Origin of the sequence: Gracilibacillus boraciitolerans JCM 21714 (assembly GCF_000521485.1) — a bacterium.
Taxonomy (GTDB): domain Bacteria; phylum Bacillota; class Bacilli; order Bacillales; family Amphibacillaceae; genus Gracilibacillus; species Gracilibacillus boraciitolerans.
In genome coordinates, this window is record NZ_BAVS01000019.1 from 1 (window position 1) to 57671 (window position 57671).

The 57671-nt window shown below is 36.6% G+C and carries 54 protein-coding genes, 1 other RNA gene, 15 pseudogenes and 2 other annotated features (1 of these 72 running past the window's edge); of the genes and pseudogenes, 15 read left to right on the forward strand and 55 right to left on the reverse strand.

Annotated features, from left to right (window positions below; all coding sequences use genetic code 11):
• Positions 1-702: pseudogene (locus JCM21714_RS20175) on the forward strand (tRNA 2-selenouridine(34) synthase MnmH); the annotation flags it as partial.
• Between the two features lie 296 nt (positions 703-998).
• Here the strand turns inward: JCM21714_RS20175 and JCM21714_RS21610 are convergent.
• The 16 genes and pseudogenes from JCM21714_RS21610 to JCM21714_RS11890 form a co-directional block, all read right to left on the reverse strand.
• Positions 999-1394, reverse strand: a complete 396-nt coding sequence (locus JCM21714_RS21610; RefSeq protein WP_035724608.1) for a hypothetical protein — start codon at positions 1392-1394, stop codon at positions 999-1001.
• Between the two features lie 26 nt (positions 1395-1420).
• On the reverse strand, positions 1421-1726 hold the full coding sequence (locus JCM21714_RS21615) for a collagen-like protein (RefSeq protein ID WP_052000566.1): 306 nt from the start codon (positions 1724-1726) through the stop codon (positions 1421-1423).
• A gap of 219 nt (positions 1727-1945) precedes the next feature.
• Entirely contained in the window at positions 1946-2560 is a 615-nt protein-coding gene (locus JCM21714_RS11835) for a DUF4352 domain-containing protein (protein ID WP_035724610.1), read from the reverse strand.
• 15 nt (positions 2561-2575) lie between these two features.
• Positions 2576-2902, reverse strand: a complete 327-nt coding sequence (locus tag JCM21714_RS11840; protein WP_035724612.1) for a hypothetical protein — start codon at positions 2900-2902, stop codon at positions 2576-2578.
• Between the two features lie 19 nt (positions 2903-2921).
• Complete coding sequence (locus JCM21714_RS11845) at positions 2922-3359, reverse strand: DUF6438 domain-containing protein (RefSeq protein WP_035724615.1); 438 nt, start codon at positions 3357-3359, stop codon at positions 2922-2924.
• Positions 3360-3627: 268 nt separating this feature from the next.
• The gene (locus JCM21714_RS11850; RefSeq protein WP_035724617.1) at positions 3628-4581 is read right to left on the reverse strand and encodes a helix-turn-helix transcriptional regulator; all 954 of its coding nucleotides are present in this window, start codon (positions 4579-4581) and stop codon (positions 3628-3630) included.
• A 286-nt stretch (positions 4582-4867) separates the two neighbouring features.
• Positions 4868-5545, reverse strand: coding sequence for a class I SAM-dependent DNA methyltransferase (locus JCM21714_RS11855; protein ID WP_235182806.1), 678 nt, complete (start codon positions 5543-5545; stop codon positions 4868-4870).
• Between the two features lie 47 nt (positions 5546-5592).
• Complete coding sequence (gene rsfS, locus JCM21714_RS11860) at positions 5593-5943, reverse strand: ribosome silencing factor (RefSeq protein WP_035724619.1); 351 nt, start codon at positions 5941-5943, stop codon at positions 5593-5595.
• Complete coding sequence (gene yqeK / locus JCM21714_RS11865; RefSeq protein WP_035724621.1) at positions 5933-6505, reverse strand: bis(5'-nucleosyl)-tetraphosphatase (symmetrical) YqeK; 573 nt, start codon at positions 6503-6505, stop codon at positions 5933-5935. The genes rsfS and yqeK overlap by 11 nt, the downstream gene beginning before the upstream one ends.
• Positions 6506-6546: 41 nt before the next feature.
• Complete coding sequence (locus JCM21714_RS24195; RefSeq protein WP_369403570.1) at positions 6547-6741, reverse strand: nicotinate-nicotinamide nucleotide adenylyltransferase; 195 nt, start codon at positions 6739-6741, stop codon at positions 6547-6549.
• Positions 6742-6755: 14 nt separating this feature from the next.
• On the reverse strand, positions 6756-7112 hold the full coding sequence (locus JCM21714_RS24200; RefSeq protein ID WP_369403571.1) for a nicotinate-nicotinamide nucleotide adenylyltransferase: 357 nt from the start codon (positions 7110-7112) through the stop codon (positions 6756-6758).
• 14 nt (positions 7113-7126) lie between these two features.
• Positions 7127-7420, reverse strand: coding sequence for a ribosome assembly RNA-binding protein YhbY (gene yhbY / locus JCM21714_RS11875; RefSeq protein ID WP_035724622.1), 294 nt, complete (start codon positions 7418-7420; stop codon positions 7127-7129).
• Between the two features lies 1 nt (position 7421).
• Complete coding sequence (gene aroE / locus JCM21714_RS11880; protein ID WP_235182807.1) at positions 7422-8159, reverse strand: shikimate dehydrogenase; 738 nt, start codon at positions 8157-8159, stop codon at positions 7422-7424.
• The gene (locus tag JCM21714_RS24770) at positions 8098-8268 is read right to left on the reverse strand and encodes a hypothetical protein (protein WP_235182808.1); all 171 of its coding nucleotides are present in this window, start codon (positions 8266-8268) and stop codon (positions 8098-8100) included. Before JCM21714_RS24770 ends, aroE begins: the two co-directional genes overlap by 62 nt.
• A 15-nt stretch (positions 8269-8283) precedes the next feature.
• Positions 8284-9389 (reverse strand): annotated as a pseudogene (yqeH, locus tag JCM21714_RS11885) (ribosome biogenesis GTPase YqeH).
• Positions 9389-9909, reverse strand: a pseudogene (locus JCM21714_RS11890) (YqeG family HAD IIIA-type phosphatase). The pseudogenes yqeH and JCM21714_RS11890 overlap by 1 nt, the downstream one beginning before the upstream one ends.
• 376 nt (positions 9910-10285) lie before the next feature.
• On the opposite strand from JCM21714_RS11890, the gene JCM21714_RS11895 reads away from it, so the two are divergent.
• Positions 10286-10429, forward strand: coding sequence for a sporulation histidine kinase inhibitor Sda (locus JCM21714_RS11895; protein ID WP_035724624.1), 144 nt, complete (start codon positions 10286-10288; stop codon positions 10427-10429).
• 205 nt (positions 10430-10634) lie between these two features.
• Here the strand turns inward: JCM21714_RS11895 and JCM21714_RS11900 are convergent.
• Positions 10635-12096: pseudogene (locus JCM21714_RS11900) on the reverse strand (aldehyde dehydrogenase family protein).
• Positions 12097-12429: 333 nt separating this feature from the next.
• Here JCM21714_RS11900 and JCM21714_RS11905 point away from each other — a divergent pair.
• From JCM21714_RS11905 to sigK, 7 genes and pseudogenes are all read left to right on the forward strand, one after another.
• Positions 12430-14765 (forward strand): annotated as a pseudogene (locus JCM21714_RS11905) (Na+/H+ antiporter subunit A).
• Positions 14766-15108, forward strand: a pseudogene (locus tag JCM21714_RS11910) (Na(+)/H(+) antiporter subunit C). It begins immediately after the preceding pseudogene.
• A pseudogene (locus JCM21714_RS11915) lies at positions 15101-16587 on the forward strand (Na+/H+ antiporter subunit D). Before JCM21714_RS11910 ends, JCM21714_RS11915 begins: the two co-directional pseudogenes overlap by 8 nt.
• A gap of 6 nt (positions 16588-16593) precedes the next feature.
• Complete coding sequence (locus JCM21714_RS11920) at positions 16594-17070, forward strand: Na+/H+ antiporter subunit E (protein ID WP_035724626.1); 477 nt, start codon at positions 16594-16596, stop codon at positions 17068-17070.
• On the forward strand, positions 17067-17354 hold the full coding sequence (locus JCM21714_RS11925; RefSeq protein ID WP_035724628.1) for a Na(+)/H(+) antiporter subunit F1: 288 nt from the start codon (positions 17067-17069) through the stop codon (positions 17352-17354). The genes JCM21714_RS11920 and JCM21714_RS11925 overlap by 4 nt, the downstream gene beginning before the upstream one ends.
• Positions 17338-17709: a monovalent cation/H(+) antiporter subunit G gene (gene mnhG / locus JCM21714_RS11930; protein WP_052000568.1), complete on the forward strand. Its 372-nt coding sequence runs from the start codon at positions 17338-17340 to the stop codon at positions 17707-17709. Before JCM21714_RS11925 ends, mnhG begins: the two co-directional genes overlap by 17 nt.
• Positions 17710-17990: 281 nt before the next feature.
• A complete protein-coding gene (gene sigK, locus JCM21714_RS11935) occupies positions 17991-18683 on the forward strand; it encodes an RNA polymerase sporulation sigma factor SigK (protein WP_035724690.1) in 693 nt (230 codons plus the stop codon).
• A 31-nt stretch (positions 18684-18714) separates the two neighbouring features.
• Here sigK and mtnN read toward each other — a convergent pair whose 3' ends face one another.
• Positions 18715-19407 carry a 5'-methylthioadenosine/S-adenosylhomocysteine nucleosidase gene (gene mtnN, locus JCM21714_RS11940; protein ID WP_084040747.1) on the reverse strand — a complete coding sequence of 231 codons (693 nt, stop codon included), beginning with the start codon at positions 19405-19407 and terminating at the stop codon, positions 18715-18717.
• Positions 19408-19472: 65 nt separating this feature from the next.
• Positions 19473-20144, reverse strand: a complete 672-nt coding sequence (locus JCM21714_RS11945) for a YrrS family protein (protein WP_035724633.1) — start codon at positions 20142-20144, stop codon at positions 19473-19475.
• A 171-nt stretch (positions 20145-20315) separates the two neighbouring features.
• Here JCM21714_RS11945 and JCM21714_RS11950 point away from each other — a divergent pair, with 171 nt between their 5' ends.
• The gene (locus JCM21714_RS11950; protein ID WP_035724635.1) at positions 20316-20540 is read left to right on the forward strand and encodes a KTSC domain-containing protein; all 225 of its coding nucleotides are present in this window, start codon (positions 20316-20318) and stop codon (positions 20538-20540) included.
• Between the two features lie 38 nt (positions 20541-20578).
• Here the strand turns inward: JCM21714_RS11950 and greA are convergent.
• The 19 genes and pseudogenes from greA to cymR all read right to left on the reverse strand — a co-directional run bounded on the left by greA (position 20579) and on the right by cymR (position 35665).
• A pseudogene (gene greA / locus JCM21714_RS11955) lies at positions 20579-21054 on the reverse strand (transcription elongation factor GreA).
• 189 nt (positions 21055-21243) lie between these two features.
• Positions 21244-21882, reverse strand: coding sequence for a uridine kinase (udk, locus tag JCM21714_RS11960; protein WP_035724637.1), 639 nt, complete (start codon positions 21880-21882; stop codon positions 21244-21246).
• 12 nt (positions 21883-21894) lie between these two features.
• Positions 21895-22542: an O-methyltransferase gene (locus JCM21714_RS11965; protein WP_035724640.1), complete on the reverse strand. Its 648-nt coding sequence runs from the start codon at positions 22540-22542 to the stop codon at positions 21895-21897.
• Positions 22543-22608: 66 nt separating this feature from the next.
• Positions 22609-23067 carry an endolytic transglycosylase MltG gene (gene mltG / locus JCM21714_RS21625; protein ID WP_235182809.1) on the reverse strand — a complete coding sequence of 153 codons (459 nt, stop codon included), beginning with the start codon at positions 23065-23067 and terminating at the stop codon, positions 22609-22611.
• Positions 23043-23387, reverse strand: a complete 345-nt coding sequence (locus tag JCM21714_RS21630; protein WP_235182810.1) for an endolytic transglycosylase MltG — start codon at positions 23385-23387, stop codon at positions 23043-23045. Before JCM21714_RS21630 ends, mltG begins: the two co-directional genes overlap by 25 nt.
• Entirely contained in the window at positions 23356-23769 is a 414-nt protein-coding gene (locus JCM21714_RS21635; RefSeq protein ID WP_235182811.1) for a hypothetical protein, read from the reverse strand. The genes JCM21714_RS21630 and JCM21714_RS21635 overlap by 32 nt, the downstream gene beginning before the upstream one ends.
• 153 nt (positions 23770-23922) lie before the next feature.
• Positions 23923-24210 carry a DUF1292 domain-containing protein gene (locus JCM21714_RS11975; protein ID WP_035724642.1) on the reverse strand — a complete coding sequence of 96 codons (288 nt, stop codon included), beginning with the start codon at positions 24208-24210 and terminating at the stop codon, positions 23923-23925.
• A gap of 12 nt (positions 24211-24222) precedes the next feature.
• Positions 24223-24642 carry a Holliday junction resolvase RuvX gene (gene ruvX / locus JCM21714_RS11980; protein ID WP_035724644.1) on the reverse strand — a complete coding sequence of 140 codons (420 nt, stop codon included), beginning with the start codon at positions 24640-24642 and terminating at the stop codon, positions 24223-24225.
• A complete protein-coding gene (locus JCM21714_RS11985; RefSeq protein WP_035724695.1) occupies positions 24639-24896 on the reverse strand; it encodes an IreB family regulatory phosphoprotein in 258 nt (85 codons plus the stop codon). Before JCM21714_RS11985 ends, ruvX begins: the two co-directional genes overlap by 4 nt.
• A gap of 97 nt (positions 24897-24993) precedes the next feature.
• Positions 24994-27632, reverse strand: a pseudogene (gene alaS / locus JCM21714_RS11990) (alanine--tRNA ligase).
• 108 nt (positions 27633-27740) lie between these two features.
• Positions 27741-27952 (reverse strand) — a binding site (T-box leader).
• A 132-nt stretch (positions 27953-28084) separates the two neighbouring features.
• Complete coding sequence (locus tag JCM21714_RS11995; RefSeq protein ID WP_052000570.1) at positions 28085-29185, reverse strand: AI-2E family transporter; 1101 nt, start codon at positions 29183-29185, stop codon at positions 28085-28087.
• A 2-nt stretch (positions 29186-29187) separates the two neighbouring features.
• Complete coding sequence (locus JCM21714_RS12000) at positions 29188-29376, reverse strand: YrzR-like zinc ribbon domain (RefSeq protein ID WP_235182812.1); 189 nt, start codon at positions 29374-29376, stop codon at positions 29188-29190.
• A 216-nt stretch (positions 29377-29592) separates the two neighbouring features.
• Positions 29593-31047 (reverse strand): SF1B family DNA helicase RecD2, encoded by a 1455-nt coding sequence (gene recD2, locus JCM21714_RS21640; RefSeq protein ID WP_439644463.1) that lies wholly within the window; start codon positions 31045-31047, stop codon positions 29593-29595.
• A complete protein-coding gene (locus tag JCM21714_RS21645) occupies positions 30990-31961 on the reverse strand; it encodes a helix-hairpin-helix domain-containing protein (RefSeq protein WP_235182814.1) in 972 nt (323 codons plus the stop codon). Before JCM21714_RS21645 ends, recD2 begins: the two co-directional genes overlap by 58 nt.
• Positions 31962-31979: 18 nt before the next feature.
• Positions 31980-32648, reverse strand: a complete 669-nt coding sequence (locus JCM21714_RS12010; RefSeq protein WP_035724654.1) for a tetratricopeptide repeat protein — start codon at positions 32646-32648, stop codon at positions 31980-31982.
• Positions 32649-32954: 306 nt separating this feature from the next.
• The gene (gene mnmA / locus JCM21714_RS12015; RefSeq protein WP_035724657.1) at positions 32955-34064 is read right to left on the reverse strand and encodes a tRNA 2-thiouridine(34) synthase MnmA; all 1110 of its coding nucleotides are present in this window, start codon (positions 34062-34064) and stop codon (positions 32955-32957) included.
• A gap of 12 nt (positions 34065-34076) precedes the next feature.
• A complete protein-coding gene (locus JCM21714_RS24205) occupies positions 34077-34232 on the reverse strand; it encodes a hypothetical protein (protein WP_369403572.1) in 156 nt (51 codons plus the stop codon).
• Positions 34211-35224, reverse strand: a complete 1014-nt coding sequence (locus tag JCM21714_RS12020; protein ID WP_369403573.1) for a cysteine desulfurase family protein — start codon at positions 35222-35224, stop codon at positions 34211-34213. Before JCM21714_RS12020 ends, JCM21714_RS24205 begins: the two co-directional genes overlap by 22 nt.
• Before the next feature lie 18 nt (positions 35225-35242).
• The gene (cymR, locus tag JCM21714_RS12025; RefSeq protein WP_035724660.1) at positions 35243-35665 is read right to left on the reverse strand and encodes a cysteine metabolism transcriptional regulator CymR; all 423 of its coding nucleotides are present in this window, start codon (positions 35663-35665) and stop codon (positions 35243-35245) included.
• A gap of 198 nt (positions 35666-35863) precedes the next feature.
• On the opposite strand from cymR, the gene JCM21714_RS12030 reads away from it, so the two are divergent.
• Entirely contained in the window at positions 35864-37126 is a 1263-nt protein-coding gene (locus JCM21714_RS12030) for a replication-associated recombination protein A (RefSeq protein WP_035724662.1), read from the forward strand.
• Between the two features lie 106 nt (positions 37127-37232).
• A pseudogene (locus JCM21714_RS12035) lies at positions 37233-37941 on the forward strand (RsfA family transcriptional regulator).
• Positions 37942-38027: 86 nt separating this feature from the next.
• Here the strand turns inward: JCM21714_RS12035 and ssrS are convergent.
• The 4 genes and pseudogenes from ssrS to JCM21714_RS19850 form a co-directional block, all read right to left on the reverse strand.
• Positions 38028-38226, reverse strand: a non-coding RNA gene (ssrS, locus tag JCM21714_RS19325) — 6S RNA.
• Positions 38227-38314: 88 nt separating this feature from the next.
• Positions 38315-40066, reverse strand: coding sequence for an aspartate--tRNA ligase (gene aspS / locus JCM21714_RS12040; protein ID WP_035724664.1), 1752 nt, complete (start codon positions 40064-40066; stop codon positions 38315-38317).
• A gap of 19 nt (positions 40067-40085) precedes the next feature.
• Positions 40086-41356 (reverse strand): annotated as a pseudogene (hisS, locus tag JCM21714_RS12045) (histidine--tRNA ligase).
• 54 nt (positions 41357-41410) lie between these two features.
• Positions 41411-41627, reverse strand: a binding site (T-box leader).
• Positions 41628-41680: 53 nt separating this feature from the next.
• Positions 41681-41866 carry a hypothetical protein gene (locus tag JCM21714_RS19850; protein ID WP_148295025.1) on the reverse strand — a complete coding sequence of 62 codons (186 nt, stop codon included), beginning with the start codon at positions 41864-41866 and terminating at the stop codon, positions 41681-41683.
• A 209-nt stretch (positions 41867-42075) separates the two neighbouring features.
• On the opposite strand from JCM21714_RS19850, the gene JCM21714_RS12050 reads away from it, so the two are divergent.
• Positions 42076-42855 carry an N-acetylmuramoyl-L-alanine amidase gene (locus tag JCM21714_RS12050; RefSeq protein ID WP_235182815.1) on the forward strand — a complete coding sequence of 260 codons (780 nt, stop codon included), beginning with the start codon at positions 42076-42078 and terminating at the stop codon, positions 42853-42855.
• Positions 42856-43143: 288 nt separating this feature from the next.
• Here the strand turns inward: JCM21714_RS12050 and dtd are convergent, their stop codons facing one another.
• The 9 genes and pseudogenes from dtd to JCM21714_RS12085 all read right to left on the reverse strand — a co-directional run bounded on the left by dtd (position 43144) and on the right by JCM21714_RS12085 (position 52027).
• The gene (dtd, locus tag JCM21714_RS12055; RefSeq protein ID WP_035724666.1) at positions 43144-43605 is read right to left on the reverse strand and encodes a D-aminoacyl-tRNA deacylase; all 462 of its coding nucleotides are present in this window, start codon (positions 43603-43605) and stop codon (positions 43144-43146) included.
• A gap of 17 nt (positions 43606-43622) precedes the next feature.
• Positions 43623-45832: pseudogene (locus JCM21714_RS12060) on the reverse strand (RelA/SpoT family protein).
• Between the two features lie 221 nt (positions 45833-46053).
• Positions 46054-46566 carry an adenine phosphoribosyltransferase gene (locus JCM21714_RS12065; protein ID WP_035724669.1) on the reverse strand — a complete coding sequence of 171 codons (513 nt, stop codon included), beginning with the start codon at positions 46564-46566 and terminating at the stop codon, positions 46054-46056.
• Complete coding sequence (locus JCM21714_RS24215; protein WP_369403576.1) at positions 46556-46987, reverse strand: single-stranded-DNA-specific exonuclease C-terminal domain-containing protein; 432 nt, start codon at positions 46985-46987, stop codon at positions 46556-46558. The genes JCM21714_RS12065 and JCM21714_RS24215 overlap by 11 nt, the downstream gene beginning before the upstream one ends.
• The gene (recJ, locus tag JCM21714_RS24220; RefSeq protein WP_369403577.1) at positions 46954-48462 is read right to left on the reverse strand and encodes a single-stranded-DNA-specific exonuclease RecJ; all 1509 of its coding nucleotides are present in this window, start codon (positions 48460-48462) and stop codon (positions 46954-46956) included. Before recJ ends, JCM21714_RS24215 begins: the two co-directional genes overlap by 34 nt.
• On the reverse strand, positions 48459-48881 hold the full coding sequence (locus tag JCM21714_RS24225) for a DHH family phosphoesterase (protein WP_369403578.1): 423 nt from the start codon (positions 48879-48881) through the stop codon (positions 48459-48461). Before JCM21714_RS24225 ends, recJ begins: the two co-directional genes overlap by 4 nt.
• A 56-nt stretch (positions 48882-48937) precedes the next feature.
• Positions 48938-49267 carry a LapA family protein gene (locus JCM21714_RS12075; RefSeq protein WP_035724672.1) on the reverse strand — a complete coding sequence of 110 codons (330 nt, stop codon included), beginning with the start codon at positions 49265-49267 and terminating at the stop codon, positions 48938-48940.
• A gap of 129 nt (positions 49268-49396) precedes the next feature.
• Positions 49397-51658, reverse strand: a pseudogene (gene secDF, locus JCM21714_RS12080) (protein translocase subunit SecDF).
• Positions 51659-51739: 81 nt separating this feature from the next.
• Positions 51740-52027: a post-transcriptional regulator gene (locus JCM21714_RS12085; RefSeq protein WP_035724674.1), complete on the reverse strand. Its 288-nt coding sequence runs from the start codon at positions 52025-52027 to the stop codon at positions 51740-51742.
• A gap of 169 nt (positions 52028-52196) precedes the next feature.
• Between JCM21714_RS12085 and spoVB the strand changes: the two are divergent.
• Positions 52197-53686: pseudogene (spoVB, locus tag JCM21714_RS12090) on the forward strand (stage V sporulation protein B).
• 17 nt (positions 53687-53703) lie between these two features.
• Here spoVB and JCM21714_RS12095 read toward each other — a convergent pair.
• Positions 53704-54375, reverse strand: a complete 672-nt coding sequence (locus JCM21714_RS12095; protein WP_439644462.1) for a DUF421 domain-containing protein — start codon at positions 54373-54375, stop codon at positions 53704-53706.
• A 60-nt stretch (positions 54376-54435) separates the two neighbouring features.
• Positions 54436-55746: pseudogene (locus tag JCM21714_RS12100) on the reverse strand (ArsB/NhaD family transporter).
• A gap of 157 nt (positions 55747-55903) precedes the next feature.
• Between JCM21714_RS12100 and JCM21714_RS12105 the strand changes: the two are divergent.
• Positions 55904-56284 carry a TIGR04086 family membrane protein gene (locus JCM21714_RS12105; RefSeq protein WP_035724676.1) on the forward strand — a complete coding sequence of 127 codons (381 nt, stop codon included), beginning with the start codon at positions 55904-55906 and terminating at the stop codon, positions 56282-56284.
• A gap of 94 nt (positions 56285-56378) precedes the next feature.
• Here JCM21714_RS12105 and yajC read toward each other — a convergent pair whose 3' ends face one another.
• Both yajC and tgt read right to left on the reverse strand, forming a co-directional pair.
• On the reverse strand, positions 56379-56642 hold the full coding sequence (gene yajC / locus JCM21714_RS12110; RefSeq protein ID WP_035724678.1) for a preprotein translocase subunit YajC: 264 nt from the start codon (positions 56640-56642) through the stop codon (positions 56379-56381).
• 17 nt (positions 56643-56659) lie between these two features.
• Positions 56660-57671 carry the 3' portion of a tRNA guanosine(34) transglycosylase Tgt gene (tgt, locus tag JCM21714_RS12115; protein ID WP_158413508.1) on the reverse strand. The gene runs 131 nt beyond the window's last position, so only the last 1012 of its 1143 coding nucleotides appear in the window; its start codon lies off the right edge, out of view; its stop codon occupies positions 56660-56662.

Below are 57671 nucleotides of genomic sequence, written 5' to 3' on the forward strand. Positions count from 1 at the left end.
ATTGAAGCCAATCGCTTAAGCGGAGGAATACGAGCTTATCGTGAATGGACGGTCGATCTTCTGAATCATTTTGATTTGAAACCGAAATTACTTGTTTTAAATGGATATACCGGCAACGGAAAAACAATTTTATTGGAACGTCTTGCAGCAAAAGGATATCCGGTTATAGATTTAGAGAAAATAGCGGGTCATCGCGGCTCGATTTTTGGCCATATTGGGATGACCCTGCTAATCAACGATCGTTTGATTATAATTTACTCGAAAAACTACTTGATTTGGAGCACCAGCTACATACTAATTGAAGGTGAAAGTAAGCGGATCGGGAAGGTCATGATGCCGGACTGGCTGGATCAGATTAAAGAACAAAGCCAGCAAATATTTATTCATTTACCTATAGAGGAACGGATTAGAAATATTCTCGATGATTATCAGCCATGGTTAACACCTGATCAATTTATGGAAGCCTTTCAGTTAATTAGAAGAAGGTTGCCAACACCTGTTGCAAAAGAAATTGCTCAACATTTAGAGGAACAAGATTTTTCCCAGGCGGTTGAATTGTTACTAACTTACTATTATGATTCTCTTTATGACTATTCAACGAACTATCCAAAGAGTCAAACAACAGAAATCTATGCTAATGATATAAAAGAAGCGGAAGAACAAGTAGAAGAATTACTTTTGAAATTGCAACAAGTTCATTAGAAAGAACCGATACACTTAAATTGGAACTGGAGTTGCTTCGGGTTTAGTTGAAACATTTCCTTTTTAATCCTCTATATTCTTTTTTTAAAAACCACTGATTTCGTTTATGGAATCAGTGGTTTTTATATTTTTTATTATTATCTTCTCAAATGCTCTATACTTTATTCCGCTTTACAGTTGTATAATCGATTGGATCGATTTTAATACTTACACTTTTATTATGAATTTTCGTTAAATGTAAATTTTCATCTATTTATAGAACTTCAACATATAATAAGTTCTTCTATTTTTCATATCTATTGAATTCGTGTGATAACAAGATGTGCTGAAACTGGCCTTGTTCCTCCAGCGAGAGGAGTGATAGTTAGTGCTGTTGCATTCCCGGCAGGATTGCGCACAGTTAGTAAAGAGTTGATGACAGAAGTCTCTACTAGAGCCATACCTACAATTTGAGATGTACCTGTTGCACGCCCAACCACTGTGTAAGCTAAATCAGCCCCCCCGTTTAAAGTTAGTATTAGTTGTCCCGCTTCCGAAACACTTACTTGGAAAAGCACTTGATACACACCTATTTCAGTTAAGTTAAATGTAGTATCATTAACACGAAGAATATCAGTGAGACTTGTTGGGCCATCTTGAGGAAAACTTACGTCTGTACCCGGTGCTACTGTGGCAGCATTGTCTGGCGGCATTAAAGCAAAAAAGTCAGCAAATGCTATTAATCCTCCTGCTGGACCTGCTGGGCCTGTCGCTCCTGTTTCTCCCTGTGGTCCTGCTGGGCCTGTACCCCCCCTGTTTCTCCCTGTGGTCCGGCTGGGCCTGCTATTCCCTGTTCTCCCTGTGGTCCGGCTGGGCCGGCTACTCCCTGTTCTCCTTGTGGTCCGGCTGGGCCTGCTATTCCCTGTGGTCCCTGTGGTCCGGCTGGGCCTGTAGCTCCTCTTGGACCGGGAGGACATATGCAATTTTGTTTTTTTGGTTTTGGTACCGGATATATTGGACAACAACCACTATATTTTTTCACCATAAATAATCACCTCAATCAGTATTTACCTTATGGTATGTTGATGTTCTCCCTTATGCTTGGATGATAACCACAATATACATTTAGCTAAAGTTTCATATTTAAATTTTTAACATATATTTACATTCCATTTGTTAACTTAAATGAGTCAAGGAAGAACTTAGATCATGTTCCGTATCTAGAATTTCAAAAAGGCCGTCTCTTAAGACGACCTTTTTTCTTTTATTTAAGATTTATTTCGATTCTCTCCGTTCCCCCCCAAAATCCTGTTTGTGCTTGTAATATCGAGTCGGCAACATTAAAGTCAGCTCCCACTTCGAACACAACAGTACCCGTTTTTTCAAGTCCTGGATTGATTTGTGTTAAGAAAAAATCAGATTCTGGATTAGTATTCATCATAACATTACCATCTGTAGAAGGATCATATTCTGTTCCTTCTGCTCCAATCAGTTTAAAAAAGGAAGAATCTATTGTTATACTTTCCTTTTTATCATTCTTAATTGTCACATCGATCATGACAAATTGTCCACTCGTTGTCGCAGGTTCGATAAATTCATTGCCGGTACTGATTTCTGTGGTAGTTTCTACGTTATTAACTGTAAAGGCTACATCAGCAATCGTTGCAGTATCTCCAACTCCAGCAGTAGTCACTTCATCTTCAGTTTCATCGGTTTTTTCCGCTACATCATCTGATTCCTGGTTATCTCCTTCAGCTGCTTCTGTTGCTTTATTTTCTGTTACTTCTCCCGATTCACTCTTCTCGTCGTCGCCGAATATTACACTTACTACGATTAAACCAACAACAATAATACCTGCCCATTTAAAAAAACTTTTCATGTCGATTTCCTCCCTTTATTTTGCTCTTTGTTTTTCTTTTGGCTGAATTCTAAACGCTAAAATACCTGCTATTAATAAGAAAATAAATGCTATTGTAAAAAATAAACCATTTGCGTAGATGCCATATAATGCGATAATGATCAATCCTGCACCACTTGGCTTATTCCATTTCCATGACAAGAATCCAAGAAAAATAGCTAATGCTGATAACCAAAATACCGCAGCTCCATCATTCGACATTGTTGCATCACCAAACATTTCACCTCCAGCCGTGACCATAAACCCACTAACTAAACCAGATAAACCTCCTAAAACAGATAAAACTGCCACCCAAATTTTCATATTAATTTCCTCCTTGGTTTTATTCAGTAGCTTCGTTGTATGTCGAAGCACCGATAAATTTTTGTAACCCAATAACTTTTTCAATTCTTTTTTCAAATTGTTCTAATTCTTGAAATGATTGATTATCCTCGGAACCCTCTTCGGCAAAATCCCCCCCTAAATAGTGCTCCACTTCTTTTTCAACTCCATCTTGATAGCTCACCTTAATCGTGCAATATGGTAAATCTGTAGCAAATATCGTAGCAGCAGGATATGTGAAATGACGGAAATCAAATGATTGTAACAACTCTCCCAACTGTTGTAATTTTCTATTATCTAATTGAAACTCTACTTCTCCAGCACGATGCACAAACATGCCTCCAAACCACTTTGCGGTGCCATCTTTTTTCACTATTACTTCAAATTCAGGACAATCTCCATAACAAATGGACCTTGATAAAATAATTTTCTCGAACATCTATTAACCCCCCTTTTTTAACGGCCTTGTTTATGGCTATAGATAGTATTATAGAACCCCATGTGGAACTATTAATGTCAGTTAAGAAATTTTTTTGTGTTATTATAAAATCAAATAGAAAACGCAATATTCGTTTATAAAGCATAAGGACTTTCAGTTGGATTTAATATGAACCAAAGTACAATGTAGAGAATAGTTAAGTTTTTACATCTCTTTATGGAAATTTTTCATTCTAGATAAGTAAATAAAAAGCTAACTCATTTTCGAGTTAGCTTTTTGCTTCCGTATAAAGTTGCAACATTCGGTCAACTTCTAAATGTATTTCGTCTTTTAATCGAACTGGAGCGATAACTATTACTTTCGAACCCATACCTAATATCCACTTTTTTATTGATTGTTCTCCGTTTAAAGTCGCTTTAAAACGAATTGCATTATGTGGCAATTCTTCTATAACCTGATCATCACTATAAATCGATTCTTTTACCTGGTTCGAAAAAGGAGTTTCAATGATTAACTCGACTTCTTGTGGTTCACGAATAAATCCTAAATGTGGAAACTGTGCTCTAATATCAAAATCTTCTGGAAGATAATAGTTCTGATCCGTGTCCTTGATTTCATGGATACGAATTATTTTGAATGTACGCATTGCTTCTTTCTCTTCACAATAGCTGACACAGTAAATATTTTCATCGTATACAACAAAAGCATAAGGATGAATAGTCCTGATTGTGACTTCGTTTGTTGAAGCTGCTTCGTATGTAATCACGACTTTTTTTCGGTGGTTAAAAGCATGATACAATCTTTTGTAATGCGCTGATTCATTACCAACTTCAGAATTGATTAAATAATCATTGGCAAAATAAAAATGTTTGCTGCTTAACGATTGATCACGTTGGGCTGCTTTAATTTTTTCCAATGCATTACTTAAGGTACTTTCATGATCAGGCAGTTTCGATAAATAGGATTTAATAGCAATTTGGAGTTCTTGCACCTCTGACGGGTTGAAATTACGAATAGGTAAAATCGAACGGCGATCTAATGAATACCCTCCATTTGTGCCTCTTTCACTTTCAATATAGATCCCTGCCTTTTCTAGATCATCGCGATAAACCCTTATCATGCGAGGCTTTACTTCTAGTTCCTCTGCTAAGTCTTCTATTTTCATTCTAGGTCGTGCCATAAGAAGCTGTATCATTTGCAGACAATTGCTTAATTTACTCATGCAGTCTCTTCCCTTCCGTTTATATGGTAATAATTTAACCATGTTAATATGTTTAATAATCAAGCTTTCTTTATATAGCACTAGAGACTCATATGTTTCCTGCTTGTATCAATCCTATAGTCCTTTAACTAACACATAAATAATCCGCCTTCTATACTTAGTGTCTGCTATTCCGAGATAATATGCAGAGTTTCTAGTATTTATATGCATTCCAGCTTTTATTTCTGCTGAGTATGAAGACTTTCTATAAAAAAACAAGATAAACCTTTAAAAAGGTTTATCTCGATTATTTCTGGCAGGTAAAAAAGAAGCGTTCTGTACTTTTATTATCATTTAATTGCTTAATAGAGAAATCTCCATAGAGTTGAATATTTTTAAAGCCTACTTTTGAAAGTAATTCTTTATAAATTTCAACCGAAAAAGTCCGTTGGCTATGTTGCTCGTCAAAGCGGTCATATTTTCCAGATGATTCATCCAGCAGAAAAAAAGTTAAATCATGCACGACACTTCCTTCTTCTTCTCCTTGTTCGCATAACCAGACATAGGAGATATCTTCATAAATTTCGGCAAACGTTTCACCGATTAAGTCTTCCGTGAAATGCCTGAGACTATGGACGTCAAAAATGAATTGTCCTCCGTCTTTTAAACTATCCCAAACGTTTTTAAAAACTTTTTCAAGATCGCCCTCCGTCGTAATATAATTTATTACATCACAGAGGCTGACCACGACATCAAAATCAGCCATTCCTTCTAGTTCACGAATATCTTGCTGGATATACTGAACGCCTGATGTATGAGCCTGGGCAAATGCCAGCATATCTTCAGAAAAGTCTACACCTGTAACCGAAAATCCGGCACTTGCAAACCTGTCTGACAATCTTCCAGTGCCACAACCAAGGTCAAGCATATTCCCACTGCTGACGAAATGCTCGACAAATGCTTGCCACTCATTATATGGGGGCATCTTCCATCAATATATCATAAACATATGCTAGTTTTGAATAAGCCATTTTATAGTTTCACTTCTAGCTGAGGAGCGTCTCCCCCCCATAATTTCTCCAAATTATAATAATTGCGTTCCTCACGATGGAAAATATGGCAGACAATATCCCCCCCTAGGTCTACCAGTATCCACCTTGCCTGATCAAAACCTTCCATACGCTTCACATCGATATCCTGCTCGTTTGCTATATCTTTTACTCCACGTGCGATCGCCTGGACCTGACGTTCATTTGTTCCTTCACAGATTAGAAAGTAATCTGCAATTAAAGATACATTTTTCATATCCATAATCACAATATCCTCTGCACGTTTATCATCACACGCTTTTGCTACTAGATCTACTAATTCTTTATTTTGCATTCATGTTCCTCCCTAATTTCTCATTATATAATTGAAATGTATCTGGATAAATTGGTTGATTTTTGCTCATCAAATAGGTAATCGTATTACGTGCTGCTAGCCAACAAGCCTGATCGATATCGTCCTTAACGATTGCTCGTACTTCTTCAACTCCAGGAAAGTCACGTCCCGGCTCAATATAATCTGCAATAAATATGATCTGATCCAGTAAAGACATCTTTTGTTTTCCAGTAGTATGCCAGGTAATCGCACTTAGTATTTCAGAATCATCTATTCCGACTTCACGTGCGACCATCTTCGCACCAACCGGCGCATGCCATAGTTCCGGATGGTAGTCGAGCAAGTCTTGAGGCAGTTTTTCTTCTATGATCCATCGCTTCATTTCAGCTGGGTCACGATATTTCGCATAATCATGCAGAATGGCAGCCATCTCCACCTTTCTCTCATTCACTCCATAATGTTTTGCTAAGTCTAAAGCTGTTTCCATTACCCGAATGGTATGTTCAAATCTTGCTTTCGTTAATTGTTTTTCAACTATTTCTAAAGCTTTTGTTCTTTCCACTTTTTCACACTCCTGACTAAAAAGAAAACCATTATTACATATTATGAATATAACTTGTATTTATTAATAATATCGATCACGGCTGGAGGCGTCAAATAACGGATAGTTTTTCCTTCTTTTAGTCTCTCTCGGATCATGGTAGAAGAAATATCCATTAAAGGCATTTGGACCTCTTCGACCGGATAAGGTGATTTTAACGTATAGCCTGGTCGGTTAATTCCTACAAAAGTAATCAACTTCAGCAGTTCTTCTATATTGTACCATTTCGGTAAATATTCAACATATCCCCCCCACCAATAATAAAATAAAATTGATGATTTGGAAAGTCTTCTTTTATCATCTTCATCGTTTGCAGCGTATATGACTTTTCTTTACGTTCCACTTCCACTGTACTAATATGAAATGCAGGATTTCCTTCGATCGCCGCTTTGGTCATTTCCACGCGATCCTTTGCCGTGGTTTTGGCCTCCGCTTTATGTGTTGGCTGATAAGATAAAAGGAACCAAATCTCGTCTAATTCTAATTGGTTATATGCTTGTTCTGCCATCAGTAAGTGGGCGTAATGTGGTGGATCAAAGGTTCCACCTAATATTCCGATTCGTTTCATAACATCTACCTTCTTTATGGCAAGCTTATTTGTTTATTTTCTTCTGACTCTTTATACAAAACGATTGTGTTTCCAATAATTTGAACGATATAAGCAGCGGTACCTTGTGCAAGGGATTCTGCTACTTCATCTTTATCTTCCATACAATTTTGCAAAATGGAGATCTTAATTAACTCACGCTTTTCCAGTGCTTCTGCAACTTGTTTCACCATGTTGTCATTGACACCATCTTTACCGACTTGAAATATCGGCTTTAAAAGATTCGCTTTTGCCCGTAAAAAACGCTTTTGTTTGCCTGTTAACTTCAACTTATACACCTCTTAATTTGTTTTCTAATTTATCAACTAGATGAGTAACATCTAAGTTCTTGCCAGTCCACTTCTCAAAAGCTAATTGACCTTGATAAAGCAACATGGCATGACCATGATGGATGCTTGCCCCCCCACACTTACTGGCATCTGCTAACAATTTGGTCATAATCGGCTGATAGACAATGTCACTTACCACTGTCTGAGTACGCAGATTTGTTAATGAAATAATTTGTTTATCCACATTTGGTTTCATTCCCACTGAGGTTGTTTGTACTACCAAGTCATATTCCGCAAGCTTCAACTCGGCTTCAGGATAACTTAATACAGAGGTTTGTACATTTCCAAACCTTAATGGCAGAAGGTCTTCTGCTTTTTCCTTGGAACGATTCGCAATATCAATTCTTTTCACTTGCTGCTGTCCCAACGCCCGGTAAATACCGCGTGCTGCCCCCCCACCAGCACCTAGTAAGAGCACAGAAGTCTCACGATTCAAAAGAGCAGGATACCGATCTACTATTGAACGCACATATCCTTCCCCATCTGTACTGTAGCCTTTCCACTTACCATTTTGATTTACAACTGTATTAACAGCTCCAAGAATTTCTGCATCAGGATCCAGTTCGTCTAAATAATCAACAATCACTTGTTTGTATGGCACTGTCACATTAAAGCCATCAATTGCTTGTTCTTTTAACTGCTTTATTACACTTGGAAGAACTTGCTGATTCCCCCTCATATAAAATATATTCCCCGTCTAATCCAGCTAATTTCAAAAATTCAGAGTGAATCCATGGAGATAGGGAATGTTCAATTGGATGACCAATCAATCCAAATTTATATACCATGCTCGTTCTCCTTCCCTAAATTAATGCAGGCCGTAATGAAATATTGACCCCCCCTTTTGGCACATGAATCGAAATGGTAACACCACCATCTGGAACCGTGATCCAGCCTAAACCTGGTACAACGATATCTGTCTTCTCTCGTGGTATTTTGATCGTCTGTTTTACCAGTGAAGGTAGTTGTTCTAGCGTTTCTTGTGTCGGTGGCTGCAGTAATTCTCCAACATGTTTTTGATAGAATTCATCTGCCTGATCTAATTTTGTTCGATGAATCATCAGTCATTGGAAAGATAACAGACGAACGATTGTTTCATCCCTTTTTCAAAATCAAAACGAGCGAAACCACCGAAAAATAATGTCTGTTTATCTTGTAATTGATACACCTTTGGTTTAATTTCCTTCTTAGGTGTAATAACTTTCAAATCCTTATCAGAAACATAATGAACAAGTTGCCTGCGATTAACAACACCTGGTGTATCGTACATGTTAGATTTTCTATCCAAAGGAATTTGGATAAATCCTAATGTTGTTCCAGGGAAATAGGATGTCGTAATCGCATTTTTCACTCCACTTGAGCGATTGATCAATTGATTAATAAACGTTGACTTACCAACATTTGTACAGCCTACCACATACACATCTTTCCCGTTTCTTCTTTCCTCAATCTCTTTCTCGATGATATCAAATCCCAGACCTTTCTCAGCTGAAGCTAAAAAGACGTCCTGAACAGTCAAACCAAACTCACTTGCTGTTTTTTTCATCCAATGAATTAATTTGCTTTTATTTGTCGACTTTGGTAGTAAATCTACTTTATTTCCAATTAGAATTATGGGATTGTTACCAGTCAATCGTTGAAATCCAGAAATAAAACTGCCGTTAAAATCAAATATATCAACAATTTTTACAACTAAACTGTTTGTATCACTAATTTTATTAATCATCCGCAAGTAATCATCATCACTATATTCAACGTCCTGCACTTCATTATAATGCTTTAGTCGAAAACATCGTTGACATATAATATGTTCACTGTCAAGAGCACTTCTCGGCACAAAACCAGATTTCGTTTTTTCTTTTGTTTGTATCTCAGCTCCACAGCCTTCACAATACATTAGCTCTTCCATCATTTTTCCTCCCATGTGATCATACCTTTTCTTCGCATCCAATTTAAAATCCTTCGTTCTATCATGCGGTTAAATCTAGTGATTTTGCCATCAGTCTCTACGATTGGCACTACTAAAATCGTATGAAAACCAGCAAAATTACCACCGAGTACATCTGTCATCAACTGGTCCCCCCAATTACTACGATTTCTTCTTTTTTTAGATTCATTTGTTTCGCAGCACGAGTAAAAGCACGAATAAGCGGCTTCCTGGCGCTATATATAAACGATGCCTCTAATGGTTCAGAGAATATACTGACACGTTCTTTATCATTATTAGAAATGATCGTTACTTTTATATTGTGTTCTTTCATCTCTTTAAACCACTGAATAATTTCAGGTGTTGCGTCTTTTACGTCCCAGGCAACTAAGGTATTATCCAAATCGGTAATTATTCCTTTTATCCCCATATCACTTAGCCTGGCTGGTGTTATGTCCAGAACGCGCTGCACATGTTCATTTGGTAAAAATTTTTTCAGCAATTTGTTTCCACCTCAACTATTATTTCTGTTTATATATATATCTTTACTTATCATAAACAATTTTTTAAATTTGTTCAAAGAAATCTATTAGCAAAACATTATTATATCACATATTATGACAAATGTTCCTGATTAAACAGGTAATACAAACGATATTACTATAATCGTATGACATTTTTCGACATAAATATTTCTGTGTATAACGTTATACACATTATCCACACTTATACTATCGAGTCTCAGAGGCCTTTCTATATACTTATTCACAAGTTATATACAGATAGCTGTAGATAAGTTACCAGTTGTCGGTTTTTTCATTTCATGCTACATTTACTATAACACGTTGCAGACATCCTATCTATGGGAGGGACAAGCAGTGGAAAACTTATCAGATGATTTGCTAATCGAATCCTATAAAAAAGCCACAGAACTTAGACTTAGTTACGAATTTATACATTTAATGGAACAAGAGATGAAACGTCGCTCTTTGGTAGAATATCTCGCCTACCCCCCCAACTAACTCAAATGGATTCCCACTTAGTCGGTTAACAATCCGTCTAAGTGTTTTTTATTACTACAAAAATATTTTGAAGTATAGAATTCTGTGTATTTTTATCTCCAGTATTATATTGCTTTAAGCAAAAATAAAGACATCCCATAATAGTGACGTCTTTATTTTGCATATTTTTAATTGTATTTTATAACGTTATTCGCACTCTCCATTATTAAAAAGGAAAATCACGATATTCTTCCTGAACGGAAACCCACTTTGTTGTAGTGAATTCCTCCACTATCCAAGGATTACCAAACGTCCTATTCCACTTGCTTTGCTTCCGCCAAACGGAACCATTGGATTATCGTTAACGGTTTGATCATTAATGTGTGTCATACCACTGTTAATTTGTAGTGCTAATTGCTCACCATAACTTAGATCTTCTGTAAAAATAGCTGAGCTTAATCCAAATGGTGTATCATTTGCTAACTGTATGGCATGTTCATTTGAATCCGCCTTAATTATGGTTGCAATCGGTGAAAATAATTCGGTTTGTGCTAATTCACTTTGATTATCGACATCGATAAAGATCGTCGGAGTCAAAATATTGCCTTCTCTTTTTCCCTCTAAAGCAACTTTTGCATTGGACTTCTTTGCATTTTCAATAATGACCATAATTTTATCTACTTGCTTTTCATTAATTAGTGGGCCAATGATCGTATCAGAATTAGTAGGATCACCATATGGTAACTGTTTCACTTTCTCGACAAACTTTTCGATAAAAGCCTTATAACAAGCCTGATGGACAATAATACGATTAATTATCATACATATTTGTCCTTGATGAATAAACTTGCCAAAGACAGCTGCATCTACTGCTCGTTCAATGTTAGCATCCTCTAATACAACAAACGGATTGTTGCCACCTAACTCTAAAGCAACTCTTTTTAGCATACTTCCAGCAACTTCACCAATATGTTTACCTACTTTTGTAGAGCCTGTGAAACTTATTAATTGAGAATGCGGTGTTGTTAACATATCATCCCTATTTCCTCTAAGTCGGTTAAGATACAATTAAATATACCTTTAGGTAAACCTGCATCTTCAAAAGCTTTAGCTATAATCACTCCACCGGTCATTGCTGTTTGAATGTCTGGTTTATGTACCACACTATTCCCTAATGCAATTGCAGGTGCTATCGTTCGCATCGATAAGTTCATTGGGAAATTAAATGGTGAAATGGACGTAATTACACCTAGTGGCAGACGGAACACTTTATTCCTTTTCCCTTCAATAAGCGCATCAACTTCCTTAGACTCCCCTAATTGATCTGCCATATGAACCGCTTCTTCAACAAGATCTACCGTTAAGTCAATCTCTACGTTTGCTTTAATATAGCTTCCACCGGTTTCTCTTATAATAATTTCTATAATTTCTTCCCGATGGTCTTTTAAAAAACCTGATACTTTTCTTAATACTTCTTTTCTTTCGTCTGCAGTTGACATTGCCCATTGCTTTTGCGATTCTTTGGCAATACGGAAAGACTCAGCTAACTGGTCTGCAGTAGCTATCGAAATCTCCTGCAGTATAGTTTGATCATATGGATTTATGTTTTGATACGTTCGCTTACTTGCCCCCCCTTTCACCCATTCACCATTAATAAAGCTTTTATTATATGACTGAAAATCAACCATATTATCAACACCCCCCTTTTTGCATAGTTTTATACAAATAGTTCTAAAATATGCCGTTATCAAAAATAGAAATTTCTGCTAACTAACACCTAACTTTTGTGTCATGAGTAATGGCTGTAACTAATTAATTATGTCTTTCTATCGCAAGTTACAAAAGAATTTTAAACTTATTATTATAAATAGGATATTTCTCGTCAAAAATTAGAGAAGATTCCATATCGAATAAACTCCTCTCTTGTATTCTTTGTTATTTTTAGATTAGAATATAGTAGAAGCTGAATGAATTTAAAATAAATTATACAAATCAAACATAAGGGGGGGGATCATCATTAGATGTTATTTGCTGTATTTTTGCCAGTATTGCTGGCTATTTTTATTCCATACTTAAGTAAATGGAAAGAAAAAATACATACAGGCTATTTTGTCTTATTAGCACCATTAGCTGTTTTTATTTATTTCATTCCAAACGTTGGTAATGATTTCACACCTATTATTCAATCATACAGCTGGATACCATCTCTGAATATCGCATTAGATTTCTATTTAGATGGGTTAAGTTTATTATTTGTGTTATTGATAAGCGGGATTGGAACATTAGTAACACTCTATTCCATTTTTTATTTACATACTTCTGAAAGATTAGGCCAATTTTACGTCTATTTACTATTGTTTATGACCGCTATGTTTGGGGTCGTCCTTTCTGATAATGTCTTTGTACTTTATGGATTCTGGGAATTAACCTCCATTTCGTCATTCCTGTTAATTGGTTATTGGAATTTTAAAGAACGCTCAAGATACGGTGCATTAAAGTCGATGCTGATTACCGTGTTTGGTGGATTAAGTATGCTTGGCGGGTTTATCTTACTTACCAGTATTACTGAGACAACCAGTATACAGGAAATGATCTTACAAACTGATATAATTCTTTCCAGTGAATATTTCGGCTTGATTTTAGCGTTAATCCTGCTTGGTGCTTTTACGAAATCAGCTCAGTTCCCATTCCATATTTGGTTACCAGATGCAATGGAAGCACCAACACCTGTTAGTGCTTATCTGCACTCAGCTACCATGGTAAAAGCAGGTATTTTTCTTGTCGCAAGATTTACGCCTATTTTCTCAGGAAATGAATGGTTTTTTGTTATTGTCAGTGGAATAGGAATTATCACGTTGATTTGGGGGGGATCCTACATGGCTATAAGACAAACCGATTTAAAAGGGATCTTGGCATTTTCAACGATCAGTCAACTTGGCATGATTATGGCAATGTTAGGATTTGGAACAAAGCTTGCGATATTTGCGGCTGTTTTTCACATCTTAAACCATGCCACATTTAAAGGTAGTCTATTTATGATTGCAGGTATTGTGGATCATGAAACAGGCACACGTGATATTCGCAAGCTAGGTGGTTTAGTTACATTAATGCCGATTTCTGCAACGCTCGCATTTTTTGCAACATTTTCAATGGCGGGCTTGCCTCTTCCATTTTTAAATGGATTTTATAGTAAAGAAATGTTTTTTGATGCGAGCTTGGAGTTACAACATCATTCGATGTGGATTTCACAAGTATTAAGTCAAGCTATCCCATATTTAGCGGTATTCGGCAGTATCTTCACATTCGTTTATTCAATGTATCTTGTATTTGGAACCTTTATGGGAGAAAAGAAATTGGATCAACTACCGGTGAAGCCTCATGAAGCACCAATCGGACTCTTACTATCTCCTATTATCTTAGTGATTGGAGTAATCGTGATTGGGTTGTTTCCTAACATCGTTAATAGTAGCTTCCTCGCTCATACTGCAGAGGCTATATATGGGGAACCATTTGATAAAAAGATTCAATACTGGCACGGTTGGATCACACCACTGTACATGTCTTTGGTTGTAGTAGGTGGTGGAGCAGTCCTTGCATTATTTAGAAGAAATTGGTCCAGTATCTACAGTTTCTTGCCTGGAAAATTAAGCTTTAACAAAGTATACGATTTTTTAGTGGATCAATCAGAAAAGACTTCAGCAAAAATAACAAACTCTTATATGAATGGCTCAATCGGGCGCTATATGGCATTAATATTAGTAGCAATATTAGGCTGTACTTTTACGGTAATGATCATCACAGATGGATTTGCATGGGATACTACTAATCTTGCACCGATTACTATTCAGGAAGTTCTTATTGCTATAGCAATGGCAATAGCAGCCGTTAGTACCATCTTCACAAGAAATAAAATTGGAGCTATCTTAATTCTGGCGTCGTCGGGTATGGGCTTGCACTATTATTTGTTATCTACAGTGCACCTGACTTAGCTTTGACTCAACTTTCCGTAGAAACCATTACAGTAGCTTTATTCTTATTATGTTTTTATCATTTGCCAAATCTTCGTGAACGAACAGAGTCAGGCGTACAAAGAGCAATCAACCTGATTATTGCAGTTGCGTTTGGCACATTGATGACGATGGTTGCGATTTCCGCTCACAGTACTAAATTATTTGATAAGATTTCAGACTATTTCTTAGAAACATCTTATAAATTAGGTGGCGGACATAATGTTGTTAACGTCATCCTAGTTGACATGCGTGGACTTGATACCATATTTGAAATTGTAGTATTAGGTATTGCTGCTCTTGCTATCTATGGTCTTATCAAACTTCGCAACAAGAAGGAGGCAGAATAGATGGAAATAATCATGTCGATTCTTGCAGGTATATTGTTTACCACTGGCGTTTATAATCTCCTACAGAAACAAATGCTTCGAATTATTATTGGTACGGCGCTTATTTCACATGGTGCCCACCTATTTATATTAACAATGGGGGGAATTAAAACGAGGAGCTCCTCCCGTTTTAATTGACGGTACTGATACATATACAGATCCATTGCCGCAAGCTCTAATCTTGACTTCAATAGTTATAAGTTTCGGAGTAACCAGTTTATTATTAGTGCTGGCATATAGAGCTTCAAAAGAGAATGGAACAGATAATATGGATAAATTAAGGGGGGGTAGCGAAAATGATTAGTAATTTAGCAGTATTACCAATTCTCATACCATTAATTGCTGGTGTACTTGCAGTATTATTCCATAAAAGGTTAAAATTTGTGCGCATTTATGCACAAGTTGTAACTTTGATTAATACTGCGGTTGTAACATATATTTTATACTATGTTCATCAAAATGGGTCTGTCATATTAGAAGCAGGTGACTGGGTAGCTCCATTTGGTATTGTTTTAGTTGGAGATATGCTATCGATGTCACTGGTATTAACTACAAATATAGTAGCAATAGCTTGTGTTTTTTATGCGCCACAATCTTTAAGTCAAAAAAAAGAAGAATTTTATTTTTATACATTTTACTTTTTATTAATTACTGGAGTATCAGGAGCTTTTATTACCGGAGACTTATTCAACTTATTCGTGTTCTTTGAAGTCTTATTAATGGCATCATACGGATTGATTGTATTAGGTGGTGAGAAAGTACAGCTGCGTGAATCCTTGAAATACGTATTAATCAACTTATTTTCATCAATGCTCTTTGTTACAACGATTGCCTTTCTCTATTCTGTAGTCGGAACGGTTAATATGGCACAAATAGCTGAGCGGGTTCGTGAATCTGAGCAAACAGGAATACTTACCACCATTGGGATCTTATTGTTTTTTGTATTCGGTACAAAAGCAGCGTTATTCCCATTATATTATTGGCTGCCCAGACCATATATTACGCCTGATCCTGTTATATCTGCGTTATTCGGGGGCTTTATTAACGAAAGTAGGAATCTATTCCCTGCTAAGAGTCTTCTCTCTCATTTTCGTTCATGAGCCAAATGTGACACATGAATTCTTTATATGGATTGCAGCCTTAACGTTAATCTTCGGTGCAATTGGTGCTTTGTCTACTAATAATATAAAATTGGTTGTAGCTTATAATATCATTCCAGCTGTTGGATTTATGCTACTTGGAATTGGTGTCTATAATAGTACTGGTTTTAGTGGTGCCATTTACTACTTAATTAATGACATGATCATTAAAGCAGCTTTATTTCTATTAGTGGGGGGCTATCGCGTATCTTGTCGGGACTAGTGATCTTAGAAAAATGCGTGGGTTAATTCATCATTATCCATTACTCGGCTGGTTATTTTTCATTTCTGCTTTTGTTTTAGCAGGTATACCGCCATTTAGTGGATTTATTGGAAAATTAGTCTTACTCCAGGGTGCTATTGAAGCTGATTATATTGTAGTAGCGATTATCGGCCTGGCTTCAAGTCTATTGATTTTATTATCCGTAATCCGAATCTTTATCAGAGGATTCTGGGGAGAAAAAGACGAATCCATTATTCCTGATAAAAAAGCTGCAAGAGGATTTGCTTTCCCTGTTGCTTTTCTATTATTTTTCTCGGTACTACTAGGAGTTGGTGCAGAATGGTTCTATCCTAGCATTGAAGCAATAGGTGAATATTTAATGAATCCACAAGAATACATTGAATCTGTATTAAAGGAGTAAATCATTATGTCTCTTCAAATAATCATAAATTTAGTTGTCGCGATCATGTGGATGTTTTTAGCTGAGACTTATTCCGTTGTCTCATTTCTCAAAGGTTTTATTATTGGGGCATTGTTATTATTTCTGTTAAGAAGATTTATACCAGATGCATTTTATCTTAATCGTCTCTGGAAAATGATAAAGTTAATGTTTCTTTTTATTAAAGAACTCTTTCTTTCAAATATTGATATTGTGATGTGGGTATATAAACCACGTAAAGATTTTCAACCAGGTATCTTCGCTTTACCTATTGAACTAAAAAGTAATTGGGAGATTACCATGTTAACATCGCTTATTTCCCTTACACCCGGTACTTTATCTGTTGCTGTATCCGAAAATAATGAAGTCATTTATATCCATGCGATGAATATTGATGATACAGAAACAGCAATTGAATCCATCAAAATGAGCTTTGAGAAAGCGATCATGGAGGTGACAAGATGAACGGAATTATAGAAGTAGTTACAATTATTTGTATGGTAGTCATTACTATCTCAATTGCTCTGCTAGTCTTTCGAGTGGTTAATGGACCAACTAATCCTGATCGCGCAGTTGCATTGGATTTGATTGGCATTAACCTGATGGCTATGGTAGGTTTAGTTGCTATCATGCTTGCCACCTCGAAATTGAATGATGTAATCTTGTTAATTGGAATTTTGTTATTTATTGGAACGATTGCTTTAGCAAAATACATAGAAAAGGGTGTTATTATTGAGCGAAACGATTGATTTAGTTAGGGATATTATTATTATTTTGCTTCTGTTGTCTGGAACTTTTTTTATCCTTTCTGCCTCTATTGGTGTCATTCGTTTTCCGGATGTATACACTCGATTACATGCCGCTACAAAAGCATCCACACTGGGAATCTCAGGTATTATGATCGGTGCTTTTATCTTTTTATATGCCGAGAAAGGGATTATTAGTGGCAAGTTGATTTTGGGGATTATTTTCATCCTGCTTACTGCCCCCCCTCTTTCTGCGCATATGATTGGACGTGCAGCACATTCATCAGGTATTAAACCCTGGGCAGCCGATGGTAAAACAAGAGACGCTTACGCCGATTCAATTGAAAAGAATAAATAATAACGTTAAAGAGTTTATTACGAAAATAATTTGTGAAATATAAAAACCGAACGATAATACAAATTCTGCGATGAATTTGTTTCGTTTGGTTTTTTAGTTGCATTAATTTAGAAGTAAGACGCAGTAACTGATGTGCTCTCCCCCCCCTTTTTTGATTGTTATTAACCCATTATACAATCTTCAGAAATATTAGCTTGGCCGATGACACAATGGACACACGACTAACATATGATGAAATATGGGCAAATACCTAGTGTTTAGGAGGTGTCATTTTGTCAATCTTGGTCGGAATTCTTTCCATTATTAAAGAAGCTTTATTTTTTGTTGGTTACGTTAAAAATAATACATTCCCTCAACCCCCCCTGCCAGCCAAAGAAGAAGCAGTCATGATTAAAAGAATGCAAGAAGGGAATGAGGAGGCACGAAATAAACTAATTGAACACAATCTTCGACTTGTCGCACATATTGTTAAGAAATTTGAAAACACAGGTGAAGACGCAGAAGATCTCATTTCAATTGGTACTATCGGTCTTATAAAAGGCATAGAGAGCTTTTCAAGTGATAAAGGGACAAAACTAGCCACCTATGCTGCAAGATGTATTGAAAACGAAATATTAATGCATTTACGCGCGATGAAAAAAACAAAAAAAGATGTCTCCCTGCAGGATCCAATCGGACAGGACAAAGAAGGGAATGAGATTAGTTTAATTGATATTTTGGAAGCTGAAAACGAGGATATAACAGAAGTTATTCAATTGCATATGGAATTAAGAAAGATTGAAAAATACTTAAAAATTCTTGATAAACGCGAAAAGGAGGTAATTATAGCTCGATTCGGATTAGGAAATACAGATGAATTGACCCAACGTGAAATAGCAACGAAATTGAAAATTTCTCGTAGTTATGTCTCACGAATTGAGAAAAGAGCATTAATGAAGGTATTTCATGAATATTATCGAAATGAATTAAAATAGCTGTCGAAATTATCGACAGCTATTTTATCTTTTATTGCGAATTTTTAACTACACTAACAATTAAGTTAGCAGCGTTTTCTGCTGCTTTCGCTAAGAAAGCTTCAAATGATACGGATGAATCCTTTCCGGCAATATCAGATAGTGCGCGAATAATAACAAATGGTCGATCATATTGATAACAAACTTGAGCAATCGCTGCAGCTTCCATCTCAGCAGCAATCATATCTGGAAACATATTACGAACAAAAGTGACTTTCGTTTCCTCTTGCATAAAGGTATCTCCTGTACTAATAAGACCCTTCATCGCAGCGATACCATCTAATTCTTTTGCGGCAAGCATCGCTTTTTCAATTAAAATTGGATCTGCTTGAAAAGTTGGTGGCAAACCAGGAATTTGTCCATATTTATAATCAAATGCAGTTACATCGACATCATGATGTACTACTTCTGTAGAGATAACTAAATCCCCTACTTCTAAATCAGGATGAAAACCTCCAGCAGATCCTGTATTAATTACATAATCTGGCTGATATCTTTCAAAAAGAATGGTTGTTGCTATTGCAGCATTTACTTTACCAATACCTGATTTTAAAACAACAACTTCCTGTCCTGCTAATTTCCCTACAAAAAAATCACCATTTGCAATTCTTGATGTTTCACTTATTTCCATTTTTTTCTTTAATAATTCTACTTCTTCATCCATTGCACCAATAATACCAATCACTTGTTAATCCTCCTGTTCTAACACGTTCTTATCATCAGCCGTATTATCTCTATCTATATTTATTTTCAATTAGTTCTTCCACTAATGTAGGTTGCCAACTTATTCTCAACCCAAACAAGAGTCACTCTATAGGACTTATCAGGAGTTTCTGTTGCAGAAACCGTCGCTTCTACAGTCTGGTTTCCTCCGTTACCAAACCACCATGTAATTTGATCTTCTGTAGGAATGCCAGTTACTACTTCTACAGCCTGCATCATTTCTTGCCAATCTTGACTATTCTTATCGAATTTAGTAACATGTGATCCTTGCTGCTCCGTACCAATCGGAAGCCAATCACCTTTATAAGCTTTACTTACGTTATTATCTTCTGATTCTACTTCAAATTTTTCTATATTTTCGTTTGATTGGGATTCTTGCTCTTCGTTTTTTTCTTCTGATTCCTCTGTTAACTCAAGCTCATCAGGCTCATCAGGCTGGCTGGAGTTATCTTCTGTTGCAGCATCTTCATTTTCTTCTATTTCTACTTTATTATCTTGTCCAAAGTCTTCAGTCTCATTTTTTTCCTGATCATCCATTACTGCAGGTGTCTCTTGATCCTTCCCACCAAAAATAATCAATGCGATAATAACAATTACCAGGATCCCACCAATGATACTAAACCATGTAATTGCTTTGGTATTTGATCTTTTTTTCTCAAATCTGTCTCTTCTTGAAACATTGCCAAATTGACCTGCCATTATCCACCCTCCCATTCGTCATTATACTAAAAAATATAATTTTTCACTACAAACAGTCGTGATTTTAGGAAAATTAATCGAATTTGTTCTTTTTTTGTCATTGATGCAGGAGTTTGTACATATATATGGAATATAATATCTAATAGAAAGAAAATGTAAGGAGCGTGTAATATGTTGAGAACGACTACGTTTGATCGTAAATTATGGCAACTGACTACTTTTGAATCCATTAGCTATGATAAGGAAAAAAAGATCTTATTTATTCACTTTCTCGATAACACAACGCTGGAATTCAATGAAGTTTCAGAAGCCCTCATCTTTCAGTTCATTTTGGATAAGAACAAAGATTTTTTTATTAAAAACACGTTAAGACCTTTCTTAATTCAACATAATTAGCAAAATGGATGTCTACTATCAAGACATCCATTTTGTATTTATTGTACATTAATAATCTTTACATTCATATCTCCAGCAGGTGTTGGCACGATTACTTCTTCTCCAATCGAATGCCCCAATAAGCTTTTTGCAATTGGAGAATCATTCGAGATTTTCCCTTCGAATGGATCTGCTTCAGCACTACCAACGATCGTATAGCTTTCTTCGTCACCGTCCGGTAATTCAGAAAATGTAACCGTTCTTCCTAATGACACTATATCTGACTAACGTCATCATCTTGTATAATAACAGCGTTACGAATCATATTCTCAACTTGTAAGATTCTTGATTCTACAAAAGCCTGTTCATCTTTCGCTGCATCATACTCAGAGTTTTCTGAAAGATCACCAAAATCTCTGGCAATTTTAATTCTTTCAACAATTTCTTGTCTTCTTTCGGTTTTTAAATATTCTAACTCGTCTTGTAATTTCTTTAAACCTTCTTCGGTCATATAAAATTCTTTTTCTTCTGGCATATGTCTACACTCCTTCTAATGCTAATAACAGAATATAAAATGTCATTTTCATTTTATGATGAACAATGATAAATAGCACTGTTTATTAACTTTTATTTCTATGTAAATGCATTACTTAAATACTAAACCCTACTATCTCAGATTTTTACCTATTTTTCAATAGTTTTCTTTTTGTTAATCTAACGAAATTCAATTAGTCTTTTCTCCTTCTAAAACTTTTTCGATTTTTGTGGCTAATAAGTCGATCGCTACCACATTTTGGCCACCTTCCGGAATAATTACATCTGCATACCGTTTGGAGGGCTCGATAAATTGCAAATGAGCTGGTCGAACCGTTTGAATATATTGATTAATAACAGAATCAATGGAACGTCCACGCTCATTAATATCTCTTAATAAACGACGAATAATTCGTAAATCTGCGTCTGTATCCACAAAAACTTTAATATCCATAAGTTCCATTAATTGAGGCTCATCAAGAATTAAAATACCTTCAATAATAATTACATCCCTTGGTTCCATAGGAATTACTTGTTCAGACCTAGTATGCATCGTATAATCATAAACTGGTTTGTCAACGATCTTATCTTCCAGTAATTGTTTAATATGATGGACTAACAAATCATTGTCAAAAGCAAGTGGATGATCATAATTTGTTTGTAATCTTTCTTCCATTGGTATATCTGACTGATCCTTATAATAATAATCTTGTTCAATGACAAGAACGGATTGATTAACGAAGCGATTTTGAATTGCCTTTGTTACAGATGTTTTTCCCGAACCTGATCCACCCGCAACACCTATTATAACAGGTTTTTTCTTTCTCATCTTAGTACACCTCTACTTTGTCTTTTTCACACTTAGCGCTACTCCATCACCAACTGGTAAAATGGTTGTGTGATATTCAGGATGCTGCAAAAGCCATTGATTATATTGATCAATTTTTTCGGCTAATTTTTGTAATCTTTTTGAAGCATCACTGGGATTAGCAACCATCCCGCGGAATAGTACATTATCTGTTACTATACAACCATCATCCGTTAAGGACTGCTGATATGTGTCAAAAAAATGACGATATTGTCCTTTGGCTGCATCGATAAAAATAAAATCAAAGGGGCCTTTTTCAGTTATACGATCTGCTGCTTCTAAAGCATCCCCCCCTAAAATGACATCAATATGGTTTTGCTTGTTTAAGGAAGTAATATTGTATATTGCTCTTTCAACCATCTCAGGATTACGTTCAACAGTAGTAATTTGTGTATCTGGTTTTGCTTCTAACATCCTTAAAGCAGAATACCCGATCGCTGTTCCAATTTCAAGTATTTTGGCCGGTTGATGTATTCGAATAAGTTGTTGTAATAATCCTATTCCATGTTCATCCATAATTGGCACATGATGTTCTTCTGCTTCTCTACGCAATTGAATGATCCACTCAGATTGGCTAGGTCTTATATTATCAAGATATTGCAAAATGGCCTCGTTGATCATAGTATTCAATCCTTTCTAAACAGGGCAAAAGCAGGGATACTTCTCCCCCCCTGCTTTACTATTCCGCTATTGGTTATGGATATATTTATTTTCTAAATTCTGATGTTCTTCATAGGTACGAGAATAATGAACTTTACCTTCTGAATCGGCTAGAAAATATAAGTAACTTGAATCGGCTGGTGCTAATACAGCATTTAAAGAGCTTTCCCCCCCAAAGTTAGAAATCGGACCAACTGGTAATCCTTGCACCTGATACGTATTGTATGGTGAATCAATTTCATAATGGTCATATGTCAATCTTGGGATATGTTCGCCATGTGCATAAATAACGGTTGGATCTGTTTGCAGCATCATCTCCTGATCCATTCGATTATAAAACACCCCTGCGATTAATTTTCGGTCTTCCTCAGTAGGTGCTTCTTCTTCGACTAAAGAGGCAAATGTCATGATTTCATGAATCGAGAACTCTAATGCTTCTATTTGATCATAGTAGACTGTAATTACATCATTCGTTTTATCGAGCATTTTTGTAACTGCCTGATCAACAGTTGGTTTTTTTTGATAGACTCATAGGTTGCCGGGAATAAATATCCTTCTAATGGATATATTATATCTTCATGTAATATATCTTCTGTTAATATATTAGGATAAAGACTGATTAACTCTTTTATATAGGCTTTATCTTGCATTTTTTCTATAAAATCAGCTTTAGCGATGCCTGCATGTTCTTCATATAAGCTGGCAATTTCCTCTATATTACGTCCTTCCGGGATCGTTACCCTTAATTGTGGATCTTGTTGTATAGAGCCTGTCTCAAGCTCTGCTGTAATTTCCGCTAAGGTCATCGATGGTGATAACGAATACTCCCCCTGCCTGAAAGTCTGTGGCATTGTTAAATTTTACATAAAAACGATAAAGTAAACTGTTATTTATTACGCCATTATCTTTAAGAATATGGGCAATATCGGTACTGCTTGAACCTAGTGGTATCGTTACTTCAACTATTTCTTCGTTATTCGGATCAACTGGTGATATTCCTTTTTTTACGTACTTATATCCGCTGTAACCACCGAAGATAATAAGCAGTGTTAATAAGACTAGAACAATTATAATAATTTTCCGAGCAATACTTGTATCCTTTGCTCTCTCTTGTGAAATTTCTTTATATGTAAGTTTTTTTTTGTTAGTCTGATTATTTTTCTGTTCGTTATTTTTATCATTACTCATAAGGACCCCCCTCTCACCCGGTATATTATACTATAAAAAATAAAAAAGGGAAACATACTATGTGTTCCAATTACAAGTATAAATCAGCAATGGTTGTAAATATATGATAAATAATAAGACAAACCGGGCAATTTCTGCCCGGTTTGCCCTATACTATTCTGATAGATCTTCTTCTTCTGCTACTGTATTTAATACTTCTTCCACCATATCCCATTCTTCATCTGATTCTATTTGGAATAAAGCCAAGTCGTCATCATTTTCTTTTTCTTCGTAACGAAATGCGAAAACTTCAACTTCTTCATCCTCTTGTTGTTCAGCAGGAACTACTGCTACATAGGATTGTTCCGTATCATCCACATCAAATGTAAAGAGTACTTCAAATAAATGCTCTTCACCGTTTTCGTCAGGAATAACAATTCGTTCTTTTTCTTCTAGTGCCATTATATTACCTCCTTAGGATTGACTATCTAAATAGCCTTGTAATATCATCACAGCTGCCATTTTATCGATCACTTTCTTGCGCTTTGCTCGACTCATATCCGCCTCTAATAAAACTTTTTCAGCAGCCATTGTCGTAAGTCGCTCATCCCACATGACGACATCAACAGAGAAGGTATCCACTAAAAATTTAGCAAAGTCCTGAGAAGCTTCCCCTCTAAAACCGATTGAACCATTCATATTCTTTGGTAAGCCTATAACAACTTTTTCTATAGTATATTCATCTATTAATTGTTTAAACGTATCTTCGACAGATTTATATTCCGGTTCCTTCCAATGAATCGTAGTTAAGCCCTGTGCTGTCCAGCCAAAGTCATCACTTATTGCAACACCAATTGTTTTCGATCCTACATCTAATCCTAATACTTTTGTCATTTCTTATGATTGGCGCTGATGTAATATTTCACTAGCTCTTCAATAATTTCATCACGCTCAATTCTCCTCATTAAATTACGTGCATCCTTATGCCTTGGAATATATGCAGGGTCCCCAGATAATAAATAGCCTACAATTTGATTTATGGGATGATACCCTTTTTCCTCTAGTGCTTTATACACTAAGAGCAATACTTCTTCGACATTTTGTTCTATGGGCTCTTCTGAAAAATCAAATTTCATTGTCTTGTCCATTCCGTCCACGGAAGCACCCCCCAAAATTATATTACAAGTTGTAACGATAGAGTGTGTATCGTTCTATTATAACGTTAGTTATTCAAAATTACCAAAATTATTGTGGATTTTGAGCATATTTTTCTACATAGTTAAATGCTTCTGATAGTTTGCTTGCATCTTTTCCGCCAGCTTGTGCCATATCAGGACGGCCACCACCGCCTCCGCCACAAATCTTGGCTGTTTCTTTAATTAAATTTCCTGCATGATAGCCTTCGCTCACTAGATCTTTGGTAACCCCTGCAGCTAACTGTACTTTGTCATTATTAACTGCAGCCAACAAAATAATACCTGATTCTAGCTTTTGTTTCATTTCATCTACCATTTGACGCAGTTGATTCATATCTGAAACATCTACTTTTTTCGCTAATATATGCTTCCCATTCACTTCTTTTACATCAGCTAATATAGAAGATGCTTCCTGTTGTGAAAGTTTTGCTTGTAAAGACTGTATTTGTCGTTGTTGTTCTTTAATTTCCTGGAATACATGTTCCAATCGCTCTGGCACTTGTTCTTCCATTGTTTTTAACTGGCTTGCAGCTGTTTGTAGCAACTGGTGCTTGCCATTAACATATTGATAGGCTCCTTTTGCTGTTACTGCTTCTATTCTGCGGGTGCCAGCACCAATTCCTGACTCAGAAACAATTTTAAACAGCCCTATTTCCGCTGAATTGCGAACATGACAGCCACCACATAATTCAATGCTATAATCGCCTATCTCTACTACTCGTACAATATCACCATATTTCTCACCAAATAGAGCCATTGCACCCATTTCTTTTGCTTCGTCTATCGTCTTATTCGTAATCGTCACTGGAATTGATGCCCAGATTTTTTCATTTACTTTTTGTTCGATTTCCGCTATTTCTTGCTCTGTTACTGCACCGAAGTGTGAAAAATCGAACGTAAACGTTCAGTTGCTACTAATGAACCAGCTTGATTCACGTGCTCTCCTAATTCGTCTTTTAATGCTTGATGCAAAAGATGTGTGGCCGTATGATTTTTAATAATGTATTGACGAGATAACTGGTCCACTTCGGCAAATACTGCTTGTCCTTTTGAAAGTGTCCCTTCCTGAACAAGGATACGATGTAAATTTTGTCCGTTAGGAGCTTTTTGTACATTTTGAACCTCGGCAGTACCATTCTCAAATAAAATTCTCCCTTTATCTGCAATTTGTCCGCCACTTTCAGCATAGAAAGGTGTTTCCGCTAAAATTAGATAGGCTTCATTTCCAGCTTCTACTTTATCGACCAGTTGTTTATCTGCTACAAGCTCTGCTACAGTAGTATCTGTTCTTAAGTAATCATATCCAACAAACGTACTGTCCACCTTGATATCACTTAGTACACTATCCTGAATCTGCATGGAATCTACTTTCTGTCGTGCATTACGAGCTCGCTCACGTTGTTTAGCCATTTCCTTTTCAAAACCAGCTTCATCCATCTTGAATCCTGCTTCCTCAACATATTCCTCCGTTAATTCTTTTGGAAACCCATATGTATCATAAAGACGAAATACTTCTTTACCCGGAAATAGTCTATGTCCTTTCGCTTTCTCGTTGTCGATAATGGTATGGAGTATTTGCAAACCTTCTTGTAAGGTCTCATGGAAGCGTTCTTCTTCTGTTTTCATAACATTTTGAATAAAGTCTTTTTTGTCATGTACCTCTGGATAGAATGCTTCCATAATCGCTCCAACCGTTGGGACAAGCTGATACATAAAAGGCTTCTCAATACCAATCTGTTTAGCATATCGTACCGCACGGCGCAATAAACGGCGCAATACATACCCACGACCTTCATTCGAAGGCAATGCTCCATCACTAACTGCAAAAGTAACGGTACGAATATGGTCTGCTATTACCTTGAACGCCACATCTGTTGCTTCACTAGCGTTGTAGGTCGTATTGGCTAATTTCTCTGTTTCTCTAATGATTGGCAAAAATAAGTCTGTTTCAAAGTTTGTTTTTGTATTTTGAATCACACTAACAAGTCGTTCTAATCCCATACCTGTATCAATGTTTTTCTTAGGAAGTGGAGTATACGTATCATCCGGATTATGATTGAATTGTGAGAATACAAGGTTCCAGATTTCTAAATAACGTTCATTTTCTCCACCTGGGTAGAGCTCTGGATCTGTTGCATCCTCCCCCCCATATGCTGCACCACGATCATAGAAAATTTCTGTATTTGGTCCACTTGGTCCTTCGCCAATATCCCAAAAATTTTCTTCTAATCTAATGATACGTTCTTCAGGCAATCCGATTTTGTCACGCCATAATACATATGCTTCTTCATCTTCTGGATGGACGGTTACGGATAATTTTTCCTGATTCAGGCCTATCCATTGCTTGCCAGTTAAAAATTCCCAGGCAAAGTCAATCGCTTCTTCTTTGAAATAATCGCCTATGGAGAAGTTACCTAGCATTTCAAAGAAAGTGTGATGTCTTGCAGTATAACCTACATTGGTAATATCATTTGTGCGAATTGATTTTTGTGCATTGGTAATACGTGGATTTTCAGGTACCACTCGACCATCAAAATATTTTTTTAATGTCGCAACACCACTATTAATCCATAATAATGTCGGATCATCTTTTGGTACTAATGATGCACTAGGTTCCACACCATGATTTTTTTCTTTAAAAAAATCCAGGAACATTTGTCGAACTTGAGCAGATGTTAGATTTTTCATTGGTTATCGCCTCCATACTTTATTTGATTGTATACTATTTGTGACTTGCTGTACTTTGCTTCTTTCTAGTTAATATATAAATAAAAAACTCCCATCGCTGCCAAGTATAGCAGGGACGAGAGTTATTTTTCCGCGGTACCACCCTAATTACAGCCAAAACAGGCTGTCACCTTTGCACCCTTAACGTGGATCATACGGCAGGAATTAGCTGCACTTCAAACTAGCTTCCTAGATCAGAGCGATTAGAATTCCTTCCAGCCAAACGGAAATTCCTCTCTTGGAAACGTTAATCTAGTACTCGTGTTTTTCATCGTTTTTATTATTGACTTTGCTAGCATATTATAGAAAAGTTTTGGCTATCTGTCAATTGCTTTCATTAACTAGAAAGTATGATTAAGATTATTATGTAGTTTTGATCCTTTCCTAGTAAAGTTATCTGCTATTTAAGGAAATTAGTGGCGGTTTTCCTTAACTTCGCTTCTTTTAATGGAATGAAGCTTTATATTATGATAAATAAGCGGTATCGCAACTCTTCCAACCGCTAATAATGGCATCGCAAAGATCATACCTACGATTCCTGCTAGTTTGGCTGCAATGAATAATGTGAGAATCAAATATACGGGATGGACATGGATACTTTTCCCAACAATAAATGGAGAAAGTAAATTTCCTTCTAGAAGCTGCACAACTAAAACTACTATGATCACATATATGACCATTTCAGATGAGATCGTCAGTGAAATTAAAATGGCTGGAATCGCTCCTATAATCGGCCCAAAGTAAGGAATGAAATTTGTTAAGCCAATAATAGTTGAAAGTACTATTGCATAGCGCATATCAATCCATTTTAATAAAAAGTAACTTATTAGACCAACAAGAAAACAAACAAGAATCTGTCCTCTAATATACTGTCCCAGACTATCCTCCATGTCATGTGCTAATCGTTTTGTGAAAGATTTATATTGTTTCGGGATTATTTTTAGGATACCTTGTTGCAATAGCTTATAATCCTTCAGGAAGTAAAAGGCTAATATCGGAATCACTGCGATCATAACAAATAAATCAAATAGCATCGGGATATTTTGAATAATACCTGCCAGTAGATTTCCCAGCTTATCTTCTATATTTGCAAAAAATTGATCTAATTTATCATGAAATCCCTCAGGTAAAAATGAGGTCTGTTCATAGAAACCATAGATAAAATCACGATAAGCATCAAAGAATTGCGGGAGATTTTCTTGTAATTCATTGATCTGTTTAATCCATACCGGCAAAGAAACATAGATACCATATCCTCCAAGTACAAAAAACAAAAGATAGATTAAAATAATCGCTACTGGTCGAGGTATATGATATATATGGATTTTTTCCACAATTGGATGTAATAAATAAGCAATTAAACCCGCTATTAAAAATGGAGCTACAATTTGCAGAAACATATGCAACACGTTTTTGTAAAATGGAAAAAGTATATACATCAGATAAAGGAAGAAAACAGCTAAACACAGAATAACTAATCTAAGTGCCATTTGAATTTTCGATTGATTAGACATTGTTAACTTTCAATACGTCTTTCATCATCTGAAAATAAATCATCCAATGAACTTAATGAACCATCTGCTTCAACTTCGTGCAAATGCAACATATCGTTTTGAACAGATAATTCAATGTAACAATCCCAACAATAGTATTGCTGAGGACCTATGATTCCGATATTCTTGCTGCGACAATTCGGACAAATCACAAGGCATTCCCTCACTTTATCGTTTTATTATTCATCCTTTCCTATTTTTTAATAATTATACATATGCAGGAGAAAAAGTAATAATCAAACCCTCGTCTTTATGTAGTAATTTTGAAATATTTATACAATACCACTCCCGCTCCGGCTGCCCACTTCCCTTTCGGTTTTTACCACTGTGATAACTCCTAAAATAGCTTGCTTGAAACGTTCAGGATATTATTCCATAAAATCATATGGAGAAAAGTCTTCTTGTCCGACGTTAACCGCTAATAATCGCTCATCAGCACTTAACTGGCTGTCTTGTTTCTTCTTCTGATTAATATCAAACAGCTCATGTAAATAACTAACAAGCGAGGTGTATCGCTGATTCGTATCTTCCGTTCTTACCCCCCCACGTAGAAAGGCTTGCTTATCCCCACACATAACAAGGGATTGCTTCGCTCGTGTTATTGCGGTATAGATCAGGTTTTTTCGAAGCATACGGTTATAACCGTGGATAATCGGGATAACTACAATCGAGAATTCACTTCCTTGTGATTTATGGATGGAGGTACAGTAAGCATGCATGAGATTCATCAAATCTGCTTTTCCATAAGCAACTTCTTTCTCATCAAATGATACGACGACCTGCTCTTCCTGTTCCGTATTTTCATCCTTTTCAAAAATAGCCACCACTTCACCTATATCTCCATTAAACACACCATCTTCTGGTTGGTTCACCAGTTGAATCACTTTATCCCCCCCTTTACGATAAACAATATCACCAAACCGCATCTCTCTTCTACCTTGCTGGGGGGGATTTATCACAGCTTGTAATTCTTCATTCAATTTATGAATACCGGCTTTCGACCGATACATCGGTGCAAGCACCTGAATTTGACGTTGGTCCACGCCTTTTTCATGTGCCTTTTTAACTACTTGCTTCACAATATCAACAACTTGATAATCAGGACAACTAAAAAAGTTAAAATCTGTTGCTTTGATTAAGGAATCTGCATGCACCTGATTATTTTTGATTTCATGAGCTAACTGGATGATTTTTGATCCTTCTTTTTGTCGATATACTTCTTTCAATGGTATCGATTGTACGACATTACTTTTTAATAAATCTGCCAGTACTTGCCCTGGTCCGACAGATGGCAACTGATCTTCATCCCCCCCAACGATTAATACTTGCATATTATTTGGAATCGCACGGAACAGTTGATAAGCTAACCAAATATCAACCATCGAAAATTCATCTATGACAAGAATTTTACCTTTTAAAGGATTATCTTCATCTTTATCAAATGTCTCATGTCCGTCCCAGCCTAATAAACGGTGAATGGTGACACTATCAATTCCTGTTGACTCTTTCATCCGTTTTGCAGCTCGACCTGTTGGAGCTGTTAACACAAATGGATAGTCCTCATCATCTTTATAATCGTCCTTGTCTAGTGAATGATCATGGATTTCTGCATAAGCATTAATGATGCCCTTAATAACCGTTGTTTTTCCTGTGCCAGGACCACCAGTTAAGATGAAAATTTTCTCTGATAAAGCCGTTTCAATCGCATCATATTGCTCTTTGCCATAGCTTAGTGCTTCCTCTTCTTCAACTGCCCCTACTATTTTTAATAATTCAGCATCTGTAAAAATCCGTTCCACTTTTTTCTCAGATATTCGTTTAATTTGGGTACAGAAGCCTGTTTCAGAATAATAAAGTGATGGGAGATATACTTTTTTTCTATAACAATAATTTGCTTATCTTTGTTCAATTCAATTATTTCTTTTGTCATTTTATCGATATCAATGTTATTCGCTTCTCCATCGAGTAATCGATCCATTTCATGAAGTAAATGATCTAAAGGCAGATAGACATGTCCATCCTGAAGACTGTTCTGCAAAAGGTAAATACAGGCTGCTTGCAACCTTGTCGGATGATCGCTTGTTATATCATGTTCTCGAGCCATTTGATCTGCACGCAAAAAACCAAATCCCTCCACTTCAAATACAAATGCATAGGGATTTGTCTGCAAAGTATCCAATGTCTCATCTTTAAAGGCAGCATACATTTTTTGGGCCATTTTTAAACCAAAGCCATATTTCGATAATTGAATGACGATATGCTCAAAACCTTGATTTTCCTGAAGGATTTGATATATTTTCTCCTGTTTATCTTTTGGTATTCCCTTCACTTGTGCTAAAACCGATTGATCATTTAGTATTTTCGATAAAGCGTATCCCCCTAACATATGTACAATCCGTTCGGCTGTTTTCTTACCTACACCAGGAAAGAGATCGCTCGATAAATATGCAATCACGCCCTCTTTTGATTCAGGCAAAAAGCGCTGATAGCTTTCGACTTGAAATTGGCGTCCAAAGCGCTTATGGTCGACAACTCTTCCATAGAATTCATAGGTTTCACCGGGATCTAATCGACGGAAATAGCCTTTTATAACCACTTCATCTTCCTCAAATTTCTGATTGGTTTCGAGGATTTTAATCTTTGCAATGGAAAAATGCTCTTGCTTATTTTCAAAAATCGTATGAATCATTTCGCCTTTGATAAAGTTTCTTTCATCTGTTATTTGTTCTGTTTCCACTGCAAAGTCCTCCTCTCTTTATTCGTTCTCTTCCAACATTTTTTCAATTTGTTTCTTTCCATTTCCTGCTAGCAGATGTTCTGGTTGAATCTTTAGAGCATGGTTAAAATAGTCGAGTGCCTGGTCAACATTTTCCTCGAAAAGAGCGACCACCCCCCCTAAATTATAGTAAGCATCACTGTGTTGTTCTTTTAACTCAAGAACCTGATGAAAAATATTCTTCGCATGATCCAATTGCTGCGTTTGTGCCAACGCAAGTCCATACTGAAATTGAACATCCACATCTTCTGGACTTAATTCACTTGCACGCTGTAAATATGGCAAAGATAATTTATACTGTTCATCATATAGAAATGTCATCCCTAACATAAAATAAGGATCTGCTTCTTCCAAGCCTAAACTGATCGCTTGTTGAAAATTGATTTTTGCCGGATCAAAATCATCTTGCTCGAAGTATACATTGCCTAATCCATAATAAGCGGTCGCTGCTTTGGGATCTAATTCAATTGCTTTATTGTAAAAATTTAATGCTCTATCATAGTCTTTCATATGTAAAAGTAGATTACCAAAATTAATATAATGAACAGGCTCACTTGGATTTTTTTCGATCGCATTCGTAAAATACTGTACGGCTTCTTCCAGCTTTCCTTCTGTCATATACTGAATTCCCTGATCCATTTCTGTCATGCTAAAACCTCCTGCTCTCATTTTAGCTTAAATGGGAACTTACGTGCAACTAGTGTCTATAATAATATCGATTATGGACAAAGTGACGCTGATCTGAATAAATTTGTCCGTAACAATGATTATTATGGACAAATTTTATGCTTTCGTCGTAGTTTTGTCCATTAGATCCATTCTTATGGACAACTTTTACCATGTTAACTATTTTCTGTCCGTTAGATGGACAATAATATTCTTTTTTCAATTAATTTGTCCATTAGAATTTCACAAATAAATGGGACAGCATGAAAACGATGCTGTCCCAACTATTTATCCAACATATTCTAATACTTTATTATCCTTAATAACTTCATTAATTGTTCCTCCACCGAGACAGACCGTATCCTGATAAAAGACAACAGCTTGTCCAGGAGTAATGGCACGTTCAGGTTGGTCGAAGATAACTTTTGCTGTACTATCTTGATTGGGATAGACAGTTACGCCGTTATCATTCTGACGGTAACGGAATTTTGCTGTGCAATGAAACGGTTCCGTTGGCTGCTCGTTAATCCAATTGATATCTGTTGCAATCAATGCGTCAGAATAGAGGGCATCATTATGATAATCAGCACCAACATACAGGATATTATCCTCCAGGTTTTTACCGACCACAAACCATGGGCCACCCGGTCCGCCTATTCCTAATCCTTGTCGTTGACCGATGGTGTAATACATAAGGCCATCATGATTTCCTTTTACTTCTCCATTTAATGTCACCATTTTACCAGGTTGTGCCGGGAGGTATTCGCTAAGAAAGTCTTTGAAATTTCGTTCTCCTATAAAACAGATGCCCGTACTATCTTTTTTTGCTGCGGTAGCTAGTTGATGTTCTTTAGCAATCCGGCGTACTTCTGATTTTGGTAAATGTCCGAGTGGGAACATCACCTTCTGTAAGACATCTGCAGACAATTGATTAAGGAAATACGTTTGGTCTTTGTTATCATCAACACCACGCAACATTTCAACATGGCCTCGATCACGTGTTATTTGAGCATAGTGGCCTGTTGCAACATAATCTGCGCCAAGTGATAATGCATGATCGAGAAATGCTTTGAATTTTATTTCTTTATTACACATCACATCAGGATTTGGTGTTCTTCCAGCTTTATATTCATCTAAAAAATAGATAAACACTTTATCCCAATATTGTTTCTCAAAATTAACAGCATAATACGGTATATCTAATTGATTGCATACTCTTGCTACATCGTCAAAATCCTCAGTCGCAGTACAGACTCCAGATGCATCCGTATCATCCCAGTTTTTCATAAAGATACCGACAACGTCATAGCCTTGTTCTTTTAATAATAGCGCAGTTACTGACGAATCTACTCCACCGCTCATTCCTACGATTATTCTGGTATCTTCTTTTTTCTTCATATTGTCACCACCTTACTTTATAAGTTTTTTGACTATTTTTACTACTCGATCAGCTGCCTCTGTTACATTTTCCTGATTATTCGCAAGTCCGAAACTAAATCGAATGGAATTGGTTGTACAGGCACTATTTTCAGTAAACATGGCACTTAATACATGTGAAGGCTCCACAGACCAGCTGTGCAGGCACTTCCACTGGAAGCAGCCACTCCACTTAAATCAAAGTTGGTTAATAATGATTCGACATTAGCACCTGGAAAACTAAGATTAACAATCGTTGGCACTCGCTGACTATATTCGCCATTTATTGAAAAATCAAGCTCATGATCACGCATAATTTGTAAAAAGGTATCCCGATATTCCTGATAGGCTTGATAACGGGTGGCTCTTTCTGCTTGTGCTAGTTCAATTGCTTCGGCAAACCCGATAACAGCTGTCAGATTCTCTGTGCCAGGACGACGTTTGCGTTCCTGTTCCCCCCCGCCGTGTTGGAGTGCTGTTAATGTTATTTTAGGCTGGACATAGAGAAAGCCTACCCCCCCTTTTGGACCATTTATCTTATGAGAGGAAACCGTTAATAAATCCACGTTTAATTCGTTAACATCAATCTCTAACATCCCGAAAGCCTGGACTGCATCTGTATGAAAATAGGCTGGATGGTCCTGTAGAAGTTCTCCTATTTCCTTAATAGGCTGGATCACCCCTGTTTCATTATTTACCATCATCACTGTGATTAGAATGGTATCCTCGCGCAAGGCTGCTTTTAGATCATCTATATTCAGATACCCCTGTTCATTTACATCTAAATAGGTTACTTCAAATCCTTGTTTCTCTAAATTTTCTACAGTATGAAGTGTGGCATGATGCTCAATTTTAGTGGTAATAATGTGCTTCCCTTTATCTTGGTTATGATATGCCACACCCATTATCGCTAGATTATCCGCTTCTGTTCCACCACTTGTAAACACAATATCTTTTTCATGTGCATGAATAGATTGTGCCGCAATGGTTCGTGCTCTATCTAATTCCTGTCTAGCCTTTCTTCCAAAGGAATGAATACTAGAAGGATTTCCAAAAGTTTCTTGTAAGCTTGCAGTCATTACTTCAACAACAGCTGGATGTACCGGTGTTGTTGCAGCATGATCTAGGTAGATAGCTTTCATCCTGTTCCACCCTTTTCTTTAAATATAAAACATATAGGGATCTTGGGTACCCTTTTCTCCATATGTTGACAAGTCCTCTAATGTTGTGGTATCCAATACATCTTTGACGGCATCGCGAATACGAATCCACAGCTCCTGTTTCGCCGGCTCTTCATCTTCGATACCTTCGACTGGCGTAATCGGTCCTTCCAGAATACGAATGATATCACCTGCTGTTATATCTGCTGGTTCTTTTGCCAGAATATATCCGCCATATGCCCCCCCGCGAATACTTCTCACTAGGCTTGCGTTTCTTAGCGGTGCAACTAATTGCTCCAAATAGTGCTCCGATAAGTCATTTTCCTGTGCGATACTTTTTAACGACATTGGACCATTACCATTATTTTTTGCTAATTCAATCATAATTGTTAGCCCATATCTACCTTTTGTCGAAATCTTCATGGTTACACCTCATTTTTCCCTTTAAAAATATCTATACACAATATTAGTCATTAGTTGTTATTATAGCATGAATGGTATACTATTTGCAGAACAATTGAAAGTATGCTACAAGTCATTACATACTTGCCTATATTAAAAAAGCCGCAAATAAAAGTCAAGTTGCGTGCTTTGAACGGTAAATAAAGAAGGATGTCTTCCATGGCAAATCAACCACTTGCATTTCGAATGAGACCAAAAAATATAGATGAAGTAATTGGACAACAGCATCTCATAGGAAAAGGTAATATGATTAGAAGAATGGTGGAAGCAAATCGACTGCATTCGATGATTCTCTATGGTCCACCCGGTACCGGCAAGACGTCCATGGCAATTGGAATTGCCAACAGTTTGGGTCTCCGTTTCAAATTACTGAATGCTGCGATTGATAAGAAAAAAGATATGGAGATAGCTGTAGAAGAAGCAAAAATGTCTGGTCAACTTATTGTTGTATTGGATGAGGTTCACCGGCTTGATAAGGCAAAACAGGACTTTCTTTTACCACACGTCGAATCGAACCTGATTACTTTAATCGGATGTACGACAGCTAATCCTTACCATTCAATAAACCCAGCAATTAGAAGCAGATCGCACATTTTTGAGTTATTTCGCTTAGAACCATCAGATATTATCGAAGCGATGGACCGGGCTATTACTGATACCGACAAAGGATTAGGTCAATTACCGCTTGTAGTAGAGCAGGAAGCAAAAGAGCATTTCGCGAATGCATGTAATGGTGATTTACGTGCTGCCTTAAATGGATTAGAGTTAGCTGCCTACTCAACTCCTCGAGTGGATGATAAAATTGTCATCGATTTAGCAAATGCGGAAGCATGTATGCAGAAGAAAAGCTTCTCCCATGATAAAGGCGGGGACGCACATTACGATGTGTTATCCGCTTTTCAAAAGTCAATCAGGGGTAGTGATGTAGACGCTGCACTTCATTATTTGGGTAGACTGATTGAAGCTGGTGATCTGGAAAGTATTGCTCGTCGCATGCTAGTTTGTGCCTATGAAGACATTGGGCTTGCCAATCCACAAGCAGGATCAAGAGCACTTGCAGCGGTGGAAACCGCTGAACGTATCGGCTTTCCCGAGGCTAGAATTCCCTTGTCTGTAGCCATTGTGGAGCTTTGTTTATCACCAAAATCCAACACAGCTTATACAGCATTAGATGCAGCACTGATGGATATTCGAAGCGGTAATACAGGTGAAATCCCTGCCCATTTAAAAGATGCACATTATAAAGGAGCATCTGCTCTTGGTCGTGGTGTTGATTATAAGTATCCACATGCGTATGATGGTGGCTGGGTCAAACAACAATATTTACCCGATAAAATCAAACACAAACAGTACTATCATCCTAAAGATACTGGTAAGTTCGAGAAAAATTTGCAACAAATATATCAAAAGTTAAAAAAATAGGTTTAATACACTCCTTTTCTGGCCAAAATAGCAAATAAGCTCATATATTTGGACGATATCAATCTAGTAAATAAAAGTGCCAGAATCAAGCAAGGAGTGGACATATATGGCGAAAGTACGTCAGGATGCTTGGTCACACGAAGATGACCTGTTATTAGCCGAAACAGTTTTACGACACATTCGAGAAGGAAGTACGCAATTAAAAGCATTTGATGAAGTTGGGGGATAAATTAAATCGAACCTCGGCTGCATGTGGTTTCCGTTGGAATGCAGAAGTACGGCAAAACTATGAACAGGCAGTGCAAATTGCGAAAAAACAACGAAAAGATAGAAAACGAGCAATTGCTAATCAAACGGAAGTATATCACCCGCCAATGATCGAATCTGAACAGCAAGATACAGAGAAAACTAGATCAATGGAAGAAGAAGTTTATTCTCTTTTAAATTGGAGTTCTAATCGCGAACTGCCGCGACCTTCCGCTGAACCTGTTCAGGAGGAATACAATATCAACCTCGACCAGGTGATTCGCTATCTGCAATATTTGAAAAAAGAACAGAAATTAGTACAATCTTCACAAGTAAATCATCAGAATTTAGTAAAAGAGAATGATATACTGCAAAAGCAACTAGAAACAGAACAAGCAAGAGCAAGAAGTCTTGAAAAAGAGCTTATAACAATGAAAGACGATTATCAAGCTTTTATGCAAATAGTTGAACGCGCAAGAAAAATGGTGGTTTTCGACGAGGAAGAATCCCGTCCTATACCAAAGTTCAGAATGGACAAAAACGGTAACTTAGAACAAGTAGCTAAGTAAGAATGAGACAAAGAGCCTGTCCCATTGGCCCACTTAAAAAGGCACATAAACCTTTTAATGGTTTATGTGCCTTAGCTTTTGTATGTAATAATCCCAATTGTGCCGTCGCACTGGTGAGGTTTTGATCCCGCTCAAGGCAGGTGGGTGCCCTGTCTGATACTTCATGCTTCCGCAATCAATACTTTCGTAAGTAAGCGGCATGCACACCATATAAGAACACCGGGCTCCCGATGTTAATAGTGTTCGGTCAAAACATCGTTAATCCGACGAGCACATCAGGATTATTTGCTGTTTGTTTGTAATTAAATAATAGCATATTTCCAACGCTAATTCAAGCGGTTCTCTTTACAATTTCTGAACCAATTCTTTACAATCATTTTAATCTTAAATGTAACTCATTTAATTGTTTAATATCAACAGCATTTGGAGCATCTGTCATTGGATCTGATGCTGATGCGGTTTTTGGAAATAAAATCGTATCTCGTAAATTTGTACGTCCTGCCAGTAACATGATAAAACGGTCGAAGCCCAGGGCGATACCACCATGTGGCGGAGCACCAAATTCTAAGGCATCAAGTAAGAATCCAAATTGTGCCTCAGCTTCCGCTTTCGTAAATCCAAGTTTCTCAAACATCTGATTCTGCATTTCGCGCTGGTAAATACGCAGTGATCCTCCACCCAGTTCATAACCGTTTAATACGATGTCATAGGCTTGGGCACGAACTTCACCCGGATTTGTTTCTAATTTATCAAAATCAGATTCAAACGGCATAGTGAAGGGATGGTGTGCAGCATGATAACGACCAGCTTCTTCATCAAATTCTAATAATGGCCAATCAGTAATCCATAAAAATTCAAATTTACTTTCATCAATAAGGTTATGATCTTTTGCTAATTTAAGTCGCAGTGCACCTAATGTATCATAAACTACTTGTTTTTTGTCTGCTACAAAAAATAAGATATCTCCTGCATTTGCATCTAATAACTGACGGAATTGTGCTTGTTCCTGTTCAGAGAAGAATTTTGCGATAGGACCTATCAGTTCAGCTTCTTCTACTTTCAACCAAGCCAACCCTTTCGCACCATAAATTTTTGCGAAGTCTGTCATATTATCTAAATCTTTACGTGAGTAATGATCTGCTTTACCTTTTAAGTTTAAACCACTTACTTTTCCACCATCTTCCATTGCTTGACGGAATACCTTAAAACCCGACTCTTTTACCACTTCGGAAAGCGTAACTAACTCCATTGCAAAGCGAACATCAGGTTTATCAGAACCATAACGTTCCATTGCTTCATCATAAGGCATACGAGGAAAAGGCGTAGTAATATCTAATTCCTTCACCTCTTTCATTACCTTTTTCATCATGCGTTCTGTCATTTCCAAAATATCATCCATCGACATAAATGATGTTTCAATATCAATTTGAGTAAATTCAGGCTGACGATCAGCACGAAGATCTTCGTCACGGAAACAACGGGCAAACTGATAATATTTTTCAAAACCTGCTACCATTAACAACTGCTTAAATAATTGAGGTGACTGCGGTAATGCATAAAAGTAACCTTCATGAACGCGACTAGGTACTAAATAGTCACGAGCACCTTCTGGCGTACTCTTCGTTAACATCGGTGTTTCCATTTCCAGAAAAGCTTCTTCATTTAAAAATTCACGAACCGATTGTGTTGCTTTATGACGTAATTTAAATGTTTCCTGCATTACCTCACGACGTAAATCTAAGTAGCGGTATTTTAAGCGAACGTCTTCTGAAACGTCCATCTCATCCGTTAATGAGAATGGAGGTGTTTTCGCTTCATTTAGTACCTTTATATCTGAAACAACTACATCAATCTCACCTGTAGCAATTTTAGGATTAATTGTATCTCGATCCCTTTTAACTACTTTTCCTTTGACTTCGATGACGTACTCACTTCGAATGCTGTCGCCGATTGCATGTGTTTCTTTATTCTCTTCTGCATTACATACGATTTGGACCACACCAGAACGATCACGTAAGTCGATAAAAATAATTTCACCTAAATCGCGTCGTTTCTGAACCCATCCTTTTAATATGACTTCCTGATCTACATTTTCTTTTCGTAATGTTCCTGCCAGCGTTCGCATATTTTCCTTGTCCCCCCCCTTATAAAATCCCTTGCATATGTGTAATAAGCTGATCAATTGCTATTGCTTCTTGTTCGCCGGTTTCCATGTTCTTAACAGCAATTTGATTATGAGCTAATTCGTCATCACCAAGTACGATAACAAATTTAGCCTGTAAACGGTCAGCAGCTTTAAATTGTGCTTTGAATTTTTTTCCTTGATAATCTTTATCGACTTGAATCCCTGCCTGTCGCAAATCATTTGTAATGGCAGCAGCCTTTAAATTTGCCGTCTCACCAAGTGCCACAACGTAACAATCTAATTGCTGATCAATTGGTAATGACACATTCTCTGCTTCTAACGCCATCAAAAGACGCTCAATACTTAAGGCAAAACCAATACCAGGAGTCTCTGGCCCACCAAGATCCTGAACTAATCCATTATATCGGCCGCCACCGGATAATGTGGTAATAGCACCAAATCCATCTGCATCACTCATAATTTCAAATGCAGTATGGTTATAATAATCCAAACCACGAACTAATTTAGGATCAACTTGGTAATTGATACCCATTTCATCTAAATAAGCTTTTACCTTTTCAAAATAGGCTGCTGAATCTTCATTTAAATATTCCAATATAGATGGAGCATCTTGCATTTTCGGATGATCACGGTCTTTTTTACAATCCAGTATCCGTAATGGATTGTGTTCCAGACGGTTCTGACAATCTCCACATAGTTCTTCTTTCACAGGTGTAAAATGATCTATAAGTGCTTGTCGATGGCTCGCGCGACTTTCCTGATCCCCCCCAGACTATTGATTACTAGCTTTAATGATCTTAAACCAAGTGTTTGGTAGACACTCATTGCTAAGGAAATCACTTCCGCATCAATCGCAGGGTCAGCACTGCCTAGTGCTTCGACTCCATATTGGACAAATTGTCGCATTCTTCCTTGTTGTGGTCGTTCATAACGAAACATTGGCCCAATATAAAATAATTTCGTTGGCTGATTGGGAGCACCAAATAATTTGTGTTCAACAAATGAACGAACAACAGAGGCAGTCCCCCCCTCTGGTCTTAATGTAATGCTTCGGTCTCCTTTATCTAAAAAGGTGTACATTTCTTTTTGGACGATATCTGTCGTATCGCCAACACCCCCCCGCTGAAATAATTCGGTATGTTCAAATATCGGTGTGCGAATTTCCTGGTAGTGAAAGCGACGGCTTAAATCCTTTAATTTTTCTTCGACATATTGCCATTTTTCTGTGACACCAGGCAATAAATCTTGCGTACCTCTAGGTGCTTTCATATGATTTCCCCCTCTTATTCGATGTTATTTTAAGCACAAAAAAACCCCACCCAAAAAAGGGACGAGAGTTTACCCGTGTTGCCACCCTAGTTGAAGTAAGATTACTTCCACTCAAACAGTTAACGCCTGCTTACGTTCATACTTACTCTATTTCAGTACAAAGCCTCTGGAATGTCTTTCACATGAGACAAATAGCAAGAATTCTTTCAGCCTGGGAATTCTTTCTCTTTCCTATCGCATACTCCGTTACTCTTTCCTTCAATGGCTATTATTTATACAATTTTTTCGAATTGTTTATATCATAATCGTTTCATTATATGGTTGTCAAGTTTGTTTCTTATTTTTCGTCACTTTTTGGGTGGAATGTAAGGCAATATCAAACGATGCTGCAATTTCTGTCTGGTACTCTCTTGATTGAAATTCATTAAATTGATGTATTTTTTGCGTGTTGAAATGATTGGTTGCAGCATTTCTGTTTTGTTTATAGTCTGTACGCATTTTCTTTATCATTCCTTTTTTACTTTTTATGTTATTTCCGCTATGATAGAAGTGATCATTTGTAGAAGGAGCGTTTCTTATTGTGAAGAAAAAAGTGGTTTTTATAACGATCTCAAGTATCGTTCTTATTTTGTCTATGTCTTTGTATATTTATGCGAAAGAAGTGGAAATAACAGGGGGGAAATTTAAATGTAAGAACGGGACCTGGAACTGAATATGAAGTGATCACGCAAGTTAACCCTCCAGAGATCTATACCATACTGGAAGAATCAGAAGAGTGGGTAAAAATCCAACTTGCTAATAATGTGGGATGGATACATCAGGATTATTTTGCAATTATAGAAGATCAATCAGCATCAGATTCAGATGAGTTAACTGAAGAAGAATCCCTATCTGAGCCTAAGACGACTGAAATGAAAGATGCCGAGACAAACGCTACAGAAATTACTGTTCAAACTAATGGAATTAGCGGAAAACGAATTGTCATTGATCCTGGTCATGGAGGAAGAGACGTAGGAGCTATCGGAGCTTCTGAAGGCTTTGAGAGCTATTATACACTTGATACGGCATTAGTGATGAAACAGGTTTTAGAAGATTACGGTGCTGAGGTATACCTGACTCGTAATCAGGACCGGTATAATCCATTGACTAGCAGAGTAACTTTTGCTAATTTATACCAAGCGGATGTATTTTTAAGTGTTCATTATAATAGCACGCCTGAATATCCGAGTGCTCAGGGAATGGATACCTTTTACTTCTCTGAACGTGATCAGCAGCTTGCCTCGTATATTCACGAAGGTTTAATTGCATCAACGGATGCACGTGACCGTGGAGTGACACAACGTGATCTGCAAGTTTTACGTACGAATCATCGACCCTCTTTATTATTGGAGTTGGGATTTCTCTCAAATGAAACAGAAGAAAATCGCATCCAATCCAGAGTATATCTGGAAGCCATGAGCCGAGGAGTTGTTAATGGTTTACAGCAATACTTCAAATAAGCTAAAACCATTAAATATTCACCTATGAAAAACGAATGAAATATTATTAGCCAAAGAATATCTTATTACACATAGGACAGATTATGCGATATAACTTCAATTTACTAAGTAGTCATTTTGAAATTTATATTAGTTGTAACAAGCCGGAGCGGCTGTTTAGCAGTAAAAAGCTTTCAAAATTGAAACAGGCATTATGTCGCATCATCTTCCTTATCCACACGACTAAATTTTTTAATTTACTAGACAATAAAAAGCCATACTTTTTTAAGCATGGCATGACATTATTGTCTATTTCTTTGTTTTGCGATCTATAGAGTCGAGAATGATGGTTACTGGTCCTTTGTTGGTAAAAGAGACATCCATCATTTCACCAAATGCACCAGTTTCCACATGAATTCCTTCTAATCGAAGTTTGTCATTAAAGCTTTCGTAGAGTCTAGTTGCGATATCTGGTTTTGCAGCTTGCATAAAATTAGGTCTTCTCCCTTTGCGGGTATCCCCCCCATATAACGTAAACTGCGAAATGGATAAGATACTTCCTTCAACATCTTTTAAAGACAAATTCATCTTACCTGTTTCATCTTCAAATACACGCAAATTCACAATTTTGTTTACGAGATATTCGATATCTTCCTCTGTATCTCCATGGGTGATACCGATCATCGCTACATAACCATAATCGATTTTTCCTACAATATTTTCCCCTACCGATACAGAAGCTTTATGTGCTCGCTGTAATACTACTTTCATTGATTTGCTCCTTACCCTTACTGAATTGTTCGTTCAACGGTATAGACATCCTGAATCTGCTTCAGTCGTTCTACGATACGTCGCAAATGGTTAATATTATGGATTAAAATTGAGACATGAATAAGTGCAATCTTATTACGATCCGACTTGCCACTTACAGCAATTATATTTGTCTTTGATTCATTGATCACTTGTAATACATCATTTAATAACCCACGGCGATCGAAACCTGAAATCTCAAGATCAACATGGTATGACTTTGATTCAGATACATCGTTTTCCCATTCCACAAAAATTAAACGGTTTTCAGCATCTTTTGGTTGCACATTTGGACAATCCTTACGATGAACAGAAACCCCTCGCCCTTTCGTGATATATCCTATAATTTCATCTCCAGGAACTGGATTGCAACACTTTGACAATCGTATTAACATGTTGTCAACACCTTCAACACGAACGCCAGAATCTCGCTTGGACTTCTTCCTGATCGACTGACCACTTGCATTTACTTCTTCTATTTTTTCTGCAATATTTTTATTCTTTTCTTGTTGTGCCCGAATCTTTTCTGTTAAACGGGTAACAATTTGTGCAGGAGTAATCCCATGATAACCGACTGCCGCAAACATATCTTCTTCTGAACTGAAGTTAAATTTCTCTAAAACGATCACAACATTCTCTTCTGTTAACACATCTTTTGGTGTGAATCCTGCTTGTCTGATCTCTGCCTCAACCATTTCGCGTCCTTTTATTACATTTTCATCACGACGTTGCTTTTTGAAGAATTGTTTTATTTTATTTTTAGCTTGAGAGGTCTGTGTCATCTTTAACCAATCTTGTGAAGGACCATAAGAGTGTTTCGATGTCATCATTTCAACGATATCACCATTTTTCAATTGGTAATCAAGTGGCTCCATTTTGCCATTTATTTTAGCTCCAATTGAATGATTTCCAACTTCTGTATGAATTTTATAGGCAAAATCAATGGGAACCGAACCTCTCGGTAGTTCAATAACATCGCCTTTTGGTGTAAATACATAAACCATATCTGAAAATAGATCTACTTTTAGTGATTCCATAAACTCTTCGGCATCATTTGCTTCTTTTTGCCATTCCAATATCTCACGAAACCATGCAAGCCGGTCCTCATTGGATTGCTGGGATGGATTAACTGATTTTCCTTCTTTATAAGCCAATGGGCAGCAATTCCATATTCAGCAATTTCATGCATTTCTTTCGTACGAATCTGCACCTCTAATGGAGCGCCTTTTGGACCTATCACTGTGGTATGAAGAGATTGATAGAAGTTCGGCTTTGGCATCGCAATATAATCTTTAAAACGGCCTGGCATTGGCTTCCAGCACGTGTGAATAATTCCTAAAACAGCATAACAATCCTTTATACTTGAGACAATAATCCTAACTGCTAAAAGGTCATATATTTCATTGAATTGCTTTTTCTGAAGCATCATTTTCCGGTAAATACTATACAGATGTTTTGGTCTACCTGCAAATTCCGCATCGATATGGACTTCTTTCAGTTGTTTTTTCACTTCATTCATTACTTCTTCAATATAATGGACCCGTTCTTCACGCTTCTGTTTCATTAAATGCACAATACGATAATACTGCTGTGGGTTTAAATAACGCAGTGCAGTATCCTCTAATTCCCACTTGATAGCAGAAATCCCTAATCGATTGGCTAATGGAGCGAAAATCTCTAAAGTTTCATTAGAAATACGTCGTTGTTTCTCAGCGGGTAAATGTGTTAACGTACGCATATTGTGTAAGCGATCTGCTAACTTAATCAAAATTACACGAATATCTTTCGCCATAGCTATAAACATTTTCCGATGATTCTCTGCCTGTTGTTCTTCTTTTGACATATATTTTATTTTACCTAGTTTGGTTACCCCCCCATCAACCAGCATGGCGACTTCTTCACTAAATTCTGTTTCTATATCTTTAAAGGTTACCGATGTATCTTCCACAACATCATGTAAAAATCCACTGGCAATTGTCTCAGGATCTAATCTTAAATCCAGCAGTATTCCAGCAACCTGTACTGGATGTATAATGTATGGTTCACCAGATTTACGATATTGCCCCCCCTCATGTGCCTCTTCGGCGTATTGATAAGCATATTTAATAAAGGATATATCGTCATCGTTAAGGTAGCTTTTTGCTTTTTCAAATACCTCTTCAGGCGTTAATATTTTATCTTTTGGCATGTAATCACCTTTTATCATTAGACTTTCCCACTTTACTGTACAGTAAGTGTTTTATCTATCATATCAAATAACTTCTAACATTTCCTTATTTTAAGTTACATTTCTCGACAATTTACACATCTAGACAAAATAAAGGAGTCTAATCACTACGCACGTCTCAAACTTTTACTTGATTCCAATTATGAAAAAACAGAGCACTCAGTTGAGCACTCTGTGTTGTCCTAGTATTTCATTAATGTCAACACATCGTAGCCGTCTAATTTATCACGACCACTTAAGTAAGTTAATTCAATCAGGAACGCACAGCCTACCACGATTCCACCCAATTGTTCTACAAGGTTGATTGTTGCTTCAATCGTTCCACCAGTTGCTAACAAATCATCTGTTATAAGCACTCGTTGACCAGGTTTGATGGCATCCTTATGAATGGTTAAAACATTTTTACCATATTCCAGTCCGTAGTCTACTTTGATAACTTCTCGAGGAAGTTTACCTTCTTTACGCACCGGAGCAAATCCTATTTCTAATGCATATGAAACAGGACATCCAACAATAAAACCCCTCGCTTCCGGACCAACAACCAAATCAATTTCCTTTGTTTCTGCATACGTAACAATTTCATCTACTGCTGATTTATATGCGGGACCATTATCCATTAAGGTCGTAATATCTTTAAATCTTACTCCTTCTTTCGGCCAATCTTCAACAACTGTAATGTACTTTTTATAATCCATAAATCTTTTCCTCCTCAGGTATCTCAGCTTTCATTTGCTCAGATATCCATGCTTTTAATTGTGTATATGATGAATATATTAACAATTCTTCTAATTCCATCGATTGTTTTCGTTCCTGATATACTTCTGCTTCTGTTAAATCCTTTTTCGAGGGATTATCTGTGGGAATGATCACACCATTTTGACGTGTCACAAAATGAAGCTCATGAAATACTTGGAACATAAATTTAATTTTTTCTAATTTCCAGCCTTTATGTTGTGCCAGTTTTGGAGCATCAACTTTATAATCAAAATATTTCCTTGTTAGCAGAGATTGATATAACCACTTAAACTCTTCTCTGTTCGGTAAAGAGCGAAAATAATTACTGCTACTGGTTTTAAAGCAAACTAATAACCGCTTGAAGTCAACTCCCTGTAGCAATTTTCTGATTTCCCCCCTATTGAACGAGGCAAGTCTAATAAATATAAATTATCAACCGATTTTTCATTTGATAAAATTGTATCAAGATCAGAAATAGGAATATCTTTGCTCTCCATGCCGTTAAAGCTAACAAAAAATTGATTTGATTGATTACTGTCTATCTGCTTGTTCCAATTATTTGAGCCTCTAAAATCAAACAATTGCCAGCTGGTCACTGCAACATCTTTTATCATTATTTGTGGTTTGCGTATACCATTCCACTCATTGACTTGAAGTTCTCCTATCACTTCGATCGGTGTCTGTTTTGCCAGTAAAGGAAATTTACTACCAAGATTAAATCCTATACTGTCAATCTGAACACCATCCTCAGCAAATTTCATTTTTAAGTGATTTTTCGTAGCCCCCCCAATTTGTATTATATCAGATGGTGTTGCTTCTAAGTGAAAGAGTGGTTTGGGATTTCCCATTCCAAATGGTGCTAGCTGGTCAATTGTTTCTAAAAGTTTCATATCGATATCCGAAATCATAATTTCACCATTCACTTGAAGCACTGGACGGTAATCATCATTGGTCAATTGCTCATTTGCAATTTCATCTAATTTTTGTTGTAATAAATCGATGTTCTCGCTAGGTAACGTCATTCCAGCTGCTTGTGCATGTCCACCAAAGTGAGTAAATAAATCTTTATACTGCATACAATTATGAAACATATCGAAGGCATCAATACTTCTAGCTGATCCTTTTGCCTGATTCGTATCAGGATCAATCGTTAAGACGATGGCAGGTCGATAATAGGTTTGTACTAACTTAGATGCCACAATACCTAATACACCTTGGTTCCACCCTTCTTTTGCTACAATAATTACGTTCTGATTTATTTCTGTTTGTTCGAACATTTCAATCGCATCTTTGGTAATATCCGCAACAATCTTTTGCCTTTCTGTATTCAATTCCTGGATATAGTTGGCAAATTTCTCTGCTTCATGAGGGTCATCTGTTAACAGTAAATCGACTGCTATATTTGCATCTTGTAAGCGTCCTACGGCATTTAATCGTGGACCGATCCGAAAGCCAATATCCTCTTCAGTTGCATTCCCTTCCATTTGGCAGAGTTTCTTTAATGCTTTTAATCCTTTTCGTTCTGAACGGGTCAATGCTTGCAAACCATAGTGCACCAATATACGATTTTCATCTATTAATGGCACTAAATCGGCTATTGTTCCAATGACAACCAAATCAAGAAATTGTTTAGGGAAATAACCTAACAGATGCTCTGCAAATTTAAACGCTACACCAACTCCAGCTAATTCTTTAAAAGGATATTGATCAGAACATTTTGGATGAATGATCGCATATGCATCAGGCAGGGTTTCTTGCATTTCGTGGTGATCGGTAATGATCACATCGATTCCTAATTCATTCGCAACTGCTACTTCCTCTACTCCTGCTACTCCATTATCAACCGTAATAATCACTTGGAACCTTGACGATGCGCTTCTCGAAAAGCCTCTTTATTTGGTCCATATCCCTCTGTAAAACGATTAGGGATATAATAGTCACACATTGCTCCACTTTCTCGTAATGCTTCCACCATAAGCGTGGTGGATGTAACACCATCTGCATCATAGTCACCATAAACAAGAATACTTTCGCCATCTTCAATCGCCTTTTTAACTCTGTTAACGCCTTTATCGATATCTGAGAATGCTGTGGTTGCATGTAATTGATTTAATTCAGGTTGTAAAAATTGATCAGCCTTTTCTGCAGTATCCATTCCTCTTTTCAATAATATCTGTTTGATTATCGGAGAAACATTTAGATCTGCTAACTCTTGTAAATTTCCAGCATTTGATTCGTTATATGTAAAAATCCATTTTGATTGACTTTCTAACATAAATTCACCCCTGACTCACTTATTATACAAAAGTGTATCAAGGGTAGCAAACAGTATTATTTTACTGTTTCGTCATTTTCATCTAAATCAGTTGTTTCGGAAGATACTATCTCTTCATCTACTGCAGTCTTTTCTTGTGCTTTTAATGTATTGATTTGTGAATTTGCTGATTTTAATTGTTTTTGCAAGCGAATTACCCGTAAAACTCCTACAGAAGCGGTAATAATGACACCCATTAACACAGAAAATAAAATAACAAGGATAAGTGGTGCCTGACCACTTCCAAAAAGATAATCTACCTTCACGGGATCAACATTGATCACAGCAAAAATGGCAATAATAACCGCAAATACCACAGCTAAAATGATGTACGTTTGTCCTTTCATATGCATACCTCCTTCGATAACTTCTATATACTTATACCTATTATAGCGAATGCAATAAACCATGTCGATTATCATATTTCCAATATAAAAACAGAGCATTAAGGTATTCTTAATGCTCTGTTTTACAAATTATACTTGAGGACCGTCGTTATATTTTTTTTCGGTATAGACAATTGGTTTTTTCTTTAATTGTTTTACTGCGCCAAACTAACCATAACTGTGTAGCAATAAATAAGGAAGAATACGTACCTGCAATTAAACCAACCACTAGCGCAAAGGAAAAGTTTGTAATCGCAGAAGCACCAAATATTAGTAACATAACAGCAGCAAATACAACTGTTAATACGGTATTAATACTTCTTGAGAGTGTCTGCATCAAACTATGATTAATAATTTTAGCTAACTCAGTAAACGAACGTACCTGTTTCTTCTTCTTGAGATTTTCCCTAATTCGGTCAAAGGTTACAATCGTATCATTAATCGAATAACCTACAATCGTTAAAATCGCAGCAATGATGGTAATATCAAATTCCAGCCTTGTAATACTAAACAACGCAAGAATAAAGAAAGCATCGTGTAATAAAGCGAGAATGGCTGTTACAGCTGAGTAGAATTCAAATCGGATCGTAACATAAATTATAATCCCAATCGAAGCATATAAAACAGCTAAAACCGCATTTTCGGCTAACTCTTTCCCGACGACAGATGACACCGTATTTACAGTCGGCGCACTACCATATTTATCTTCAAAATAATTTCGTACCTCAGCAACCTTTTCTTGGGATAATTCCTTGGAAAAACGTGCTACTGCAATATTTTGATTGTCACCAGACAGAACGATAGGAGCACTTGCTTCTAATTCAAGATCAGCTAATCCATCTTCAATTTCTTCGGTTGTTAAGGCTTGATCCGCTAATATTTCAACTCTTGAACCAGCCGTAAAATCAATTCCTAAGTTCAATCTAAAAATAGCTAAACAGGCAATACCTATGACGACCAAAGCAATAGATACCCGAAAAAATTTCTTGCGATGTGTAACAAAGTCAAACTGACGACCAAAAATAGTCGGCTCTATTTCTTCTTTACTATTAATATCTAGAATTTGCTCTTGCTTGACGCCAAACCAGCCTTGTCGTTTATTCAAGAAATTACTGTTGACCCATAGGCCTAAAAATAATCTGGAACCAAACACAGCTGTAACAAAGCTTAAAATAATACTAACTAATAATAATGTCGCAAAACCTTTAACAGAACTTGTACCAAAAATAAATAATACGCCTGCAGCTATCATAGTAGTAATATTCGCATCGAAAATGGTAGATAAGGAATGTTTATTACCAGCTTTGAATGCTGCCTTCACTGATTTACCCTCTTTTAGTTCCTCTTTTATTCGCTCATAAGTTATAATGTTGGCATCAACAGCCATCCCAACCCCTAGCACAAGGGCAGCAATTCCCGGCAGGTTAACACACCGTTCATCAGCTGGAAGACTAATAATACTAAATAAACATAAATACTTAATGTTATTACAGCAATTACACCTGGAAATCGGTAATAAAAAATCATATAAGCAAAGATTAATAATACACCAAGCATACCAGCAAAAACCGTTTTATCTAATGCCTGCGCACCGAACTGGGCGCCAACAGAATTCGAATACTCTTCCTGCAAATCTACCGGTAAAGAACCTGCATTTAATAATGCAGCAAGCTGCTGTGCTTCCTCGATTGCAAAACTACCTTCGATCATAATATCGGTTGTTCGTAATACACTGTCAAAATTTGGAGCAGAAACTACTTTTGATTCTTCCCCTTTTTTGATTTCTTCTCGGTATGTATCGCCTTCTTCGTAATCCAGCCAGATCACAATTTGATTTGGTAAATCAGGATCATTTAATATAGTTTCAGTAGCGTTACCAAAGACATCTGCATCTTTAAATTTCACGCTGACAATAGGTTGGTTTGTATCAGGATGAAAGTCTTGCCTTGCACTACCTTCTTTAATATCTGAGCCATCTAAATATTTTTTTCCGTTTACATCCCTAAACGATAATTCAGCAGTTGTCGAAAGCATTTCACGTGCTTGTTCTTGATCTTTAACACCAGCAAGCTGAACGCGAATACGATTCGGCTCTTCGATATTAAAATTTGGCTCACTAATACCGATCGCATTTACACGACGCTCCAGATTCTCGACTGTCGCCTCTAGAACGTTTGTGGTAACCTCTTGACTTTCATCTAAAGGTTCGACATCATACAAGACTTCAAAGCCACCTTGTAAATCTAATCCAAGTTTAATTTTATTCGCTATATCTGAATAGGTTGTTCCTATCGTTGCTCCTAATACCAAAACAATTAGAAAAAAAGCAACAAGTCTTCCTCTTTTAACCATCTGTAAAGCCTCCCTAGAATTTCACAACAAACATATCATACTATAAAAATAATTACATAGACAAGCAAAGAAAGAAACTTTTTATTTTTTCCCTAACAACGCATCTAGTGAATCCTGCAAATTATTATCCTGCCAAGACTGTTGCGTTAAATACATCATATATATATTCGATGGCAAATGAAAAATATCCTGCACTACTTCATGTAACGCTTTTTCAGGATCTCCCTTCCATACTTTTTTAATTAAGCATTCCCAAATATCCTCTGATGTTGCTTTTGAATATTCTAGTAGTTTAAATTCGCTAACTTTACTATCCAAAACACTTTGTAACTCTTGCTTCCATAATGAAACGACTTTTTTATATGTCATAATGCTTTCCTCCATCCGCTGCTAAAAATCTATCCCAATTTGTCATGCTTGTCCTCATATCATGCATATACTTCATTGTATATGAAAATTTTCCATTTGAGAAGGTAGGTCGAGTAAAGTGACCAAACAAAATTTTTTAAAAGGAACCATTATATTAATTATCGCAGGAATGATTACTCGCTTCTTAGGTTTTATTAATAGAATTGTTGTGGCAAGATTAATGGGGGGGGAAGAAGGAATTGGTCTCTATAATATGGCTTTGCAACATTATTTTTAATGTATACTATTTCTCAAATTGGACTTCCCATCGCCATTGCTAAACGTGTGGCAGAAGCTGATGCAAAAAAAGATATGAAGAAAATCAAACAAATTTTGATTATCTCTTTATCTATCACGATTAGTCTAAGTATACTATCTTCTTTTTTAATGTATTTAATCATACCCTATATTGCTAATCATTTATTAACAGATAAGCGGGTTTTTTATCCGATGATGGCAATTATACCAATTATTCCTATAAGTGCTGTTGGCTCCGTAATACGTGGTTATTTTCAGGGACGCCAGAATATGAAGCCTCAAAGTTACGCTCAGGTAATTGAACAGGTAGTCAGAATTGGCTTTATTTTTGTACTTGTCAGTTGGCTGATACCATACGGAATTGAATATGCTGCAGCAGGTGCGATGGTTGCTGTTATCTTAGGAGAAGCTGTCTCTTTACTATTTATGTTAAAAATGTTCCAATTAAAAAAACGGATCAAATTAAGAAAAAATGCTTGGCAATATCTTGCAAATGGAAAAGAAACATTACATCAACTATTCTCCATTGCGATTCCCAGCACAGCAAGCCGACTGGTCAATTCCATATCGAATTTTTTAGAGCCCATTTTAGTTGCCCAAAGTCTTGCACTGGCAGGATTTCAAGCTACCGTGGCTACGAAACAATATGGTGCATTAACAGGATATGCTCTACCACTATTATTTTTACCTACCTTCATTACACATTCGCTTGCCATTGCACTAGTTCCCAATATTAGTGAAGCAGAAGCTAATCAGCATAAGAAATTAATCCATTATCGAATGCATCAGGCCATTCGTCTTTCCTTTGCTTCAGGCGCTATTGCAACTGTGTTACTCACCCTTTTTGCGGACAGTATCTTACAATACATGTACGGAACTACGAGTGCTAGTCTGTTTTTAAAAATTATGGCGCCTTGCTTTCTTTTCATGTATATTCAATTTCCTTTAAACGCGTCGCTTCAGGCTCTAGATTTAGCTAAACAAGCGATGTGGAATAATATTATTGCCACTTTGATTAAGTTCGCCTTCTTGGTTATTCTAACTACGAATCCTGAGATTGGTATATATGGTGCAGCCATTTCCATGTGTGTCGGTGTAATTATTGGAACTGTTTTTCACTTAATCACTTTATATCGCGCGATTCATTTTTACATTCCATTAAAAATGCTCTTAAAAATGCTGGTATTAATTTTCTCAACGTTTTGGCTGGGTATTCTATTAATTAAGATTTTCTCTTTTGAAATATCCAATATAATTTCCTTCTTTATTATGGTTATCCTTCTATTTGTCGGATATATCATTTTACTATTCAGCCTTCAATTTATCAGTAAAGATGAACTTCAACAACTACGTAGAAAATAACTCATCAAATTGGTGTGTTATTTTTCATTTTTCTTATCGATGTACCATTCATCATTGACGTCTATCGAACAGAAGGAGACTTGTTTGGTATCATGATAGCCTCGTTCTGCTAATTGTGCTATTAACCATTGTTCATCTTTGCCTAACTCTGCTAAAGCTTTTGATTGTATTCTGCCATCTACTATTAATGGCAAAACAAGTCCATTTATTTTTGCTTGTACTTTATTTTGATTTACTTTTTCAATAATTGATAATTTACCAGATGGTTCTAAAATGGCATATGACACATCCTTAATACTTTCAGTACCATTTTCTCGAAGTTGCTGCAAAAGGTCGTCAAAATTAAATCGATTCTTTTTCATTTGATATTCATCTATTTTTCCTTGTGCAATAATGATCGAAGGTTTCCCTTCAAACCAGGTGCGGAACAAGGGACTTTTTAACGAAATCCATGCCGTTAAACGCTGAATAAGCAATAATAAGACCATAGGAATGAGCCCATAGCCAAAAAATAAATCTAAATCATCAATCGTCAATACAGCAATTTCTGCAATCATTATGTAAACGACAATATCTAATAAGCTTAGCTCCCCAACTTCTCGTTTGCCCATTAACCGAAAGATCAGGACGACGACACCATAATAAAATACGGTTCGAAAAATAAGCGTATATATTTCCTCTATTTCCATCTCAGCCACATCCTCAAACAAACGATACAGTTAGTTTTCCCAAGGACGAGTGGAATATGCCTATAACGGTTGTTGAAACGGTAATAAATAACGAAAATAAATATAAATCGTTGTAATAATCAATGATAAAATCACAATTGGGATTCCATATAGCATAAACTTCAGGAAACCAATCGGTTTATTTTGAGCATCTGCCAATCCTGCCACTACTACATTTGCGGACGCTCCAATTAATGTACCATTTCCCCCCCTAAACATGCTCCAAGAGCCAATGACCACCATAATGGATCCAGATTAGCCATGCCATAGGATTCAAATTCTTTAATTATAGGAATCATCGCTGCTACAAATGGAATATTATCTATAATTCCCGAGAAAATACCTGATACCCAGAGTAATAGTAATGCTGTGTACGTCATGTCACCTTCCGTTAACCACATGATCGACCGAGCAAGTTCATCAATGACACCTACCTCTTCTAAGCCGCCAACTAACATGAATAGTCCAACAAAGAAAAATAATGTCACCCATTCTACTTGCTCGAATACTTTTTCTGCTTCCACTTCTTTCTCACTAATAATTAACAATAAAATTGCTCCAGAAAGCGCAATGATGGTTAAATCAACATGAAAGACAGGATGTAATAAAAAGCCGACAATCGTTAATAGGAGAATCGAAAGAGATTGAAATAATAAAGGCGATTTTATTAAATAACTTGATTCATTCATTTTCATTAATTCCTTGATATTAGCTTCATCAATTTTTTTCAATTGTTTTCTAAATACCATACACAGCAAAATGATAACTACAATAAATAGTGTGAGAGCAATTGGGGGGGCAGTATGTTGTAAAAAAGATAGAAAGTTTAAATGTGGAACAGCTTGCCCGATCATAATATTAGGTGGATCACCAATTAATGTCGCAGTACCACCTATATTTGCCATCACAATAATAGTAACTAGATATGGAAAAGAGGGTAATTGTAATAAACTTGTCAGTGTCAGAATAACAGGAACAAATAGCAAAACTGTCGTCACATTGTCGAGTAAGGCAGAACCTAAAGCTGTTAAAAACCCGATACCAATCAATAAGGGAATAGGCTGTCCTTTTACTAATTTTGCTAAGCCAAGCGCTATATAACTGAATACACCGGTTTTTTTAGTTATAGAAACTAATACCATCATGGCAAACAAAAGTGCTACTGTATTCCAATCTATATAAGAAGTGACAGCATCCTCCCCAGCCATAGACCCCCCCTGTTAGTAATAGCAACACTCCTCCCGCAAGAGCAACTAATGCTCGATTAACTTTTTCAGTAATAATAAAAATGTAGCTAATAACAAACACAGAAATTGAGATGATCACAGACATGGATGGTCTCCTCTCTAACTAACAGATAGATTGACAAGCTATATTACCATCTATATTCAATTTTTTTATAACTATTCGAAAAGCAATTCTTCTATTTCTTTTCGGACATGCATAGATAATGAAAGAGGTGTTTATATCAAATTGGGGGGTGGATCTTTTGAAAACATTCATTAGTGTTTTGTACGGTTGGATTGGTATAGTAGTGGTGTTGTTTCTTGCAAGTATTATTTTGACAATTTTACTTCGCTTTACTTCGCTTGGGGAGTCTACGTTGGAAATGGCAACCTTGTTTATTAGTTTCATAGCATTGTTTACTGGAGGACTAATCGCTGGATTGAAGGCGAAACATAAGGGAATCTTGGTTGGGAGTATTACCAGCCTGCTATTCACTTTTATCTTATTTTGTTATCGATTTCTTGGACTTCATATAGAGTTTACAGTGATTGAATTAGTTAATCATCTTGCATACCTATTTCTTGCCATCATTGGAGGAATTATTGGCGTAAATTTATCTTCTAAGAAAGAAAGCACAAATTAATAAAGATAAACCAGGAACCTGATTACATCTTATTTACACAAATTATTTACACAAAAAACCATGACTTATAGATATGCCATGGTTTTTTTACCTATTAAAGTTGTTCTGTCACTTCACGTACCGCGGAACGGTCATATGTAAGTTTGGAACCCTCACCAGTTGCTAAAACGATTTTATCTTCATCAATTGCATGAACAGTAGCATGAAGACCGCCAATTGTCACAATCTTATCACCTTTTTTCAGATCTGATTGCATCTGACGTACTTGCTTTTGTTTCTTTTGTTGTGGTCTAATTAAAAGAAAATAAAAAATCACAACCATCAAAATTAATGGTGCAAAAGTAGCTAAAGCTTCCATCAAACTCTCCCCCTTTCTTAAAAGTTCTTCGCATTCGGCTTATTAAAACCATATTGTTCAAAGAATACTTCTTTAAAATCACCAAGTCGGTCTTGCATAATCGCCTCACGCACTTGCTTCATTAAGTTTAACAGAAAATATAGATTATGATAAGTAGTAAGTCTAAATCCAAATGTTTCATTTGCTTTTACGAGATGACGAATATAGGCACGAGAATAATTTTTACATGTATGACAATCACAATTTGGATCAATTGGTGAAAAATCCCGAGCAAATTTTGCATTTCTAACAACTAAACGACCTTCAGATGTCATACATGTCCCGTTTCTAGCAATTCTTGTAGGTAATACGCAGTCAAACATATCTATTCCACGTATAGCGCCATCTATCAATGAATCAGGTGAACCTACTCCCATTAAATATCGTGGTTTGTTAGCTGGTAATAATGGCGTAGTAAATTCTAACACACGATTCATGATATCTTTTGATTCTCCTACAGAAAGTCCACCAATAGCATAGCCAGGAAAATCCATTGAGGTTAAATCTTGTGCACTTAATCGGCGTAAATCCTCATATTCCCCCCCACCTTGAATAATTCCGAACAATCCTTGTGTATCTGTTTGACGATGTGCATTTAAACAACGTTCTGCCCAACGACTTGTTCTTTCAACTGATTTTTTCATATAATCATGTTCTGCTGGAAATGGGGGACATTCATCTAATGCCATCATAATATCAGATCCAAGTGCGTTTTGAATATAAATTGCCTTTTCGGGTGATAAAAATAGTTTTTCACCATTTAAGTGGTTACGAAAATGTACACCTTCTTCTTCTATTTTACGTAAGTCACTTAAACTAAATACTTGATAACCACCTGAATCAGTAAGAATCGCACCATCCCAATTCATAAATGGATGCAATCCTCCAGCTTCCTTGACAATTTCTTCGCCAGGTCGAAGCCATAAATGATAGGTGTTCGATAAAATTATATTCGCACCCATTTCCTTTAATTCCTCTGGCTCATCGTTT

Coding starts and splice junctions, on each gene's coding strand:
- udk (WP_035724637.1), bottom strand. CDS start 21,882: ATGAGAAAGAAAAAACCTGTTATAATAGGTGTTGCGGGTGGATCAGGT.
- JCM21714_RS12085 (WP_035724674.1), bottom strand. CDS start 52,027: ATGACATATAAAAAAGTCGTTTCATTATGGAAGCAAGAGTTACAAAGT.
- JCM21714_RS21630 (WP_235182810.1), bottom strand. CDS start 23,387: ATGACCTTAGCGGAAATTACAGCAGAGCTTGAGACAGGCTCTATACAA.
- cymR (WP_035724660.1), bottom strand. CDS start 35,665: ATGAAGATTTCGACAAAAGGTAGATATGGGCTAACAATTATGATTGAA.
- JCM21714_RS11995 (WP_052000570.1), bottom strand. CDS start 29,185: ATGTCTAATCAATCGAAAATTCAAATGGCACTTAGATTAGTTATTCTG.
- JCM21714_RS11945 (WP_035724633.1), bottom strand. CDS start 20,144: ATGGCAGGTCAATTTGGCAATGTTTCAAGAAGAGACAGATTTGAGAAA.
- ruvX (WP_035724644.1), bottom strand. CDS start 24,642: ATGACAAAAGTATTAGGATTAGATGTAGGATCGAAAACAATTGGTGTT.
- JCM21714_RS12095 (WP_439644462.1), bottom strand. CDS start 54,375: ATGGAAATAGAGGAAATATATACGCTTATTTTTCGAACCGTATTTTAT.
- JCM21714_RS11925 (WP_035724628.1), top strand. CDS start 17,067: ATGAACGGAATTATAGAAGTAGTTACAATTATTTGTATGGTAGTCATT.
- mnmA (WP_035724657.1), bottom strand. CDS start 34,064: ATGAAGAAAAAAGAAGATACCAGAATAATCGTAGGAATGAGCGGTGGA.
- JCM21714_RS11975 (WP_035724642.1), bottom strand. CDS start 24,210: ATGGCACTAGAAGAAAAAGAACGAATTGTTATTCCTGACGAAAACGGT.
- rsfS (WP_035724619.1), bottom strand. CDS start 5,943: ATGCAAAATAAAGAATTAGTAGATCTAGTAGCAAAAGCGTGTGATGAT.
- mltG (WP_235182809.1), bottom strand. CDS start 23,067: ATGCTCGATAAAACGAATGATGTAATTACAGTCTACTATGATCAAATA.
- yajC (WP_035724678.1), bottom strand. CDS start 56,642: ATGGAAGCTTTAGCTACTTTTGCACCATTAATTTTGATGGTTGTGATT.
- JCM21714_RS24225 (WP_369403578.1), bottom strand. CDS start 48,881: ATGTTAGAAAGTCAATCAAAATGGATTTTTACATATAACGAATCAAAT.
- JCM21714_RS24770 (WP_235182808.1), bottom strand. CDS start 8,268: ATGGTATATAAATTTGGATTGATTGGTCATCCAATTGAACATTCCCTA.
- JCM21714_RS12010 (WP_035724654.1), bottom strand. CDS start 32,648: ATGACAGAAATGGATCAGGGAATTCAGTATATGACAGAAGGAAAGCTG.
- JCM21714_RS12020 (WP_369403573.1), bottom strand. CDS start 35,224: ATGAAAGCTATCTACCTAGATCATGCTGCAACAACACCGGTACATCCA.
- JCM21714_RS11855 (WP_235182806.1), bottom strand. CDS start 5,545: ATGCCCCCATATAATGAGTGGCAAGCATTTGTCGAGCATTTCGTCAGC.
- dtd (WP_035724666.1), bottom strand. CDS start 43,605: ATGAAAGTAGTATTACAGCGAGCACATAAAGCTTCTGTATCGGTAGGG.
- JCM21714_RS11835 (WP_035724610.1), bottom strand. CDS start 2,560: ATGAAAAGTTTTTTTAAATGGGCAGGTATTATTGTTGTTGGTTTAATC.
- JCM21714_RS21615 (WP_052000566.1), bottom strand. CDS start 1,726: ATGGTGAAAAAATATAGTGGTTGTTGTCCAATATATCCGGTACCAAAA.
- JCM21714_RS11850 (WP_035724617.1), bottom strand. CDS start 4,581: ATGAGTAAATTAAGCAATTGTCTGCAAATGATACAGCTTCTTATGGCA.
- JCM21714_RS12030 (WP_035724662.1), top strand. CDS start 35,864: ATGGCAAATCAACCACTTGCATTTCGAATGAGACCAAAAAATATAGAT.
- JCM21714_RS12065 (WP_035724669.1), bottom strand. CDS start 46,566: ATGGATTATAAAAAGTACATTACAGTTGTTGAAGATTGGCCGAAAGAA.
- JCM21714_RS11920 (WP_035724626.1), top strand. CDS start 16,594: ATGTCTCTTCAAATAATCATAAATTTAGTTGTCGCGATCATGTGGATG.
- aroE (WP_235182807.1), bottom strand. CDS start 8,159: ATGAGGGGGAATCAGCAAGTTCTTCCAAGTGTAATAAAGCAGTTAAAA.
- JCM21714_RS24200 (WP_369403571.1), bottom strand. CDS start 7,112: ATGAAACGAATCGGAATATTAGGTGGAACCTTTGATCCACCACATTAC.
- JCM21714_RS11840 (WP_035724612.1), bottom strand. CDS start 2,902: ATGAAAATTTGGGTGGCAGTTTTATCTGTTTTAGGAGGTTTATCTGGT.
- JCM21714_RS11950 (WP_035724635.1), top strand. CDS start 20,316: ATGTTGAGAACGACTACGTTTGATCGTAAATTATGGCAACTGACTACT.
- JCM21714_RS11965 (WP_035724640.1), bottom strand. CDS start 22,542: ATGATCAACGAGGCCATTTTGCAATATCTTGATAATATAAGACCTAGC.
- JCM21714_RS11985 (WP_035724695.1), bottom strand. CDS start 24,896: ATGGACAAGACAATGAAATTTGATTTTTCAGAAGAGCCCATAGAACAA.
- JCM21714_RS21610 (WP_035724608.1), bottom strand. CDS start 1,394: ATGCCGCCAGACAATGCTGCCACAGTAGCACCGGGTACAGACGTAAGT.
- JCM21714_RS11845 (WP_035724615.1), bottom strand. CDS start 3,359: ATGTTCGAGAAAATTATTTTATCAAGGTCCATTTGTTATGGAGATTGT.
- aspS (WP_035724664.1), bottom strand. CDS start 40,066: ATGCGAACGCTGGCAGGAACATTACGAAAAGAAAATGTAGATCAGGAA.
- JCM21714_RS19850 (WP_148295025.1), bottom strand. CDS start 41,866: ATGATAAAGAAAATGCGTACAGACTATAAACAAAACAGAAATGCTGCA.
- JCM21714_RS21635 (WP_235182811.1), bottom strand. CDS start 23,769: ATGAGTAATGATAAAAATAACGAACAGAAAAATAATCAGACTAACAAA.
- JCM21714_RS12075 (WP_035724672.1), bottom strand. CDS start 49,267: ATGAAAGGACAAACGTACATCATTTTAGCTGTGGTATTTGCGGTTATT.